Source organism: Bartonella melophagi K-2C, assembly GCF_000278255.1.
GTDB classification, from domain to species: Bacteria; Pseudomonadota; Alphaproteobacteria; order Rhizobiales; family Rhizobiaceae; genus Bartonella; species Bartonella melophagi.
The window spans coordinates 196917-254587 of sequence record NZ_JH725082.1; the positions used below are offsets into that span (position 1 = coordinate 196917).

The following is a 57671-nucleotide window of genomic DNA, read 5'->3' on the forward strand; positions in this document are numbered from 1 at the left end:
ATCATGCCGGTAGAGATGAATATACGCATGATTGCACTCTGGTGTGCTCCCATAGTACGTAAAATTGCAATATCGTGGTTTTTATCTTTCACAAGCATAATTAGCCCAGAAATAATATTTAAAGCAGCAACAAGAATAATAAGAGAAAGAATAAAAAACATAACGTTACGTTCAATCTGTAAAGCTGAAAAGAAAGCCTGGTTGCGCATACGCCAGTCAATTAAATAAACTTGTTGATCCATCTCTTTTTCTATTACCTGCTTTATTTGGTCAACAGTATCGGGATCATTAAGAAATAACTCTATTGATTGAATTTTCTGCTCTAAATTAAAAAATGCTTGCGCTTCAGAAAGAGGCATAAAAACAAATATTGAGTCATATTCAGACATCCCCACTTCAAAAATAGCAATTATTTTATAAGCTTTAATACGTGGCATAACGCCAAAAGGTGTTACATCACCATCTGGTGTAATAATACGCAGATCACTTCCAATTGTTAGCCCTAACTTTTCTGCAAGACCACTTCCAATTGCGATGCCTTCTTCTTCAAAATGAGCAAGTGTACCTGATTTAATATTTTGAGATACTATTTTAAGCTTCTCCAAATCTTCTTGATGCATGCCACGAATCAAAGCACCAGTCCCCCCACCAATATCACCCTGAACAAGTGCTTGCCCTTCAACAACAGGCAAAGCAGAATTTACACCGTCTATGGATTCCAAATAAGAAATAAAGGTATTATAATCGGAAAAACCAGAATCAGTCGTCTGAACGATAAGATGTCCATTCATGCCGAGAATGCGATTAAGAAGCTCTGTGCGAAAACCATTCATTACTGCCATAACAACAACTAAAGCAAAAACTCCTAACATAATTCCAATTAAAGAAATGATTGAAACAACAGATGTAAACATATGTTTTTTATTAGGAATCATGTAACGAAATGAAATCATCCACTCATAAGATGAAAACCATTTTCTTCTTAAACCATTCATAACATTGCCCATCTAAGTTGTAGAAAGTCGGTTAAGTACAGATTCAATTGTTAAAGATTCTTTAGTGCCTGTTTTTCTGTCTTTAATTTCAACCTCATTTTGTGCAACACTTTTGGGCCCAACGATTATTTGTGTTGGTAAGCCTATCAAATCCATTATTGCAAATTTTACACCAGGGCGCTCATTTCTGTCATCTAACAATGGGTCAAAGCCAGCACGTATAAGTCCTTGATAAAGAGTTTCACACATATGTTTACATTTTTTATCGTCTGGTTTCATGTTGATGATACCAAAATCAAATGGTGCTATTGGCTTTGGCCAAATGATACCATTTTCATCATGAGAAGCTTCAATTGCTGCTGCGACAAGACGTGAAGGACCAATCCCATAGGATCCCATAAAAACCGGGTGTTCTTTTCCGTCTTTCCCCATCACTTTTGCTCCCATTGGTACAGAATATTTAGTGCCAAAGTAAAAAATATGCCCTACTTCAATGCCACGTGCTGAAAGCTGATTGGATTCAGAAATTTTACTCCACTTTTCTTCATTATGCATTTCCTCCGTTGCAGCATAAAAAGTTGTCCACTGTTTAACGATATCAGCTAAAACAGTTTTATCAGTAAAATCAATTGAAAAAAGTGGAGCATTAATATCAAGAAATTGTTTATCACAGAATATAACACTTTCACCTGTTTCAGCTAGAATGATAAATTCATGGCTACGTTCACCACCAATCGGGCCTGTATCAGCGCGCATTGGGATTACTTTCAATCCCATGCGAGAAAAAGTACGTAAATAAGCAACAAACATACGATTATAGGATATTTTTGCATTTTCATAATCAAGATCGAAAGAATATGCGTCTTTCATTAAAAATTCTCGTGAACGCATCACACCAAAACGCGGACGGATCTCATCACGGAACTTCCATTGAATTTGATAAAGATTGAGAGGAAGATCCTTATAAGAACGAACATATGAACGAAAAATATCTGTTACTATTTCTTCATTAGTCGGGCCATAAAGCAAATCACGTTCTTGACGATCTTTAATACGTAACATTTCAAAACCGTAATCGTCATAGCGACCACTTTCATGCCAAAGATCAATAGATTGAATCGTAGGCATTAATATTTCTAAAGCGCCAGCTTGTTTTTGTTCTTCACGAATAATCGTACAAACTTTATCAAGTACTTTTTTACCTAATGGCAACCAAGAATAAATCCCTGCTGTTTGTTGACGAATCATACCTGTACGCAACATAAGTCGATGTGAAACAATTTCTGCTTCTTTAGGATTTTCTTTTAAAATAGGTATAAAATATTGAGAAAAGCGCATTGAAATTATTAACTCCTAATTAAGCTCATCAAATTGGAGCAGTTCAAATAATATTATGCATTAATCATAGCTGTATTCTGAAAGCTTGCAAATATAACAAACCAGTATGTTATAAAAGTTTTATTTGATATATTTTTTAGTTTACTTACCCTCAGTAAAGTGCAGATACATATTAGTAATAAAGCTAGCCTAGTAATTCTTTTCTTTTAATTTAACTAAAAGAAATAATTATAAGAACAATTTTTATTTTGAACGATGTAAGAAAATTGTACAGACAGGTTTTTTTCCCCAAATTTCATTAACAGCTGCTCTAACAGCTCGACGTGTTGCTTCTTGAATAAGTTCATTATCTTTTCTTTTAATTTGTGGAATATTATTAATAGTACTTTCTACAACAGTTAGAAGAATATCCTTTAATGATTTCCCTTTTCCATCGTTTTTAGGCAATCCAAATGCCGTAAAACCAATATCATCAAGTAAATCATACTTATTATTCATGTGGAGAGAAATTGCAACATAACCAACATAACTTAATTTGCGACGTTCATTAATCCCTACTTCATCTTCACTACCAATCAGGTAACCATCTTTATAGATTTGACCAACAGGTACTTTCTCAATGATCTCTATTGGTTTGGGAGCAAGACGGAGCATATCACCATTTCTAATTTCAGCAATAGTTTTAATATTAGCTTCACGTGCTAAAGCTGCTTGAGCCACAAGGTGTACTGCCTCACCATGTACAGGAACAAGTATTTGCGGTTTTACCCAATCATACATTTGTAGAAGTTCTAAACGGCGGGGATGGCCTGAAACATGAACAAGAGCATCATTATTTGTAATTACTTTAATCCCCTGATCAATAAAACGATTTTGTATTTCAAAAATAGCTTTTTCATTTCCCGGAATACTACGTGATGAATAAATAATTGTATCACCAGGAGAGAGTGCAATATTTCTCATTTCATTTCGTGAAAGTTTTGCTAAAGCAGAACATGGCTCACCTTGGCTTCCTGTTACTACCAAAACCACATTTTTTCGTGGAGTGTGACTATAATCATCTTCCGTTATAAACGGTGCTAAATTATTTAAATAAGCAAGTTCTTGTGCCACAGTAACACTACGTTTTATAGAACGCCCCACCAAAAGAACTTGGCGCCCAGCAGATTCTGCTGCAAGAGCAATTGAACGTATCCTACCAATATTCGATGAAAAAGTTGCAATAACAACACGACCTTCAGCTTTTAAAATGATCTCAGAAAGACTATCTTGAACTTGTTGTTCCGATGGCGATATACCATCTTGAAGGGCATTAGTGGAATCACATACTAATGCTAAAATACCTTTGTTTCCTAAAATCCGTAATCTTTTTTCATCTGTCACAGGTCCAAGTGAAGGTGTATAATCAATTTTCCAATCTCCAGTATGGATCACATTTCCTAAAGATGTTATAATTGCCAAAGAAACAGATTCTGGAATTGAATGATTGACAGCAATAGCTTCAATTGTAAATGGACCAATTTGAAAGCAATCACCAGCTTGAAAAATATTTAATGGAATTTTATGAAATTTGAAATTTGATTTCTTTTTACTTTCCAATAACCCTGCTGTAAAAGGACTACAATAAAGTGGAACCTGAAGTTTTGGCCATAAATCAAGGACAGCACCATAGTGGTCTTCGTGAGCATGTGTCAAAACAAGACCACGCACATTATGTTTTTCATTTTCCAGAAAATGAATATCTGGTAAAATAAGATTTGCTCCTGGCAATTCAGGGCCAGCAAAACTGACCCCCATATCGACGAGCAACCATTCCCGGCAATCCTTTGGGCCAAATCCATAAGCAGCCAAATTCATTCCTATTTCCCCTACCCCTCCCAAAGGCAAAAAAACCAATTCATTTTTATTGGCGGCAACCATAAATATCTCCTAAACTATTAAGATAAGCTCATGGTGAAATAAAATTTTATAAATTAATAACGATTTGTATTTACATTTGTATTTATAGAAGCAGCCAAACCAAAATGAACATCTCCAGCTGTTATAATTGCTTTTTGACCATCTTTTTGTCTGACAATACAGTTGAAATCATGATCAAGACCATCAAAAATACCTTCAGTAAGCTTTTCACCATTGACTATTTTAATAGGTTGTCCAAGATGAGCTGAATATAAAAGCCATTTCTCACGGATTATATCGCAACCTCCCAACTGCTTCCAAAGGAGATAATTTTCAGCAAAACATTTTGTTAGAACCATAAATAATTTTTCTTTTTCAATATCTAAACCAATATTCTTTATGCTTGATGTTAAATATGGTGCATCTTTAAAATGATGTTTTACATTTACTCCAATACCAATAACTAATCCGTATTTTTTGGGAGTTAGTGTAAAGAGTTCAAGTAAGATTCCAGCACTTTTAGCCCCTTTAAGTAAAATATCATTTGGCCATTTTAAACTAACAATGCTATTTTCTTTATCTTTTATAAAGTGCCTTATGGTTTCTACTATACTCACTCCAGCAACAAAACCAAGTTGAGCGGCAGTTTGGCAAACAATATCATTGATTAACAAAAGGCTGGAATACAGATTCCCTTTCGGACTATACCATGCCCTACCTCTTCTGGCTCTTCCTTGTGTTTGCTCTTCTGCAACAATCCAAAGATAACCATGATGACCCGCATTTGCTTTTCGTTGTGCAATAAGATTTGTTGAATCTACATTTTTATATGATTCAAGAACATATCCTTGTTTTAAAGCAAAATCTGATAATGTGTAAACCATACTTATTAAAATAATGAAGTTGCTGCTTTTTCTGCAAATTCAGCAAACCAAATTCCAAAAAATACATAAAATAAAGTAAATAATGTAGAAAGCCCAAGACAAAGCTTAAGTTCGTTTGATAACATAATAAAACTAGCTTTTGCAGTATCAAACCACATAATTTTAATAATCCGTAAATAGTAAAAAGCACCTATAACAGAAGCAACCATACCGATTACAGCAAGTGGAGTAAGACCTGCATGAACAGCTGCAGAAAATGTATACCATTTACCAAAAAAACCAGCCATAGGAGGTATACTTGCTAAAGAAAAAAGCTGTATCGTCATCGTAATAGCCATAAATGGATTAGTTTTCACCAATCCTGCAAGGTCATAAATATTTTCAACATTTCCATCACCGGATCGCATTCCAAGAATAAATGCAAATGAACCAAGAGTCATACCAAGATAAATGGTCATATAAAGAATAACACTTTTTACCCCAAGCATACTTCCAGCAGCTAAACCAACAAGTGCATATCCCATATGACTGATGGATGAGTAAGCCATTAAACGCTTAATGTTACTTTGGCCAATTGCAGCAAATGCACCTAGTATCATTGACGCAATAGCCATGAAAATTAATATCTGCTGCCATGCAGGCATAGAACCATCAGAACCGCCTAATGGAATAAAGGTAACAACAATGATACGGATAATTAATGCCATTGCTGCAATTTTAGGAGCACAAGCAAAAAATGCTGTAATAGGTGTTGGTGCTCCTTCATAAACATCAGGTGCCCACATATGAAATGGAACTGCAGAAATTTTGAAAGCTAAACCAGCTAGAATAAAAACAATACCTAAAATAACACCTAGCTGTAAAGCTTCATTATTTAAAGCAAAAGCAATTTCGCGAAAACCAATTTGAGCAGTAAAACCATAAAGCAATGAAATACCATAAAGTAGAAACCCTGAAGACAATGCACCTAAAACAAAATATTTTATACCCGCTTCAGAAGATTTTATATTGTCACGATTGATTGCAGCAAGAACATATAGAGCTAAAGATTGTAATTCTAATCCCATGTAAAGAGACAGCGTATTCCCAGCTGAAATCATTAACATCATACCCAAAGTCGCAAAAAGAATTAATATGGGAAACTCAAATATATCAAATTTCTGAGCACAGGCAAAACCAACAGACATAATGAGAGCAAAGAGTGCACCGACAAGAGTCAAAACTTTCATATAACGACTAAATGAATCAATAATGAGCGTGTTTGTATAGAAAAAGCCATTTTGCGGAAAGATAACCGTAATAATAATAGTTGCAACAAGTAGAGCAATTGCTAAACCGGTGATAGTTAAATATGAACGTGCATCGGAATAAACACCGATTAAAAGGAGAACCATGCCCCCCAGTGCCATCAAAATTTCTGGAAAAATTAATATTAATTGAGTTATTATATCAGTTTGCATGAGTATTATTTCTTATTTAGTGCAGCTGGTTAATAAGGGTTTCTACTGTAAACGCTGTGGTTTTAAGAATCGGCATTGGATAGACACCAAAAAATATTGTAAGAACAACCATTGGATAAAGAATAATCTTCTCTCTTAAAGAAAGATCATGGAGCACTTTCAGAGCTTCCTTATCTAAGGGGCCAAAAATCATACGTCGATAAAGATAAAGTGCATAAGCGGCGGATAATATAACACCAGTTGTAGCAAAAACTGCAACTAGTTTATTAATTTGAAAAACACCTATTAAAGTTAAAAATTCACCTAAAAAACCTGAGCTTCCAGGTAAACCGACATTCGCCATAGTAAAGATTAAGAATACAACCGCATATTTGGGCATATTATTTGCTAAACCACCAAAAGCCGAAATTTCACGCGTGTGCAAGCGATCATATATAACTCCAACACAAAAAAACAAAGCGGCAGAAACAATCCCATGTGATAACATCTGATAAATAGCACCTTGAATACCTTGCTCATTAATAGCAAAAATACCCATTGTTACGTAACCCATATGAGCTATTGACGAATAGGCAATAAGCTTTTTTATATCATTTTGAACAAGCGCAACTAACGATGTATAAATAATTGCAATAAGCGATAATACAAAAACTAAAGGAGCAAAATCAGCTGAAGCGATGGGAAACATTGGTAAAGAAAAACGAAGAAAACCATAACCACCCAATTTGAGTAACACTCCAGCCAAAATAACAGAGCCTGCTGTTGGTGCTTCTACGTGTGCATCAGGTAACCATGTGTGGACTGGCCACATTGGCATTTTAACTGCAAAAGAAGCAAAAAATGCAAGCCATAACCACATCTGCATATGTGTAGAAAATTGATAGGTCAATAAAGTCGGTATATCAAGTGTTCCCGCTTCCCAATACATAGCCATAATAGCAACTAACATGAGTACTGAACCAAGCAAAGTATATAGGAAAAACTTCATACTTGCATAAACACGGCGCGCCCCACCCCAAACACCAATAATAATAAACATTGGAATGAGACTACCTTCAAAAAAAACATAAAATAGCATTGTGTCAAGAGCACAAAAGACTCCAATGATTGCAACTTCAAGGAGAAGAAAAGCAATCATATAAGCTTTTAATCCACCTTTAATATTTTCCCAACTTGCCAAAATGCAGAATGGTAATAAAAAAGCTGAAAGGACGACAAAAAGAATAGAAATACCATCAACGCCCATATGATAACTAATACCACCACCCAACCAATCGAATTTTTCGACCATTTGGAAATCGGAACTTGTGTTATCAAACCTTATCCAAATAATTAAAGAGATAATAAAAACAAAGACAGATGTAAAAAACGCTACATTGCGTATATTATGCTTTTCAGCTTCGGTATTATCTTTGATTAATAAAATCAAAAACACACCAACAAGCGGTAAAAATGTAACTGTAGAAAGAATAGGCCAGTCGGTCATCAATTTAAACTCCCGATCATTATCCACGTGATCAGCGCTGTAACACCAATAAGCATCGCAAACGCATAGTGATAAAGATAACCTGTCTGCAGTCGGATAATTTTGTTTGTAATATCAACAATATGTGCAGTAATACCATTCGGTCCTAAGCCATCAATAATTTTACCATCACCTATCTTCCAAAGAAAACAACCAATTCTTAAAGCAGAACGGACAAACAAAAAATCATAAAGTTCGTCAAAATACCACTTATTATAAAGAAAACGGTAGAATGCAGGCATAAACTCGGAAAGTTTTTTTGGAAGTGATGGAACAAAAATATAAAATAAACTGGCCAAAACAAATCCAAGGACCATTGCTGTAAATGGTGACCACTTTACCCAATTTAGCACATTATGCGCTTCATGAAGAATGTGGTTGTGGCTACTTGTAAACAATGCGTCTTTCCAAAAAGTATCATACAAATTACCAAAAAAATAAGGTTGAAAAATCACACCTGTAAATAATGCTCCAACAGACAAAACAAACAGAGGAATCAACATAACCGGAGGCGATTCATGAACATGATGCATAACATCGACAGTTGCACGTGGCTTACCATGAAATGTCATAAATATAAGCCGCCATGAATAAAAACTCGTTAGTAAAGCAGATAAAACAAGAATCCAAAAAGCATATTTTGAGACAATATTATGTGACGCAAAAGCGGATTCTATAATTGCATCCTTTGAAAAAAAACCCGCTGTACCCCAAAATGTTCCCGGTATTCCAACACCTGTTAATGAAATAGTTCCTATAACCATCATCCAATAAGTTGCTTTTATATGTTTACGTAATCCCCCCATTTTTCGCATATCTTGCTCATCAGACACTGCGTGAATTACAGAACCTGCACCGAGAAACAGTAAAGCTTTAAAAAAAGCATGTGTAAAGAGATGAAAAACAGCTGCTCCGTAAGCCCCAACACCTAAAGCAACAAACATATAACCAAGCTGTGAACATGTTGAATAAGCAATAACGCGCTTGATATCATTTTGTACAAGCCCCACAGTTGCCGCAAAAAATGCAGTCATTGTTCCAACAATAATAATCACAGTGGAAGCCGTTGAAGAAAGTTCAAAAATTGGTGACATACGTGCAACCATAAAAACGCCAGCGGTTACCATTGTTGCTGCATGAATGAGAGCAGATACAGGCGTTGGTCCTTCCATTGCATCAGGAAGCCATGTATGTAGAAGAAATTGTGCTGATTTACCCATGGCACCGATAAACAAAAGAAGACACGTTACAGTAATTGCTGTTTGTCCATCAAGTTGCCAACCTAAAAATATTATATTTTCTACAAAACTACTGTCTGCAGTCTTTGCAAAAATATATGCAAAATTAACTGACTGAAACAAAACAAAAATACTAAAGATACCTAGAAGAAAACCAAAATCACCAACACGGTTAACTACAAAAGCTTTCATTGCTGCTTTATTAGCAGAAGCTCGCTGAAACCAAAAACCAATGAGCAAATAAGATGCAAGCCCAACACCTTCCCAGCCAAAAAACATTTGGATTAAGTTATCAGCTGTCACCAGCATAAGCATCATAAATGTGAATAAAGAAAGATAGGCAAAAAACCGAGATCTTGAAGGATCGTGATACATATAACCAATTGAATAAATATGCACTAATGCTGAAACACTGTTAACCACAACAAGCATGACGGCTGTCAATGTATCAATATACAATGCCCAATCAAAAACTAAGTTACCAACAGTTACCCAGTATAAAACCGGAACACTAACCGCTGAAGCATGACCAATAGCAATATTTAAAAAAGCTATCCATGATAATGCAGCAACAATTATCATGAAACTCGACGTCACAATTTCACTTGCACGAGACCCTATAGTTTTTCCGCCGACAGCAGCAATTAAAAAACCCAAAAGCGGCAGAAAGACAATTGCATAATACATTACTTATCAGCCTTTCATCACATTAACATCTTCAACTGCGATAGAACCGCGGTTACGGAAAAAAACAACAAGAATTGCTAGACCAATTGCTGCTTCAGCAGCCGCAACTGTCAAGATAAATAAAGCGAATATTTGACCAACCAGGTCATGAAGAAATGCTGAAAACGCAATAAAATTAAGGTTGATTGAAAGTAATATAAGCTCAATTGACATAAGAATAATAATCACATTCTTCCTGTTTAGGAAAATACCAAAAATGCCAATTGTAAACATTACCGCAGAAACAGTAAGATAATGAGAAATGTCAATATACATAGTCGTTTCCCCGCTAAATACCCTTACCTGATTCAACTTGTTTGATTTCAATTGCACTTTTTGCTGTTCTAGCAACTTGCACTGCAATTGATTGTCGTTTGACACCAGACTTATGACGGAGCGTTAAAACAATAGCACCAATCATTGCAACCAATAAAATCATTCCAGCAATTTGGAAATAGAAAATATAATCTGTATAAAGAATATCCCCCAACGCTTGCGTATTGGTTCGCTGTGCTAAATCTGGCACCGGTTGCGTAACATAAGATCTTAAAACAGGAGAAAAGTGGCTGCTAATAAAAACAGAAATCAATTCTATAACAATAACAACACCAACAAAGGCACCAACAGGAATATATCGGAGCACTCCACTTTTCAATTCAGCAAAGTCCACATCAAGCATCATAACCACAAATAAAAATAAAACTGCTACAGCACCAACATAAACGACAAGTAGAATAAGCCCCAAAAATTCAGCTCCCAAAAGCACAAACAAAACCGCTGCATTAAAAAACACCAAGATTAAAAACAACACTGAATGCACTGGATTACGTGCAGCAACAACAGTAATTGCACTCACGAGCATGATAAAAGAAAATATATAGAAAAATACCACTGCTGAACCTGTTAGCATAGGATTTCCTTCGATTAATAACTACTAATTAGCATAAAATTCATACCCAGCTATAATTTGCCAGATAGAATCATCCGACTACTTATTGACGATACATCTAACGATAAGGCGCATCCATCAATATATTACGAGCAATTTCTCTCTCCCAACGATCTCCATTACTTAAAAGCTTTTCTTTATCATAATAAAGTTCTTCACGCATTTCTGTTGCAAATTCAAAATTTGGTCCCTCCACAATAGCATCAACTGGACAAGCTTCCTGACAAAAACCACAATAAATACACTTAACCATATCAATGTCGTAACGAATAGTTCTACGTGTACCATCATTGCATCGTGGCCCCGCCTCAATTGTAATAGCTTGGGCAGGACAAATTGCCTCACATAATTTACATGCAATACACCGTTCTTCACCATTCGGATAACGACGCAAAGCATGTTCACCACGGAAACGTGGAGAAACAACACCCTTTTCATAAGGATAATTGATTGTAGGTTTTGGCGAAAAAAACTGACGCATCGCCAAAAAAAAGGCACTTATAAATTCTAATAAAAGCAGTGATTTTGCCGCTTGAATAAGACCTGACATACGAAACGCCCTCCCTTGTTTAAGCGAAACTAATACATTTTAAGACAGCAGCAGTTATCACAACCATTGCCAATGAAATAGGAAGGAATACTTTCCAACCAAGCCGCATTAACTGGTCATAACGATAACGCGGAACAAATGCTTTAACCATAGCAAAACCAAAAAACACAAAACAAACCTTCAAAACAAACCAAATGACGCCTGGAATCCAATTAAGCCACCAAACATTCAAAGGAGGCAACCAACCGCCTAAAAACAAGATAGTTGTTAATGCACACATTAAAACAATAGCAACATATTCACCAAGAAAAAAAAGCATATAAGGAGTTGAAGAATACTCAACCATGTGACCAGCAACAAGCTCAGATTCTGCTTCAACTAAATCAAAAGGAGGACGATTTGTTTCAGCAAGTGAAGAAATAAAAAATATAATAAACATTGGAAAAAGAACTAACCAATTCCAATCTAGAAAACTGTTAAAAGGTAGACCAAGATTCATTCCAAGCCCCCTACTCTGTTCACGGACAATTGTTGCGAGATCCAATGAACCACTTACTAAGATAACAGTTACAAGAACAAATCCAATTGAAACCTCATAAGAAACCATTTGCGCTGCCGAACGAAGAGCCCCTAAGAAAGGATATTTTGAATTTGATGCCCACCCCCCCATGATAACACCATAAACCTCAAGAGATGAAATAGCTAAGATATAAAGCAAACCAACATTAATACTAGCAATTTCCCAATTCTCATTAACAGGCACAACAGCCCAAGTTGATAACGCAAGCATAGCAGAAACAAAAGGAGCCAAAAGAAAAACACCTTTATTGGCACCAGCAGGGATAATAGGTTCTTTAACCGCAAATTTAATTAAATCTGCAAAAGATTGAAATAACCCCCATGGACCAACAACATTCGGTCCCCGTCGCAATTGCACAGCGGCCCAAATTTTTCTATCTGCATAAAGAAGATAAGCAATTAAAACTAAAAGAACAACTAAAAGGAAAAGTGTCTTACCCACTATAATCAGCAATGGTAATAGCCCGGTCATAAAGAAATCATACATAATATTCCTTTTCCCTTCTGTTCTTACTCTACAGATCCAGCAGCATGATTCTTTGCAAGAGCTGAACATTCAGCCATAACTGCAGAAGCACGCGCTATTGGATTTGTTAAATAGAAGTCCTTAATTATAGAAGCGAATGTTTGCTTACTTAGAACAATTAATTGCGAACCGAGTGCTTTGAGATCACTTAGACATGCAGGAGCTATATCATCAATTGCACAAAGATGTGGAAAATCACTGAATAAATTCTGCCTTAATTGAGATAAAGAATCAAAAGGGAGCTTATTTTCTAAAACATCAGATAAAGCACGCAAAATTGCCCAATCTTCCTTTGCTTCACCCGGAGCAAAACCGGCTCGATTCGTCATTTGAACACGACCTTCTGTATTAACGTAAAGCCCTGATTTCTCAGTATAAGCTGATGCTGGCAAAATCACATCAGCAGCATGCGCACCATTATCACCATGGCTACCAATATAAATTGTAAAAGCCTTTTTATGGGTCAATTCCACTTCATCTGCACCAAGTAAAAATAAAACTTCACAAGTCTTAACAATATTTTCAGTTCCAATTTTAGAAACAAAACCAATATCTAATCCCCCAACAGTCGAGGCAGCATTATGAAGCACACCAAATCCATTCCACTCTTTATTAAGAGCACCAACAACATCAGATAATTTTGCGAGATTTTTTAAAACAGACAACCCCTCTTTACCTGAAACAGCAGCTTCCCCAATAAGAATAAGTGGACGTTTAGCTTTTTTCAGAACATCAAAAAACGCATTCTTTCCACTAATGAGTGCACTCAACGCTTCAGTACCAGCCCCAAGATAAGAATATGGATAACGCAAATCAACTTGCTCTCCAATTAATGCAATTGGAAATTGCCCCATTCGTTGACGTTTTAAAATACGCGCATTTAAAACAGCAGCTTCAGTACGCGGATTAGACCCCACAATGAGTAATGCATCAGCTTGCTCAATACCTACAATAGTTGGATTAAAAATATAACTTGAGCGCCCTAATTCAGGTGATAAAGCCATACCTCTTTGACGACAATCAAATACCTTTGATCCTAGTGAAGTGAGCAATACTTTAAGCGCATACATTTCTTCAACAGACGCTAGGTCTCCTGCAATTGCACCAATTTTTTCTGCTGTTGTCTTAGATACTGCCGTCTTAACACTCGCAAAAGCTTCTGACCAACTTGCAGGCTGAAGTTTTCCATTTTTGCGAACATATGGTTTATCAAGTCGCTGAGTGCGCAGCCCATCCCAAATAAAACGCGTCTTATCAGAAATCCACTCCTCATTTACGTCTTGATTCGTACGTGGTATTATTCGCATAACTTCACGTCCCCGACTATCAATACGAATGGCACTACCAAGTGCATCCATCACATCAATTGATTCTGTCTTAGTTAATTCCCATGGACGCGCATGAAATGCATAAGGTTTTGAGGTTAAAGCACCCACCGGACAAAGATCAATAACATTCCCCTGTAATTCAGATGTCATTGCTTTTTCAAGATAGGTCGTAATTTCAGCATCTTCACCACGACCAATTAAACCAAGCTCTGAAACACCTGCAACTTCTGTCGTAAAACGAACACAACGGGTGCAATGAATACACCGTGTCATAACAGTTTTTACAAGCGGACCGATATATTTATCTTCTACAGCACGCTTGTTTTCTGTATAACGAGAACAATCACGACCATAAAACATTGCTTGATCTTGAAGATCACATTCACCACCTTGATCACATACAGGACAATCTAGCGGATGATTAATAAGGAGAAACTCCATAACACCTTCACGAGCTTTTTTAACCATCTCTGTATTGGTAAATATCTCAGGTATTTCACCATTGGGGCCCAGTCGTAAATCGCGAACCTCCATCGCACAAGAAGCTTGAGGTTTTGGAGGAGCACCTTTGACCTCAACTAAACACATGCGACAATTTCCAGCAATTGACAAACTTTCATGAAAACAAAAACGTGGCACTTCAGCACCAGCAGCTTCAGCGGCTTGAAGCAATGTATAGTAGTCAGGAACTTCAATCTCTTTACCATCAACTTTGATACTTATCATCATTAATCCAGTCCGCAGATAATTTACCTAAACTCACATTTTATTATTCATTAGAATAAATTTTTTACTCTACTACTTCCAAAGCAACACTTTTGCTTTGAACCACGTTTCGCGTATAATCATCAATTCTTTGCTCAATCTCTGAACGAAAATTACGTATTAATCCTTGCACAGGCCACGCCGCAGCATCACCAAGCGCACAAATAGTATACCCTTCAACCTGCTTAGAAACTTCAAATAAAAGGTCAATCTCACGTTTTTGAGCTCTTCCTTCAACCATGCGCTCTAAAAGGCGCATCATCCAACCAGTACCCTCACGACACGGCGTACACTGCCCACAACTTTCATGTTTGAAAAAAGCCGCTATACGCCAAATTGCCTTGATAATATCCGTTGATTTATCCATAACAATCACGCCACCTGTGCCAAAAGAAGATCCTACATCACGCATCCCATCAAAATCCATGATTGCGTCTATCATGTCTTCACCCCGAACAACTGGGCAGGAAGCTCCACCTGGAATAACTGCTAAAAGATTATCCCATCCACCACGAATACCTCCTGTATGTTTTTCAATTAATTCACGGAAAGAAACACCTAGAGCTTCTTCAAATGTACAAGGGGCATTGACATGACCAGAAATCATAAACAACTTTGTTCCAACATTGTTTGAGCGACCGATTGATGAAAACCATGAAGCACCCCGACGCAAAATTGTTGGAATAACTGCAATGGATTCTACATTATTAACGATTGTTGGACAACCATAAACTCCCATATTAGCAGGAAACGGCGGTTTAAGTCGAGGTTGCCCTTTTTTCCCTTCAAGACTTTCTAAAAGAGCTGTTTCCTCACCACAAATGTACGCTCCAGCACCATGATGAACAATAATATCGCAAACATGCCCACATTTAGTCTTTTTACCAAGTAAACCAGCATTATAACATTCATCAATGGCAGCTTGAAGTGCTTCACGCTCACGAATATACTCACCACGAATATAGATAAAAGCAACATTTGCTCCTATTGCAAAAGTAGCAATAACACATCCTTCAATTAAAGTATGAGGATCATGCCGCAAAATGTCACGATCTTTACATGTTCCAGGTTCTGATTCATCTGCATTCACAACTAAATAATGTGGTCGACCATCATTTTGCTTTGGCATAAAAGACCACTTCATACCAGTAGGAAAACCAGCACCACCACGACCACGCAAACCTGACTTTTTTACCTCATCAACAATCCAGTCACGGCCTTTTTCGACAATCGCCTTGGTACCATCCCAATGCCCACGCAGTATAGCACCTTTTAATGATTTATCCTTTAAACCATAAATATTAGTGAAAATGCGATCTTTATCAGTTAGCATACCCCACCTTTTTCCCTAACATCGAATATGTTCTCAACATTTTCCTAAATCCAATAATTTTTCAGTATTTTTAAAAGATTTGTTATTGCTACTAAAATATTTCTAAATAATCACTCTATTAATGAAGCGTTATTACTCTGTTTTTATTTTTTACTATTTTTTCTTGAAAGTTTTGATGATTTCTTCTTCCCCTCATTCTCATCAATTAAAGAAGTTAAACCATTTATAGGTTCTGATGATTTACGACCATTCTGCGGCCCTGCAGCTATATCAGAATTTTTTCCGGCCTCAAATGCATCTATAATTTCTTCAAGACGTTCTGCTGTAAGATCTTCATAAGTATCTTTAAAAATCATAACCATTGGAGCATTAACACAAGCACCAAGACACTCTACCTCCTCCCATGACAAAGTTCCATCTTTGTTAGTAATAAAAGGTTCAGAATGAATTTTCTTTTGGCAAACTTTAATTAACTCACCAGAACCACGTAACATACAAGGAGTAGTACCACAAACTTGAATATGTGCTTTTGTTCCAACTGGCTTAAGCTGAAATTGAGTATAGAAAGTAGCAATTTCTAAAACGCGAATATAAGCCATTGAAAGCATTTGAGCAATATACTCAATTGCAGCACGTGTTACCCAACCTTCTTGCTCTTGAGCACGCATTAAGAGGGGAATTACAGCTGACTGCTCACGCCCTACAGGATATTTTGCTATAGTATTTTGCGCCCACACTTGATTTTCTTTTGTAAAAGAAAATTCTAATGGTTGGTGAGCATCATCTGCAAGACGACGTACAGACATTAGCGATCAACCTCCCCAAAAACAATATCAATTGAACCTAAAATAGCTGTTGCATCTGCAAGCATATGACCCCGAGTCAAAAAATCCATAGCTTGAAGATGAGCAAAACCAGGAGCACGCAATTTAACCCGATAAGGCTTATTTGTTCCATCAGAAACAAGATAAACACCAAATTCACCCTTTGGAGCTTCTACAGCAACATAAACTTCACCAGGAGGAGTATGAAACCCTTCCGTGTAAAGTTTAAAATGGTGAATAAGTGCCTCCATTGAATTTTTCATTTCATTACGTTTTGGAGGAACGATTTTATGATTTAAATTTGAAACCGGTCCATTTCTTTCAGTACTAAGCAAGCGATTCACACATTGGCATATAATTTTTGCTGATTGACGCATTTCTTCCATACGAATGAGATAACGATCATAACAGTCACTATTTTTGCCGACTGGAATATCAAATTCCATTTCATCATAACATTCATAAGGTTGACTTTTACGCAAATCCCACGGCACACCGGCACCGCGAATCATTACCCCAGAAAAACCACGAGACCAAGCCTCATCACTACTTACCACTCCAATATCTACATTTCGCTGTTTAAAAATTCGATTTGGCGTTATAAGCGCATCAAGCTTATCAAGAGCAACAAGAAATGGATCAATAAAATTACCAATATCTTCAATTAAAGATTCCGGCAAATCTTTATGCACACCACCAGGACGAAAATAATTAGCATGAAGTCGTGCACCACATGCACGTTCATAAAAAATCATCAAACGTTCACGCTGCTCAAACCCCCAAAGTGGCGGTGTTAAAGCACCAACATCCATTGCTTGCGTTGTCACATTAAGTAAATGATTAAGAATACGTCCAATTTCAGAAAACAGAACACGGATTAGCTGCCCTCGTTTGGGAACCTCAATACCTAACAATTTTTCAATAGCAAGCACAAAAGCATGCTCTTGATTCATAGGAGCAACATAATCCAAACGATCCAAATAAGGACACGCCTGAAGATACGTTTTTGTTTCCATCAACTTTTCAGTACCACGGTGCAATAACCCAATATGCGGATCTACACGCTCAACAACTTCACCGTCTAACTCAAGGACCATACGCAAAACACCATGCGCTGCAGGATGTTGAGGACCAAAATTAATATTAAAGTTTCGGACATTGACCTCAGCCACAATCAACTCCTTGCTTTTTCAAAATATGTCCCTAATTGAATGTCAATAAAATTTTGCTTACTATATCGCAAAACACAAGATAACGCCTTACTACATGGAAACATTTATACCCTTCCTACTTTAAAAGTATCCAATCATCTAAAAAACTGCCTGTTTCAGTGTCATTTTTGTCAGTTTTAATATCATTTTTCGCCGTTTATCTTTTCATCACCCGGCAAAATATATTCAGCACCTTCCCAGGGTGAAAGAAAGTCAAAATTACGCATTTCCTGCCGCAAAATAACAGGTTCATAGATTACTCGCTTAACTTCATTATCATAACGACATTCTACGAACCCCGTCACCGGAAAATCTTTACGCAAAGGATGCCCTTCAAACCCATAATCAGTCAGAATACGCCTCAAATCTGGATGATCAGAAAATAAAATACCATACATATCGTACGTTTCACGCTCATACCACTCTGCTCCAGGATAAACTGAGCATGCAGAAGGAATCGGCACATTTTCATCAGTCCGCACCTTAACACGTAATCGTAAATTATGACGAGGAGATAATAATTGATAAGAGACATCAAAGCGTTTGTCTCGAGAAGGATAATCAACGCCACTAATGTCTGTAATATTAACAAACTGACAGCGAGAATCATCACGCACAAACATTAAGACATCAGTAATCGCATCAAGACGTGACACAATCGTCAATTCGCCAAATGCAAAAACACTTTCTTCTAATTTATCCCCTAATTGATTCTTCAAATAGGCAGAAAGCTCATTTAATGATTCAAACATCACCCTAAAGCCTCTATCGCTCTATAGACCCAGTACGACGGATTTTCTTCTGCAACAACAATATACCGTAAAGCAATGCCTCTGCTGTAGGAGGACACCCTGGAACATAAATATCTACCGGCACTATACGATCACATCCACGCACGACTGAATAAGAATAGTGATAATAGCCACCACCATTTGCACACGACCCCATAGATATCACATAACGCGGCTCAGGCATTTGATCATAAACTTTACGTAAAGCAGGCGCCATTTTATTGGTTAAAGTACCAGCAACCACCATCACATCTGATTGACGCGGTGAAGCGCGCGGTGCATATCCAAAACGCTCATTATCATAATGAGGCATTGAGCACTGCATCATCTCAACAGCACAACAAGCCAAACCAAAACTCATCCACATCAATGAGCCAGTACGCGCCCAAGTTATCAAAGTATTTGCTGAGGTTACTAAAAAACCCTTATCAGACAATTCAGCATTTATATCATGAAAAAATTTATCATGAGAATCTATCAATTCACCAGCACTCAACTCCGCCATTTCTTTCGATTTTGGAGTTATAACTGTTGAATTATTTAATATTAATCCCATTCAAGGGCTCCCTTTTTCCACTCATATATAAATCCAATCGTCAAAATTGCTAAAAATATCATCATTGACCAAAAACCCAACATACCTATTGAACCAAACGAAACAGCCCAAGGAAAAAGAAAAGCAATTTCAAGATCAAAGATAATAAACAAAATTGAAACCAAATAAAACCGAATATCAAATTTCATGCGAGCGTCATCAAAAGAGTTAAACCCGCACTCATAAGCTGATAATTTTTCCGGATCGGGAGCATGATAAGCCACAATATAAGGTGTAATTAAAAGAGCTCCCGCAATAACTGCTGAAACAATAATAAAAATCAACACTGGTAAGTAAGAACTCAATAAATGAGTCATCATCTTCTTCCGCTTTAATAAAGTACCTGAAGTAACGTAATTATTTGATATTGTCTAGATAAGCACTAAATTATCATAATTGTCCCGCTACTCCCGCTCGTACAGCTTCAACAGGCATGCCGTGCAATTTTTTCTTATTAATATAGGTACAGCAGTGCGAAAAAAGACGCAAGCCCCTATTCTCAGAAACTATACAAATAAAGGAAAAATTGAAATGTTAAAAAGAATTTTATAGCCAACACTAAATTTAGTACTTTGCGAATGAAACATGCACACTACAAGAGCAAATTAGGAAAGACACTATAAAATGGCGCGAGTGACGGGGCTCGAACCCGCGACCTCCGGCGTGACAGGCCAGCACTCTAACCAACTGAGCTACACCCGCGCACTTCTTTCGAACCAATTATTTAAGCTGGTGTAAGAGGTTCATTCGTTTCTGTCAAGCATTCTTAATGCGTTTTTTCAAAAAAATAAAAATTTAACATCCTTAAAAAATATCAAATAAAAATATCTTTTATTCTTGCGTTTAAATAAAATTTTCCTTAAAAAGCTTTCGTCCAATGATAAATCATTGATTGGGCGATTAGCTCAGCTGGTAGAGCGCCTCGTTTACACCGAGGATGTCGGGAGTTCGAGTCTCTCATTGCCCACCATATATTTTCATCTTCTTACATTACTATTTTTAAGTTTAAAGACAAAATAATAAAGTCAAAGTTTAAAGTTTTTCAGTTCTCTTCTTGTTATAATTATAGTGATTCTTTTCCCCTGGCTTTTTGGAAAAGCACAGCAAAAGATAAAAATAAAAAGCTCTATCATATGATGGAGCTTTTAAAGTGATTTGAGTCATATAACAAATTAGAATTTATAAGCGACACCAACCCGAAAATCATTGGTCTGGTAACTAAGTTCTAGTTTATCCTTAACAAATTTCTGCTTGCCAAAATCTGAATAACGATATTCCGCACGTAAAATGACATTATCAGCCATCGCAAAATCAATACCACCACCAACGGTATAACCCACCATCATTTTTGTATCCAGTAAGTCAGACAAATTTTCTTTTTGATGGCCCATCTCAAGTGATCGCGAAAAAATACTTTGAAGCCGTGTATAAGCAATACCGCCAGCAACATAAGGCATAATATGATCAGCAGCAAAACCTATACGTATTCGTGTAGCACCAGACCATTCTTGTTTTAAAGTATAACTACACGTTTTAACAATTTCTGCTATTTGGGTGAATTGCTCCATTTCCCCATCATCATGTGCACTTCTTGAGATTGTTAGCGCTTGTTGTTGATTAGAAAGTCCTTCACTACCATTACGGTGGGAGGAACTACTCCTCCTTACTCTTGATAATTGACTTGATGAAGCACTAATTTCTCGCGATATAGATGTATCATTTAAGTCACGCTCTACCCTTTCTTGTACTTGCTCTTCCTCTTCTATTCCTTCTAGGCTTAATGCTTCAAATGTTTTTTTAGAAACAATTTTTGTATCCTGTTTATTAGACCAAACGATATCTGTATCAACACCTAGAATAAGACTGTTCCCTAGATCAACGTTGGCTCCTGTATAAAAACCACCCATGAAACCAGAAAGTTGAGGTATTGTATCTTTTTCAACTGGAGTCCATTCTCTCGTACTGGGACCTTTTTTAGCGTATAAATTGATTCCTGTTTTACCTGAAAAGCCACCAATCTGCCCTCCAAGATAAAAACCACTCCAAGAGAAAGTTGGTGCAGAAATAACTGGTGGAACATCAAAATTAGGACTCATTTCAACAGGTGATGAAATTTGCCTTGATGCTTGAGGAGCTGAAACAACGGGCCTCGACTCTCGAGGTACCATAATATCTGCCGCTTGTGCTACAGAAGCTGTAAATAGAGTGATGATAGATGTGCTGATTAAACATTTTGTGTTCATGAGTTACTCCGAAGATAATGTTGAGAACCACATAATGATACATTATCCTCATTACATAATCTTTTCAAAAAGAGCTATAATAAAAATGACACAATCATAAAAAATAAGTTCTATAGAACTTTAAATAGTGAACTTGCTTATAAGTCAGGAAATTGTGAATGAAGGGAAATTTTATCACGGCTTCCAAAAATGCTAACAATAAAACGATTCTTATATCAAAAACTAAACCATAATTTTTGCTATATTAGCCTTCGTATTGGCTTTCTCATACAAATTTATATCAATGATTTCATACTATATATGACAACAATTCATAATAATAATACAATGTGTTTTATATGATTTTAGTAATAAAATGCATTGCGAATAGAATTCGTTATCCTATTTTTCAAACTGAATTATGAAATTATTCATTTTTAAAATTGTAACTGCACCAATATGGCCAGAATTAAACGCTACCGTATAAATCTATGAAATAACGAGTGTAAAAATTACGTTATGTATTGGTGATTCATTCAACCGATTGAAATGCGTAATGAAACCCAAATGAACTATTTCATAAATATAAATCAGCTTTGAAATTTAAGATATTTTTCCTAAGTGAAATATACTTTATATAACATAGTTTGCAAAATAGCTTTGGAGATATTTTATGCTAGATGTATTAAATGCACCTGCTTATTCTATGACAAAAATGTTAAGATGATTTTCAAGTGCCATTTTATTAACATTTTTAAGTGGTAATCAATAATATAATATCAACAAGTCAAAGAAAAGCATATGTGGCATGAAGTAATGTTCTCAATCAATATCAGCGCCGCGCGGATCTCATTCCTAATTTCGTAGAAATTGCCAAAGCTTATGTATCCCATGAGCAAACTGTCCTTACTGGTGTTATTGGAAGCACGTGCAAAAGCAACGCAAATAACCACATTAACGCCGATATATTGAATAACCCACAAATTATGCAACACTACCTCAATAGCCAAACTAATTTGTCGAGTGCATTTTTATGTCTTATGGCTGTTGTTGAAAACCATCTTGATCTCAAAGCGAATCAAAATTTTCTTACTCTTCAATCGCAATTAGAAAAAACTGAAAATCGTATTTCTGTTGCTCGCCGTGATTATATTGAGGCAGTACGTGTATACAATACTGCACTAAAAACAATGCCAACAATGATTTGGGCAAAATTATGGTTTCATGACGCTAAACCTATGCAAATATTTATTATTGATACTCAACAAAAACCGAAGGTTAATTTCAATTAGAAGATTAGTTTCAACATTTTATTCAACTTATTCAATGTAATGCTTCTTTATTTTTATGGTCTTTCATAAGTTTTCTATTTTTAACAGTTACATTGAATAATATTGCCTATTTGCAAACCCAATTCCCCCCCTTAAAACAGGTTGTGTTAATGATGTAGCTCATTTGCTTGACACAACAACGATAAAAAGTCTGACAGAAAAGCTATCTGCACTAGAAAATGTATTACTTGTCGTTGTATCAAATGAGCACAAAGTACGTATTGAGGGTGGGCTATGATTTGGAAAAAGAGCTAACAGATGCGATTTTTGCCGTCATTATTAACAATTTGATTCTTCTTAATTTTCATGAAGGAAATTATCAAAAAAGGATCATTGAAGTAGTTAACGCAATTATTGAAGTTATTACAGAAAGTAACTCCGATGTCTAGAATCAGAGCAAAGGCTAAAATTGTTGAAATGCAAATAAATGAACTGAAAAAGAAGAAATGATAGCAAATATTATTTTCTTTTTAATCTTTTTTCTAATGGTTGGTTTGCTAATGTAAATACTAGGCAGAAACATTTTGATGGAAGATTGGGAAGATATTCAGCTGGTAGTAGGTTTAAAGGTGGTGAAGGTTCATCAGAAGATGGTAAAATGTTTATTAGTTTTTATTATAAAATGTCTTATATTTCTAACTCATGCTTGATTTGACCAGATGGAGTAAAATCTTTTCTAAATTATACTTCAATATTAAGTCTAAAATGACATCTTAATACGTATTCATTCTTAAAGAATAATGGCAATTAATAACATAAATTTTTTAGCCAATTATTGAAATGCAATGACACCATATACTCATCATTAATTAATGAGATATTTTGCTGGTTTCATATCAAATTTTAATTTATTGTGTCCACACTTTAAAAATTGCAAGCTTTAGACTCAAAATAATAATATATCACTTATATTTAACTAACAGTTTTCTATTCAACTAAAATGGTAGAAATAATTAAATGCTTTCACTAATATATAAAAATGATGACATTTAAATTGAAACGCACTGATCGTGATTATTTATCGTATGATTTTAAAACAGATTCTCCCACTTCACCAATTGAATGGAAAATAAGTGATGATTTAATCGAATATCCTGAAGCGCTCTGTTATATGCAAGAGCGCGTAGAAAATATTTCTGCAAAAACCGCACATGAACAAGTTTGGCTTCTTGAACATCCTCCCCTTTATACAGCTGGTACCAGTGCTAACAAAAAGGATCTTCTAGCACCTAATTTATTTCCTGTTTATGAAGCTGGCCGTGGTGGTGAATTTACATATCATGGCCCAGGACAACGTATTGCTTATGTTATGCTTGATCTGAAACGCCGAAAACAAGACATACGCGCTTTTATTAGTGCATTAGAACAGTGGATTATCCAAACGCTTGCACAATTTAATATTAAAGGTGAACGCCGTGAAGATAGGATTGGTGTTTGGGTTACACGACCAGATCGTCCACAAACAATAAAAGGCACTTCTTGTGAAGATAAAATCGCTGCTATTGGTATCCGTGTACGTAAGTGGGTAAGTTTTCATGGAATTGCTATCAATGTTAATCCTAACTTAGATCACTACTCAGGAATTGTTCCATGTGGAATTGCAGATTATGGTGTAACAAGTTTAATTGATTTAGGTTTACCTATAACAATACATGATGTTGATGTTGCTCTAAAACAGGCATTTGAACAAATTTTTGGCCCAACAATTGATGTTTCTTAAGCACGTTGATTTTTAAATGAAAAACGGGCATAAAACTTATCTTGATTAAACGTTTATTTTAAATAACTTAAAATTTAGATAGATAATTGAATGCTATGAGCGATAATAATAAAGATCTTTTTAGTATTTTAAACAAAGCTCAGCTTCGTATGGAAACGAAAGCAAATAGTCAGCAAACTTCAGTAAATTCAAAAGTAATACCTTCAAAAGTGCCTGTATCTGCCTCTAAAAATAATGCAGAAACGAATGATTACAATGCGTCATCTATCCGAGTACTTGAAGGGTTGGAGCCTGTACGTTTGCGACCTGGAATGTATATCGGTGGAACAGATAGCAAAGCACTTCATCATTTATTTTCTGAAATCATTGATAATGCAATGGATGAAGCTATTGCTGGTTACGCTGATTTAATTGATGTATCACTGGATAAAGAGAGGTATCTAACGGTTACAGATAATGGACGTGGAATTCCTATTGAAAACCATCCTCAAATGCCAGACAAATCTACTCTTGAAGTCATTATGACACAGCTTCATTCAGGAGGAAAATTTGATGGGAAAGCTTATCAAACCTCTGGTGGTTTACATGGAGTTGGCATTTCCGTTGTTAACGCTCTTTCTGACGATATGGAAGTCGAAGTAGCACGAGAACGAAAACTTTACCGTCAACGTTTCTCACGCGGTATTCCTCAATCTGGATTAGAAGACTTAGGTAATGTCTACAACCGTCGCGGTACACGAGTTCGTTTTCATCCTGATAGTAAAATTTTTGGTGAAAAAACAGCTTTTGAACCAGAAAAAATTTATAAAATGGCGCGTTCTAAAGCCTATCTTTTTAGTGGAGTTAAAATTCGCTGGAGTTGTGACCCCATAGTACTTGAAGGTATCAATAATATTCCTGAAAAAGCTACTTTTCATTTTCCAGATGGGCTTAAAGACTATTTATCATCATCATTGAATAGTAAATATTGTATCACAACTGAAATCTTTTCTGGTAAAACGAAACAACGCGCTAATCATGGCTCAGTTGAGTGGGCAGTAGCTTGGCATAGTGGTGATGCTGGTGTACAATCCTACTGCAATACTATTCCTACACGAGAAGGTGGCAGCCATGAAATAGGGCTACGGCAAGCTCTTTTACGTGGACTGAAAGCTTATGCTGAATTAATAGGAAACAAGCGCGCTGCTATTATTACTTCTGATGATGTTATGACATCAGCTGTTGCGGTGCTTTCAGTCTTTATTAGAGAGCCTGAATTTGTTGGGCAAACTAAAGATCGATTAGCTACAATTGAAGCACAACGTATCGTCGAAAATGCAATACGTGATCCTTTTGACCATTGGCTTGCTAATTCTCCACAAGAAGCGACAAAGCTTCTTGATTGGGTTATTGAACGAGCAGAAGAACGTGTAAAACGACGCCAAGATAGAGAAATAAATCGAAAAACGGCTGTGCGTAAATTACGCCTACCCGGTAAATTAGCAGATTGTAGCCAAAATTCTGCTGCAGGAGCTGAATTATTCATTGTTGAAGGAGATTCGGCCGGTGGTTCTGCTAAACAAGCACGCAATAGAGCAAACCAAGCAATTTTACCTCTTCGAGGAAAAATTTTAAACGTAGCCAGTGCTGCACGCGAGAAGATGATTACAAGCCAAACAATTAGTGATCTCATCCTCGTGCTTGGATGTGGAACACGTTCTAAATATCGTGAAGATGATCTTAGATATGAGCGTGTTATTATTATGACTGACGCTGATGTTGATGGTGCACACATTGCTTCACTCTTAATAACCTTTTTCTTTCAAGAAATGCCTGACCTCATCCGTGGAGGGCATTTATATCTTGCTGTACCTCCTCTCTACAGAATATCACAAGGGGAAAAAATTGCTTACGCGCGCAATGATGCCCATAAGGATGAGTTGCTAAAAACTGAATTTATTGGAAAAGCTAAAATCGAAATTGGACGTTTTAAGGGCCTTGGAGAAATGCGCGCACAACAGCTTAAAGAAACAACTATGCATCCCCAAAAACGCACACTTTTGCGCATTTCTATTGATGCACTTGAAATGCAAAAAACTAAAGATACAGTGGAAAGTTTAATGGGGTCAAAACCAGAAGCACGGTTTCGATTCATACAAGAAAACTCAACTTTTGCTCATAATCTCGATATCTAATCGAAAAAATATCTATCACGCCACTGCCGCCGCATCAATAACACGCAATTGTGGTTTGATCATTCCATTCCAGTAATTTAAACTAAGATTACCTGCCACATGAATTGTTTCACCAACATTTTCAGAAAGAAAATTGCCAAGGGACGTTCCCACTGCATGAAAAGCTATTCCTTGGAGTTTTTTGCCTTCAAGATCAGAAACAAAGAGGCGCAAATGTCCTTTTCCAACCTCACATACACTGACCAATCGATGAGAAGGAAGAACAAAAACAGGTGTAGCATTTTCTGAACCAAAAGGGCCTGCTTTTTCAATCATATCAAAAAGACCTTTATTAGCACCAGAAGCAGAAAGAAAACCATCTATATTAAGAGACTTTTTAGCACGCAATTGCGAAACTACTAAAGAAACTTTTTCTTCTAACCATTCTCGAAAAGCTTCAACTTTCGTAGATTGAATTGTAATCCCAGCTGCCATACTATGCCCTCCCCCTTTTTCTAATAAGTTTAATGTGACAGCTTCATAAACAAGTGCACCTAAATCCACACCACTAATTGAACGTCCTGATCCTGTACCGCTACCATCTTCTTTCAAAGCAATTACAAAAACAGGACAAAAAAAACGTTCTTTTAAACGGGACGCAAGAATACCAACAATTCCTGGATGCCATTCTTGGCAAGCAACTACAAGTGATGATGATATTTCTTTATCGTGATGAACAGAATCAATATAAGCTTCTGCTTGAGCTAATTGAATAGCTTCCATCTCTTGACGTTCCTGATTAAGTTTATTTAATTGCTCTGCCATTTTATCAGCTTCACCTCTATTATCACAACTGAGCAAACGCGCTCCCAAAGCTTGGTCTCCAATGCGCCCTCCCGCATTAATTCTAGGCCCTAATAAAAAACCTAAATGAAAACTGTTAATTGGCTCACCTATACCTGCAACCTTTGCTAAAGCAGCTATCCCAACATTATGCATAGAACGTGCTACTTGAAGCCCTTTTACTACAAAAGCACGATTAACACCTCGCAATGGAACCACATCACATACAGTGGCTAATGCAACAAGATCAAGCATACTCAAAAGGTCAGGAACAGTTTCTACCCATTTTTGCTTCCGCAGTAAATGATTTACCCATACTAATGTAACAAATACGATGCCAGCAGCACATAAATGCCCTTGTTCAGAAAAATCATCAGGGCGATTAGGATTAACGAGAGCAATAGCCTCCTGATGAATGTCTGACATTTGGTGATGATCTAAAACCACAACATCAGCACCTGCAAGCCTAGCTGCCTTTATTGCATCTGGACTGTTTGCACCACAATCAACGGTAATAATTAAATTCGCCCCTTCTTGGGCCAGCATCTTCATTGCTTGTTCATTTGGACCATAGCCCTCAACGATACGATCAGGAATATAGATTTTAACTGTTATACCAAAATAACGTAAAAAACGTGCCAAAAGCGCTGATGAACAAGCTCCATCAACGTCATAATCACCAAAAACAGCTATTTTCTCTTGGTTCATAATAGCCTTAACCAAGCGCTCTGCTGCACATTGCATATCCGTAAAACTTTCTGGATTAGGCAATAGATTGCGTAGCGTGGGATTAATAAAAGCAACAGCTTCAGATTCATCAACGTTTCTTGCAGCAAGAACCCGAGCTAATTGATCTGGAAAACCAAATTTTTGAGAAATAGCACGAGCATTATTGATCCCTTGAATATCAAGAGGATCCACCCAAGCTTGATCACAAGCAGAAGATTTAACATTGAGACAATAATAGGGTAACTGCATTATCCTTTATGTACAACGAAAGTAGCAAAAATACAATTAGCACTTAAAAGATGAAATATTTTATATAGCGTCATATTTTATCTCGTGATATGAGTAGACTGTTACACTTAAGAGCATTATAATATTTTTATATTTGTAATTGTGCTATTTTATTAGTTTTTATTTTTTCTTGACGCAAATCGTAAGACATTATATCAGACAGATAATATATACTGAGATGTATTTTGTTGTGGTAATCATTCACAACGAATAATAAAAATGTTTTCATATTAAAGGGCTTTAATAAAGGATACTTCTATGGCAACTTTTTCACAAAAGCCAACTGAAGTGGTAAAGAAATGGGTTATTATTAACGCAGAAAACCTTGTTTTAGGTCGTCTTGCCACGCTCGTTGCCAATCGCTTACGTGGCAAACATAAACCTACTTTTACCCCTCATGTCGATGATGGTGACAATGTCATTGTTATCAATGCAGAAAAAGTAGCTCTTACTGGCAAAAAATATACTGATAAGAAATATTATTGGCACACTGGCTATATCGGTGGCATCAAAGAGCGTACAGCTCGTCAAATTCTTGAAGGTCGTTTTCCTCAGCGAATTGTTGAAAAAGCAGTAGAACGCATGATTCCCCGTGGTCCACTCGGTCGTCGTCAAATGAAAAATTTACGTGTTTATGCCGGTAGTCAACATCCGCATGCAGCGCAACAGCCTGAAGCTCTTGATGTCGGTGCTCTAAACCGCAAAAATAAAAGGATTGCTTAAATTATGGCTGAAATTAATTCTCTTTCTGAACTTGGTGCAACAATATCGACTGTAGAAGTTAATAATAAAAATGAAAATGTTGCTGCTCCTATTCACATGCAAAAACTTGATTCACAAAAGCGTGCTTATGCAACAGGAAAACGTAAAGATGCTGTTGCTCGTGTATGGGTCAAGCCAGGCTCTGGAAAAATTACTATTAATAATAAAGAGTTTGATAAATATTTTGCCCGTCCTGTTCTTAGAATGATTCTTCGTCAGCCGATTGTTACAACCAAAAGAGATACCCAATTTGACATTGTTGCAACTGTCGCTGGTGGTGGTCTTTCCGGCCAAGCAGGTGCAGTACGTCATGGAATTTCTAAAGCTTTAACTTACTATGAACCAGAACTTCGTACTATCTTAAAAAAAGGTGGTTTTCTTACACGAGATAGCCGTGTTGTCGAACGTAAAAAATATGGTAAAGCAAAAGCGCGTCGCTCTTTCCAATTTTCAAAGCGTTAATTTCAGCTTTTATATGTATGATACGAAAACTTTATCTTTCAGTGGGGTTTTTATTTTAAATAATATATTTAAAAACTATTTTATAAAATTACGCTTTCAGTTTTATTTTCCTATTATCATTAAAAAAGAAAACTGAATAACAATTTCAGTCTAAAAAAGACTTCAGCATTGTAATAAAATGCGGAACAGAAATAGGTTTTGACATATACTCTTCACATCCACTTGCACGAATGCGCTCTTCATCCCCCTTCATGGCAAAAGCTGTTACAGCGACAATAGGAATAGATTTAAGTTCTTCATCCTCTTTTAGTTGTTTAATAACCTCAATCCCTGAAACTTCAGGCAACTGAATATCCATAATAATAAGAGAGGGCATTGTCGAGCGAGCTAAATCTAATGCAATAAGGCCATTACGCGTTTCAACGGTTTTGTAACCACTCACCTCTACAAGATCACGGAATAACTTCATGTTCAGTTCGTTATCTTCTACGATCATGACTTTCTTTAACATTAATATAAATTTACCCTTTTATAAAAATAGAAAATATAAGCTAAATACATTTTTTCTTTTCTAATTTTTCTACACAAATCTTTCTTTTACGGCATTATAGCAGCAAGAAAATTATATTGGATCCACTTTTTGCAAGAAACATACTGACATTTAACTTTGTAAGAAATCTTCTTATAAAGAATATATAATTATACACTGTGATTGTTAGATAAAACCTATATACTTTGTTTAATTTAGTTTGCTTTCAATTGACATTAAAACTCAAATTATTCTCTATTTCACGACTTTATTGTACGCAAATTCAATAATTTTATATATTCTAGAATACATTCGTTTTAAAGGTAAGACCTTGATAAGCAGGCTCAACGTTTGGTGGGACGTAATTTAAAACATCATTATAATCAAGCGAATTATCCATATGAGTCAATATAGCTCGTTTAGGCTTTAAATAGTTTATCCAATGCAATGCTTGATCAACCGAAAAATGACTTGGATGAGGTTTAAACTGAAGAGAGTCAATAATTAAAACATCTAAATCCATAAGGTTTTGTAATGCTTCTACAGGAAATTGATTTACATCTATACAGTAAGCAACATTGCCAATACGAAAACCCAAAGAGTTAATGGCACCATGAAATTGTAAATGTGTGTTAAAAGTAATTTCTCCGCCCTGCCCTTGAATTGTAAATTCACTGTTTTCATTTATAAGATGTGCCTTTAAAATAGGGGAATAATTGGAACCCTTTGGTGTTTGAAAACAATAACCAAAAGACTCGTTAAGATACTTTAACGTAAATGCATTTGCATAAATATCTATTAAACATTTTTGTGCAAGCGCATAACTACGTAAATCATCAATACCATGAACATGATCTGCATGAGGATGTGTATAGACAGTAGCATCAAGATGATTAACATGTGATTTTATCATTTGTGATCGAAAATCTGGACCTGTATCAATAACAACTGTTGTTTTCTTTCCCGATTTATCAATTCGTTCAATTAAAAGAGAAGTTCTATAGCGTTTATTTTTCGGATTGTTCGGATCACAAGCTCCCCAATAACCATTGGGACGCGGTACTCCTGGAGACGAACCACAACCCAATATCGTAAATCGGTAACAATCAAACATTCTCTTTATTTCATTTTGCTAAATAAACGAAAAGCATTCTGTGTCGTTATCTGAGCGATTTCTTCAATACTTAAGCCGAGAGTTTCAGCCAAAATAACCGCTGTATGATACACAAAAGACGGCTCATTTGTTTGTCCACGGTAAGGAACAGGTGCTAAAAATGGTGAATCTGTTTCAATTAACAAACGTTCATAAGGCACAATTTTTGCTATTTCACGAATTTCGAGTGCATTTTTAAAAGTGAGAATACCTGAAAAAGATATATAGCCACCAAGCTCAATGCCAGCACGAGCAAGCTGCATACCAGACGAATAACAATGAAAAATAAATGGAAATTCTCCTTCTTTCATTTGTTCACGTAATATCTGTTCCATATCAGCATCCGCCTTACGCGAATGAATTACAAGAGGTAGCTGTGTTTCCTGAGAAGCAATGATATGTTCCTGAAAACTCTTCTTTTGTTCTTGTGGTGAAGTATAATTATAATGATAATCAAGCCCAGACTCACCAAATGCGACAATTTTAGGATGTTTTGATAAACAAATAAGATTTTCAGCTTTAATATTCTGTTCTTCACAGACATGATTGGGGTGAGTACCAACAGAACAAAAAACCTGTTCATAGGCTTTTGTGATTGCTAAAAGTTTATTCAACTTATGAACATGTGTCGAAATTGTTATCATACGTCCAACATCAACAGCTAAAGCCCGTTGAATAATACCATCCAAATCCTGAGCAAAATCTTCAAAATCAAGATGACAGTGCGTATCAATCAACATCATTCACATCAGCTTTCTTAAAGACATAACGGGGGAAAATCGGCACCGGCAATGGAAGATTTTCACCTTCTTTAATTTTTGAATCGCTTATATGATGTAATAAGCGATCTTCTTTAGCAATTGCAAGACTATCAAGAAGTTTAGCAGCTGATTGAGGAATAAAAGGCAACAGCATAATACCTATCCGTCGTAAAACTTCCAAAGTTACATAAAGAACTGTAAAAAATCTTTCTGGATTACTTTTACATAAACTCCAAGGTTCTTCACTGGCAAAATAGCGGTTAGCATTTGCTACAACTGAAAAAATAGCTGAAAGTGCTAAATGTGGCGCCTGGCATAACATAGCTTGGCGTGTAACCTCAATTACTTGAAGAGATTGTTCTAAAAGTTGTTCATCCTGAGCTAAAAATTCAGCTGGTGCAGGAATTTTTGCGTCACAATTTTTTTGTATCATGGATAAAGAACGCTGTGCTAAATTGCCAAGATTATTAACAAGATCTGCAGTGATACGATTTACAAAACTTTCGTGATTATAACTACCATCTTGCCCGAATGGTATTTCACGAAGAAAAAAATAACGGACTTGATCAAGACCATAACGGTCAATCATTTCAAAAGGGTCAACTATATTTCCAACGGATTTTGACATTTTTGCACCGCGATTTAACAAAAAACCGTGTGCAAAAATACGTTTAGGCAATTCAATCCCAGCTGATATTAAAAATGCTGGCCAATAAATTGCGTGGAAACGAATAATATCTTTGCCAATAATATGAGTACTTGCAGACCAAAAATGACGTTTTTTTGATGTTTCATTGAAAAAATCAATTGCTGTAAGATAATTTGTAAGCGCATCAACCCAAACGTACATTACATGCTTTGAATTATTTGGGACACAAACCCCCCAATTAAAATTTGTCCGAGAAATGGAAATATCTTTTAACCCTGATTTGATAAAACTTATAATCTCATTACGCCGTTCATTGGGAGCAATGAAATCAGGATATTTTTCATAATGCTCAAGAAGAGATTTTTCATAACGGGAAAGCCTAAAAAAATAACTTTCTTCTTCATTCCACTCAACTGGAGATCCTAGCTCTTTTTCATAACGGATTCCATCTTCCCCAATTTGGGTGTCCTTTTCTTCATAATAAGATTCTTGACGAACCGAATACCAACCAGCATAACGATCAAGGTAAATATCTCCATTAGCTTCCATTTTTTTCCAAATCGCTTGACAGGTTCGGTGATGTCTTTCTTCTGTCGTGCGAATGAAATCATCGTTAGAACAGTTTAACTTTGTAAGCATCTTTTGAAAGATAGCACTGTTACGATCTGCAAGTTGCTGAGGTGTTATGTTCAATGCTTCTGCTGCCTGTTGCATTTTGAGACCATGCTCATCCGTGCCAGATAGAAAAAATACGTCTTTACCGTCTAATCGTTGAAAACGAGCTAAAGAATCACTCGCAATTGCATTATAAGCATGCCCAATATGCGGAGCACCATTAGGATAAAAAATTGGAGTAGTTATATAATACGTGTCACGCATGTTATATCCAGTTGAAACATAAAAAAGGATACAATGACATAACGCCTATTAATTACATTGTCACGAAAAAAGCTTAGATTCGTGAACGATCTTATGAACTTTAAAAAGTAGATTGATAATAAATTGCTTTTTATCAAGATTAAATGATTGCAGTTGTGCTATTTCCTGATAAATCTCTTGCCATGTTTGTGCATATTTTTTTGAAAGAGTGAGAATCCCCTTTTCAGCCGAAATAATAGCTCTTTTTTGAATCTTATCAAGAATTTCATCACAAAATTGTTGAAATTTGACATCCGAATCCGATGACGAAAGTGTCTGAGCAAGATTGTGCAAAAGAGCTAGATTACAAACAGATTGTTCTAAAAAACTATCAATGGTTTGAATAATTTCAAGCCCACCATAACACATATGTAAGAGCGCTTTTCGAGGATTTCCTTGGGATTTCTCAATGACCATTTTCATAGCTTCTCTATCAGCCCCCCCCTGATCAGAAAGAATATGTGAAATAACTTGTTTTATCTCATCATCACACAATGGTCGCAAAGAGATTTGTTGACAGCGTGAACGAATTGTCGGAAGTAATTTTCCTGAACAATGTGTAATAATAATAAATAAAGCCTTTACTGGAGGCTCTTCAAGCATTTTGAGAATTGCATTAGCAGCACTTCTACTCATATCATCTGCAGAATCGATGATAATAATACGCCATCCACCATCTTGCGATGTTTGGTTTAAAAAATGTGTGACATCGCGGATATCATCAATTGATATACTTGTTTTGAACTTTTGTGTTTTTAAATCAAAATGGCGAGAAACGTGTATAAGACCAGGGTGACTGCCCTGCATTATCTGATGCCATACAACTGAATCATGCTTTGGCTGCAAAAAACCACTTTCTTGATTACTTAAAATATTCCAAGCAAAGTGAAATGCTAATGTTGCTTTACCAATCCCCCGCTCTCCTTCAAATAATAATGCATGATGTACACGCCCTTCTTCACGTATCTGTGCCAAAAAGTGACGAACTTCTTTATGACCAATGATAATATTATTTTGTGATGGTGATAAAATCCCTTCGATATCGTCATATTGGCGCAAAAAATTGATATCACTCATGGCACATGACCCAATATTAACTGATGACAGATATCTTTTATTTGTGATGCTATCGTTTCTACTGCACAGGTTGCATCAATTACACGAAATCTAAAGGGTTCATTTCTAGCCAATTGAAGAAAAGCTTGTCGTCTTTGTTCTTGAATATTTAATTGATCTTTTTCGAAATAATCGACCTTTCCAATTTCTTTCTTTCGTGACTCTGTACGCTCCATACCAAACGTTGCTGGTATATCTAACAAAAATGTCAAATTGGGCATGACTGTACCCAGACCGATATGTTCTAAAACAGAAAGAAGGTGAGAATTCACCTTATTATTAAGCCCCTGATAAACCCGCATAGAATCAATAAAACGATCGCATAAAACAATTTTTCCTGCCTGCAAAGAAGGTAAAATAACTTCACTAACATGATCAACACGCGCTGCTGTAAATAAGACTGCTTCAATGAATGCACCATATTGTTTTGTATTACCTGATAATAAAACATAGCGCATTGCTTCAGCACCTGCTGTTCCTCCAGGTTCTCGGGTTATAACAACATCATAGTTTTTACTACGAAAATACTGCGCAAGCAAAGAAATTTGAGTCGTTTTACCTGCTCCTTCCCCTCCTTCAAATGTAATAAAATAACCTGACACGTATAAACCTTAATTCCTTACTTTGGCTTATATTATAAGTATTTTTAAAAGCATCCAATTATTATTTTATAAAGCGCATTTTTAAAATAAATAAAATATTACTTCAATTGTCATTAATTTTGCTAATGAAAATAGGAAAAAGATAATATTACTCTGTTTTTAAAATATTATCATGCATCATCAATAATAGCGATTATGGTGTAGAGATCTAAAATTTTGCGCTTTTATCTATTAAATATTAATCCCAAAATAAGGAAAAAACTTTAATGCTATTGCTATTATACGGTTGATTCCTCTTTGTTTAGAAAATCAGCATAAAAAGCAGATTATACAAAAAAGAGGTTATTCATTTTTCACAAAGAATATATTTATAAATTAAAAAAATTTTTATGTTTTTCTGATAATTAGAAAAAGAAATTTATAAAATAAATTCTATTATTAATATAACACATTATATATTATACATTTTCTGTTATATAGGATTTACTTATAACATTTCATTTAGTTATTGCCTTGCTGTAAATATATTTAATTCAGCTTTGTTTTTTAATGAAGATATTTATATTTCCTTGGATCATTTGCGACTTTTTTATGCATATCGTAAAAAATACAGCGTTTTTTCTTAAGACAATTTACAATAGACTTATCCTAAGTTTTCTTTATTGAGTTTATGAGCAAAAGTGATTTGATCAAGTGATGTAGGTTTATTAATCAAAACAGGGCCAATATCTGGTAATTTTATCAAAAAAGTTTCAATTGATTGTTTTGAATTCATTGTAGCCTTCATCAGCTGTTTTTGCTGACCTGTATTAAACGCAAAAAATATATTATCTTCCTTGTCTTCTAGAGTATTCGCTAATGCTAGCATCATAGATGAATTATAATCTCTAGATGTATAAGAGGCTATTAAATAAGCACGATCATAATCATTTACAGGTGCTTTACTGACATACTCTACTTTAACATTCGTAACCCCTTTATTGACATAACCAAGAATTGTTGCAGCTTGTTTTGATAAATCAATAATTCTATCTTTTATATAAGGACCACGGTCATTTACTCTAACAATAATAGAAGAGCCATTTTCTAGGTTTGTAACGCGAGCATAACTGGGCAAAGGCATCGTAGGGTGGGCAGCAGTTAAGAGATTCATATCATAGATTTCACCATTTGCAGTTAAACGCCCATGGAAATCTGAACCATACCATGATGCTTGACCAACACGTTTATAAGTTGGATCGTCTTCTGGATAATACCATTTTCCTTTTACTTGATAAGGTTTACCAACAACAGCTCTACTGCCTTTATTTTTTGATTTATGTTGTGTATTTAAAATCTTTTCAGGTACAGTAACAGCCTTTGCCGCCTTTACCTTAGATGTTGTATTGGTGGGACTTTTCCCTGCAAATTGTGTTGTTTGGTTTGCACAAGCTGTTAATAAACCAACAGCAGCAATCATAGGCACAAATTGAAATATTATTTCAACAACAGAGGTTAACTTTCTTTTACTATTTAAAAGCATTTATCAGCCCGCTTACCCTTCTTTAGCTTTGTAAATATGGAAATTACATTCTTCGTGTATGGTAGGAAAATTTATACCCATGAATGACTATATTCGTTAGATTTATGGTATTCTAAAAAACAATCTTTCATCAAGCTATTAACGTAATATAAAAGAATATTTGTTTTAATTTATAAGAGATAGTTTACAACCTAACGTTTATTAAAGTTAAACAAAATCAATAAGTTATAAATATAAAATCAGAAACAAAACATCATAATATAAACTGTGAATTAAGCAGAGATTATTTTATATGAATAATAGAAAGTAGGTATAATTTACCAATAGCATAATAATTTTTACCAATTTACGAGGAATTTGGAAACATTATTTATGGTGAGCGCGCAGGGATTCGAACCCTGGACCTACTGATTAAAAGTCAGTTGCTCTACCAACTGAGCTACGCGCTCCCACACAGTTATTTTGCTTGTGGAAAATGAATGGGAACATACGGTTGACTTTTCATTTGGTCAACACCTTTTATGAAAAAATATTATTTTTTACTTTGTTTATCAAAATATTGTTTATTGCACCCAACTTTCTTACTATTTTATGCACTCTTTTAGGATACAAAATAGTACACATTACACCCATAAAATATAGGTAGAAGATATGCTTTCTAGTAAATGCAAATGACATCATTCAAATGAAAACAGAATATTAATGATTCAAATTTTCAAGAATTCTTTGCTTCTTTTTCGCATAATTTTAGTGTGACTTAATCTTTCAAAAATAGTAGCAATATTGTTGCGAATTAATCATTTGATAAAGTGATTCTAGCTCTGCAATTCATAACTGGCTACGCTCAATTGAAAAGTCGTTCTTTAATTGAGCTATTATTATAATAATAAAGTAGGCAAAATATTTGAGTCTACCTTATAAGGTAGAGATAATACTTTTCAAAAGCTGATTATAAAATCATATGAAAGTTTTATTCAACTTGAGAAAAATCTTTGTTGATATCCACAAAATCACACTAAAACCTATAATTATATCTGTTAAAACACAGCTAATATAAATTAAAGTTTAAGCAATTTTCTATCCGTCAATGATTATTTATATTCTTACCTAAAAAATGATATTTCACATATAACTATAAAATATAAAATTTGACGGATGATATATACGAATATTGTCAGATAAAAAATAAAGTAAAGAATTTTGCGTTATTTTATAAAAAATTGTAGAATAATCATAAAATACCTATGCTTTAAATACCTATGCTTTATCTTTTATTATTTTTTCTTTTTCGATTTTTTGATTGGAATGTTGAATGCTGACATGTAAACAATATGAGCTACTTTTATTCATTCACAATCATATGAAAGAAACTGGTGCTCCCCCCACCTTTGATGAGATGAGAAATGCATTAGAGCTTGCTTCAAAATCCAGCATTCATAGGCTTATTACAGCCCTAGAAGAGCGTGGTTTTATACGTCGTTTACCAAACCGTGCTCGTGCAGTAGAAGTTATCCGACTTCCCGATAAAATAACATTCGATCTTTCCTCTGCACGTAAAATTTTTCCAAGTATGGTTGAAAAAAACAAAAAGAAAACATTTCAAAACCTTGATAATCTTGATCATTCTGACACGAAAAATAAACAAAATGTTACTATCCCTATTATGGGCCGTATTGCTGCTGGCGTACCTATTTCAGCGATACAGCAGCAAACAAATACACTTTCTCTTCCACCAGACATGATTGGTTTAGGTGAGTATTACGCCTTAGAAGTTAAAGATGATTCTATGGTCGAGGCAGGGATTATTGATAAAGATACTATAATTGTTAGACGTCAAAGTACAGCAACACAAGGTGAAATTATTGTTGCATTAATTGATAAACAAGAAGCAACTTTAAAACGTTACCGACGTAAAAGGGGAGCGATTACATTAGAGGCTGCGAATCCTCATTATGAAACGCGCATATATAGGCCTGAACGTGTTCATATACAAGGCAAACTTGTTGGGCTTATTCGCCATTATTAAAAAACAAAATAATTGAAAATATAAATAAACAGCTGTGTACGTTTATAGAAATGTTTATATATACAAAGTCGTCGCCGTGATGATTATAGATAACACCATTATTAGTGTTTTTGTCTTTTGTATTCTGTACGCTCGTGATTATAAATAAGTTTACATAACTTTGTAGCAAAATGTATCAAATGCGTTTAAAAGTTAAAGAGTATGCAGACATTTTTCCTAAAAAAATAGGAATAATGGATAAGCTAGATTTTTATTAAAGAATTACAAGGATTAATTATGGCAGCACCCCGCATTAGTTTTGTTTCTCTCGGTTGTCCAAAAGCACTTGTAGATTCTGAGCGTATTATTACAAGTCTTCGTTCTGAAGGTTACGAAATCTCACATAAGCACCAAGGAGCGGATCTTGTTATTGTTAATACCTGTGGTTTTCTTGATTCTGCACGAACTGAATCACTAGCTAACATTGAAAAAGCTATCAAAGAAAACGGAAAAGTTATTGTAACTGGATGCCTTGGTGCTGAACCTGATGTTATCCGTCAAGCACATCCTAATGTATTAGCTATTACTGGACCACAAGCATATGAAAACGTCATACAAGCAGTTCATACAGTCGTTCCTCCAGTTCATGACCCATTCGTTGATTTAGTTCCTCCGCAAGGTATCCGCCTTACACCCCGCCATTATGCTTATTTAAAAATTTCTGAAGGATGTTCTAATCGATGTAAATTTTGTATTATCCCTGCTCTGCGCGGTAATTTGGTCTCTCGCCCTATAGGCGATATTCTCCGCGAAGCAGAAAAGCTTGTACAAGCAGGCGTAAAAGAACTTTTGATTATTTCACAAGACACTAGTGCTTATGGCATTGATATTAAATATGCTGAAAGCTCTTGGAAAGACCGCACAATAAAAACTAAATTTTTAGATCTTTGTCGCGAATTAGGAGATATGGGTGTTTGGGTGCGTATGCACTATGTTTATCCTTACCCTCATGTTGATGCAGTTATTGAACTGATGGCTGCAGGAAAAATCCTCCCTTATTTAGATATCCCTTTTCAGCACGCATCACCAACTGTTTTACGCAATATGAAACGCCCTGCTCATATGGAAAAAACGAATCGTAGAATTGAAGAGTGGCGAAAAATTTGTCCAGATCTCACTTTGCGATCAACATTTATTGTTGGTTTTCCAGGAGAAACCAATGAAGATTTTGAGACGCTTCTTGAATGGTTAGAAGAAACAAAAATTGAGCATGCTGGTTGCTTTAAATATGAGGCAGTAAAAGGCGCTGCTGCAAATGATCTTGAATTAGAAAACATTGCGGAAGAAGTGAAAGAAAGTCGTTGGCATCGCTTTATGGCAAAACAACAACAAATTTCTGCCCGTCTTTTAAAGAAAAAAATTGGACAAAGGCTTCAAATCCTCATTGACGAAACTCAAGGTAAAGTGGCTAAAGGCCGCAGTAAGTATGATGCTCCAGAGATAGATGGCGTTGTTCACGTATCATCACGGCGACCACTTCGCAGTGGCGAATTTGTTACTGTTAAAATCGAACAATCGGATGCCTACGATCTTTATGGTATTGCTGTTTAAATTATAGTAAAGCGTTAAAAGCGAAAAGTTTTTTATCAAGCAAATGACTTGGGCGTACATTTGTCAAAGCACGAATCATAGTATCTTTACGCCCTGGCATTCTTTTTTCGATATCATTTAGCATTTCTTTTATTACATTGCGTTGCAAACCACTTTGGCTACCACAAAGATTACAAGGAATAATAGGAAATTGCATTGCTTGAGAAAACTTTTTCATATCTTCCTCAGCTGCATAAACAAGAGGACGCAAAACAAAAAGATCTCCCTCATCATTTATAAGCTTTCCAGGCATAGCTGCTAAGCGACCACCATGAAATAAATTCATAAAAAACGTTTCAAAAACATCATCACGATGATGTCCCAGTACTAATGCAGAACATCCCTCCTCACGTGCGATACGATACAAATGCCCACGCCGCAATCGAGAACAAAGCGAACAATATGTTTGCATTGGTGTCAGCTTATCTGTAACAACTGAATAAGTATCCTGATATTCAATGCGATAAGGAATTTGACAATTATTCAAATAATTAGGAAGAACATGCTTTGGAAAACCTGGTTGACCTTGATCAAGATTACAAACTAAAATTTCAATTTGTAAAAGACCACGCCATTTTAAATCTAAAAGAAGAGCCAGTAAGCCGTAAGAATCTTTCCCACCGGATAAAGCAACAAGCCATTTTTTCCCTGAAGATAACATAGAGAAATCATCGAACGCTTGCCGTATATGACGTAAAAGTCGTTTACGTAATTTATTAAACTCTACAGTTGAAGGGGCAACTCGAAACATTGGATGGCAATCATTAAAACTCTCCTCCAAAAGACCACCTATACCTACATTTCCTATTATTTGATATTACTGAGAAACTTTAATTTATAATACTATACCCTGTACAATAATACAATGACTCACTTTTCATCATAATACAAATAGCAACAAATATAACAGGATTTAAATTTATGCTAAATCCTGTCTGTAAATTGGATATCAATAATCAAAAAAATAAAAACGCACGTACTTTATCGCAGAAAAAATTGATAACCTCTGTGAGTTAATGATGTTATCAGTTCTAGCGGTTGTGAAACAACATAGCGATTTTAAAATACACAATCAAATTAGAGAGCGATAAACCTACATAAAAATTTAGCGTGAATAAAATTCAACAACTAAATTAGGCTCCATGTGAACAGCATAAGGAACATCTGAAAAACCAGGAATACGAGTAAAAGTTGCTTTCATTTTGCTATGGTCTGCTTCAATATATTCAGGTACATCACGCTCAGCTAACTGTATAGATTCTAAGACCAAAACAAGCTGCTTTGATTTTTCACGAACTTCAATAACATCGCCTGGTTTACAACGGTATGACTGAATGTTGGTACGTCGACCATTTACATTGACGTGACCATGATTGATAAATTGACGAGAAGCAAAAATAGTAGGTACAAATTTTGCACGATAAACGATAGCATCTAAACGTGACTCTAGAAGGCCGATAAGATTTTCACTTGTATCACCACGACGACGAACAGCTTCTTCATAAATTTTACGAAATTGCTTTTCTGAAATATCACCGTAAAATCCTTTTAATTTCTGCTTAGCACGCAATTGGATACCATAATCAGAAAGTTTACCTTTACGGCGCTGCCCGTGTTGACCAGGACCATATTCACGGCGATTTACAGGAGACTTGGGACGCCCCCAGATATTTTCCCCCATACGGCGGTCAATTTTATACTTTGTTAATTCGCGCTTACTCATCGCATTTCCTTTACATAAAAAACAAGATCAAAATATAGACCTCAAGGAAACGCACCCTCCTCTGCCTTCTAAAGTGAAGACTGACAGGATATCTTACACACAAATTTGAAAGCTATCCACGGGACACGTCAATTAATATTATTTTCTTAAAAGAAAAAGTTAAAATAACTTTATTCAATTATACTTTAAAGTCAACTCCTTTTACTATATTAAAACCAAACTTTTGTAATAAATGCTCAGTTGCAACTCCTATATTTTGCGATGTAAATAAAGCACAATCTTCATGTTTCTTTATATTTTTATTTCGTATTTCCTCTAATAATAACGATCTGGTGCGTCTGGCTATAGCCTTTGCTGAATCAATCCAACTTACCGGCCATAAAGCCTGCTTATGAAATAAATTAATTAAAAAAGGATAGTGTGTGCAAGCCAAGACAACAATATCTGTATATTTGCTATTTTTCTCAACAAAGCACGGTAAGATTTCACGACGCAATTCTTTGTCATCGATAGGATTCCCACGTAAATAATTTTCAGCAAATCCTGCAAGTTTTGTACTCCCTACAAGCTGAACATGGCATTGATTGGCAAAAGAATCTATTAATTTATGTGTATACGCACGTTGAATCGTCCCAGGAGTTGCTAACACTGAAATAAGACCCGACTTTGTCTTTTTAGCTGCTAATTTAATTGCAGGTACAGTTCCAACAAAAAGAACATTAGGAAATTTTCGTCGTAAATCTGTTATCACCAATGTAGAAGCCGTATTGCAGGCAATAATACATAAAGCAGGATTATAAAGTTTTAATAGATTTGTAAAAATCTTTAAAATGCGCTGTTTTAAAGCATTTTCACTCCAAATACCATAAGGAAATCCTGCATCATCAGCAACATAAATAAATTGGAATTCAGAAATAAGAGCGCGCACTTCTTCCACCACTGTTAACCCACCAATACCGCTATCAAAAAAAAGAAGTGGTCGCTCACTCATTAGTGTTTACACCTGTTGTGATTTTCTTTTTGCGATTACGCCCTACAGGTGCACCGCTACCCCGTGGAAATTGAGGTGAAAAATGATCTAGCGAAGATATAACTCCCCGTAGCAATCGAATTTCAGATTCACTCAATTTAGCACGTGTAAAAACAGAGCGTATATTGAGGACCATTACCTCTTTGCGTTCTTGTGGTCTAAAATATCCACGAGAATCCAAAGCATTTTCTAATTGCGATAAAAAACCGTGCAGTGTGGCTTTATCCGCTGATTTCATTTCTGCTACACGAAAAGCTGTATCGTTTAAATCATCTAAACCGGATTTCATCCATTCATAAGACATCAACAGAACTGCTTGGGCAATATTCAATGAAGCAAAAGCAGGATTAACCGGAAAAGTAACAATTTCATCAGCAAAACTAATTTCGTCATTTTTAAGCCCCCACCTTTCTCTACCAAATAAAATACCTATTTTATGCCCAATACCTTCATGATAACGTAAAATACCTGCTGCTTCTACAGCACTTCTAACAGTCTTAAAACCACATCTTTTACGTGCTGTTGTGCCCAAAACATAATTTAAATCTGCGATTGCGTCATATAATGTATTAAAAACTAACGCATTATCAATAATATGATCAGCTTTACTGGCTGCAGCTCTAGCTTTTTCATTTGGAAATACTTTTCGCGGTTTAACTAGCCGAAGATTAGATAGTCCAAAATTTGCCATCGCTCTTGCCACCATACCAATATTTTCTGGTAATTGCGGCTCAACTAAGACAACAATTGGACCATTCATTATATTTTGACGTTTCCTATTTGTCCCAGCCATTTCATTTCACCGACCTTCATAAATCATATCTCTATAGCTAATTTTTCTGCAACTCAACCTCTCAAATCAATACTCCATGAAATAACCTTTTTAGTGACAAATTGTAGTCAATTTTATCTTCCCAATAGAAACTCATTGATTTATCTAAAAAAGGATTAAGTATGAATTCCGAAAAAAAATGACTCTTGCACTCATAACAATGTTATTGATTGTTACAACTATTATTTTTATGCCCATGTAACTATATCCGATGTGCTTCAACTCATCTAAATATAAGTCTTGAGTTGAATTATAAGATTATACCCTTTAATAAGGGAATATGTTCTTTGTTTCTGAACTCTATCCTGCAAAGCTTGTCCGCCGTTATAAACGCTTTCTTGCTGATGTTAGAAAGAATGATCAGCATATTTTTACCGTTTCAGTTCCTAACACTGGTTCGATGCTTGGGTTAACAACTCCCGATTCTAATGTTTGGCTTTCATACAGTAATGATCCTAAGCGAAAATATCCATATCGATTAGAAATTGTCGAAGCAGATAATACTTTGGTTGGCATTAATACAACTTTGCCTAACAAACTTGCATTAGAAGCAATTCAAAATGGCTTATTGCCCGAATTAAGCGGGTATAAAACCATCTTAAGTGAACAACGTTACGGTACACACTCACGTATTGATTTTCTTCTACATGATGACACCCTTCCAGAATGTTATCTGGAAGTAAAAAACGTTCATTTCATACGTCAAAAGGGATTAGCAGAATTTCCCGATACCGTAACAAAACGTGGTGCACGCCATCTTGATGAGCTCATAAAAATTGTGCAACAAGGAAAGCGAGCGGCTATGCTTTACATCATTCAACGAGAAGATTGCTCCGCTTTTGCAGTTTGCCGTGATCTTGATCCCACTTATGGACGTAAATTTGATTTAGCTTTAAAATCAGGGATAGAATTTTATGCCATAAAATGTCACGTAAGTATAAAAGGTATTTTTCCGATTCACCAAGTAAAAATAGAAAATAGTAAGAAAAATGACCAGTTATATTGAATATAATAAAGTACCCTTAAAATTTAATGGACAAATTCGTATCTTTGACGACTATGCTTTTTCTGAAATGCGTAAAGTTGGTCGCATTGCAGCAGAATGCCTTGATGCACTCACAGATATCATTAAACCTGGTATCACTACACAAGAAATTGATGATTTTATCTTTATTTATGGAGCTGAACGCGGTGCTCTACCTGCTGACTTAAATTATCATGGATACAGCCACTCATGCTGTACATCTATCAATCACGTTGTTTGCCATGGCATACCCAATAAAAGGCCTTTGCAAGAAGGTGATATTGTTAATATTGATGTAACATTCATTCTCAATGGTTGGCATGGAGATTCAAGTCGCATGTATCCTGTTGGAAAAATCAAGCGTGCTGCAGAACGCTTGCTAAAAATAACTCATGAAAGCCTTATGAGGGGAATTGCAGCAGTTAAACCTGGTGCAACTACAGGTGATATTGGTGCAGCTATTCAGCGTTACGCAGAATCTGAACGATGCTCAGTTGTAAGAGATTTTTGTGGTCATGGAATTGGTCAACTTTTTCATGATGCACCAAATATTTTACATTATGGAAACCCAGGGGAAGGTGAAGAATTAAAACAAGGTATGATATTCACAATTGAACCCATGATTAACCTTGGCAAGCCACAAGTTAAGATTTTATCTGATGGCTGGACTGCTGTGACACGTGATCGTTCACTTACTGCACAGTATGAACATACAATTGGCGTAACAAGTCAAGGATGCGAAATATTTACTGAATCCCCTAAAGATATTTTTTATGTTCCAAATTCATATGCTTAAATAAATGTAGTAATATTATGGCTAAAAAATCAAATAAAAATGGAGTCATGCAAAGCAATTCCTTTGAGCTAACATCAAGTGCTTCGCTTAATCCGATAGCACAAACAAAAAATGAAAAGCTTAAAATAACTAAACATTATGAAGGACATCGTGAACGTCTGCGTAAACGCTACTTAAAGACGAAAGGTAATGTAATTGAGGATTATGAATATCTTGAGCTATTGCTTTTTCGTACTCTTCCTCGAGTAAACACAAAAATAATAGCCAAAGATTTAATAGAACGTTTTGGTTCATTAACTGATGTGTTGAATGCTGATATTAACCTTCTTCAAGAAGTTCCTGGATGTGGTCCAGCTACTGCAATAGACCTAAAAATTATTTCAGGTGTCGCAGGACGCCTTGCTCGTGCACAACTGTCTAAACGTGATATTTTTTCCACGTGGGATAAAGTATTAGCTTATTGCAAAGCTGTTATGGCGCATGAAACACGGGAACAATTTCGTGTTCTATTTCTTGACAAGAAAAACGGCCTACTTTCTGATGAGGTTCAACAAACTGGCACTATCGATCACACTCCTGTCTACCCTCGTGAAGTTGTCTCTCGAGCTTTAGAATTATCTGCATCAGGGCTTATCTTAGTTCACAACCACCCTTCCGGTGATGCTACACCTTCTGATTCAGATATATCAATGACGTACAGATTAAAAGATATTGCCAATGCACTTGGAATTATTCTTCATGACCACCTTATTATCGCGCGTAACGATTACACGAGCTTTAAAGCACTAAAACTTATATAAAACCAATTGAATGCAGAAGAAAATCGTGTTCCAATTACAATTAATTGCGTCACTTTCCCAGATCAATATCTAATATAGCCATTGAAAAGTTATAGGATAATTCATCTTCATCCTCGTCCCGGTAAATAATACCCAAAAATTCATCCCCGATATAAACTTCACAGGAATCATCTTTTTTCGGCCGTGTTTTTACCTGCAATGCTGAATTTTGGAACGTCTTTTTAAAATAACTATCAAGTTTTCTTATTTCATCAGCATTCACTGCACTCTCCTACATTTTAAGATTATCAATTAATTCCTTTTTGCAGATAAAATACTTCTATGATTCTGCAAAGATGGTAAAAATTTTTTATTCCCAATCTTTAATCCTGTTATTTATGTTTAAAACAAGATCATTCTCACAAACTTTATTGAATAACTTTCAAGCCTATAATTATTATTAAATTTTAAAATAAAAAAATAAACAACAAGCTTTGTTTTATTTTTTTATTTAACGCCCTCTTCTATAAAGATATTCGAAATATACCTTAAATATCAACCGCCACAATGCTTAGTTATTTCACTTCAAGTAAAGTCATTATAAATAAAAACATTATTTCCTACAAACAATGTTTTACTTACCATGAAACTTTTTGCATGATCTACATGTAATCTTTTTCCAATAATTATTTACTAAGTAAATAAATACCAACAGAAAATATCTTTGTAAAATAAATTTACTTTTTTGTTTTTATTCCTATAAACAATAACTTTGAACTCAAAAAGAGAATAAGTTCAATTAATCTATCGTGAAGAAGATTTTTATTCTAGCATAAGCTGTTTTAAATTTATAGCAGTTACGATTTGTCTATAAAATCTACGATATAAAAATCATTCCATTTATTTTACAAATTAAAATAACTGAAATATTCATTTGATTTATATCATTTATTTCAATATTTTTATATATAAAAAATTAAATTATAATATAATCCATTAATGTAAGCTTTTATCAATATCTTTCTGCTTCTAAACATAAGCTACACAATAAAGCAGAGATTCCGAATAAACTTTTTATATTTTCAAAATAACAAAATGTTAAATTCTGTTTCAGCTTTCTATAAATATAGATGAATTTTATGTAATCGGATAATGAGAAAGAAAATCAATAACACCTTTTTTATAGACCTGATCCCCTACAGCAAGCATATGATCTCGTCCTGGAATCTCTAAAGCTTCACCATGTGGCAACAAAGCTACTAATGGTTCTGCCTCACCACTAATATCATCTAACGAACCAACAGCAACAAGCGCAGGTTGCTTGATTTTATGAACATCAGAGTCTGTTAATTTTTGTGTTGATGTCATGATACAAGTAGCAAGAGCGCGTCTATCACTTTTAGTTTGATCTACAAACTTACGGAACATCAGACCGCGCGCATTAGTAATAGTTGAAACATCTTCTGCTAAAAGAGCTTCTGCAACGGGTTTCCAGTCACCTCCCCCCGTTACCATACCAATCCCTAAACCTCCAAAAATAACACTATGCACATATGTTGGATACAAAAGCGCCATAAATGCACTGATCCGAGCCCCCATGGAATATCCCATAACATGAGCTTTAGATAATCCTAAGTGTTGAAGCAATTTAATCGCATCGCCAGCCATAGCTTGAGGAGTGTAAAATAAAGGATCATAACTTTTAACTGAATCACCATGTCCACGATTATCGAGAGCTATAACTCGATAACCTACTTCAACAAGGCTACGAAACCACCCTGTTGCATACCAATTAATTCGTGCAGAAGATCCAAAGCCATGAATCAATAAAATAGGAATACCTTGACCTTCTTCGCGATAAGCAAACCGTAAACCATTGTGTTCAAAAAAATAAACATCTTTTGCCGTCATTCTCCACTACCTTTACATTTCCCACAAATAGCAGGATGAATAACACGCTGCCCTTTTTGTATGTTTTTATCAGCAACTTCACCAGCATTGAGTTCAATAGCGAAATCTGCCGGCACCATTGATGAAATAATATCTTCCGAAAATATACGGGTATTTTCAACAATTGAAACAATAATTCCCTCAGAGTTTAAAAAAATCATATCCAAGGGTAAAGGAGTATTTGCCATCCACATAAACATTTCCTGTGTATTCTCAGATGTATTATTTACTGAATTTTTAAATAACATTGCATGATTTTGAGGAAAATGAGTGCGATACATCAAGCCAGCGCTTGACTGAGCTTGTGAAAAAGCAATTTCAACATTATAAGAAAATGCACCTTGTTTTGTATTAATTACTAAGGGGGTTGAATCAACTGGAATCTGTATAGGCTTTTTTGCCATAGTCACCTTTATACCTATACAAAATAACACCCCTATACAAAAAAAGATCAATCGAATGATCTGTTTTCTTTTAGAAAACTTCAAATATCTTAGTCCTTCTTAATGATTAATTTTTTAGCTTTATTAGAAAATAAAAAACATTAAAATCTTAAACAAAAGAAATAAAATAAACTATAATATTGAAATTTAATGCGTAGCAAATGGAAGTGCTATATCAGGATAAATTTCTGCTGTCATCAGGCCTTTTTCTCCTTTACCAAAACGCACAATAACAACTTGACCAGAACGAAGCTCTGCTAAACCAAAACGACGCAATGTTTCCATATGAATAAAGATATCTTCTGTTCCCTGCCCTCGGCTAAGAAAACCAAAGCCTTTATCACGATCAAACCACTTAACAATTGCACGCTCTAAACCACTTTCAGGAGTAACTACAATATGTGTACGTACCGGAATTTCTGATGGATGAACAGCAGATGATAAATCAATAGACTTAACCTGGACACATTTTAATCCCCGCTCAGTTTTCTTTACAGCGCAAATAATTTTAGCACCTTCCAAAGCCGTTTGAAATCCATCTCGTCGCATCACAGTAACATGTAATAATATATCAGGAAGCCTACATAAATCAGGTACTATAAACCCATACCCCTTACTGCTATCAAACCATTTAATAACACCACTAATTTCAGTAATTTCACCACAAACATCGAAATTATCTTCAGACAGGGAATAATTTTTTAAGGTATCCTTACTCGTCATAATCAAACGTGATTCCTGTAGGGTTAAATTCTACAAATTGATTCTTATCACGTTCAGTAAACATTGCTATTGTATCAACAAGCAAGCCCCAAGATAAGATTTCCCCTACATTGTAGTAACACCCAAAATTTGGCAAATTAATCCACAATATAAATACTTCTCTGAAACGCTTAATCGTATATTTCACACGGTTAATAAAGAACCTTCATACACAATGATTAATTTTTATTAATGTGTAACTTGCATGATAATAAAGTTCAATATAAAGTGTGAAATTACAATTGTAAATAAGGGGAGTATACAATGCAATTGAAGAAATTCCTTACTATAATCGTTACAATAGTGATGCTTACAGCAAATGCTTATACTAATGTAGTAAATGCTTATGCTAATGCTCCTATTAAAATTGGTGTTTACCTTCCATTAACAGGCCAAAATGCATTTGGAGGTCAACTTGAACTGGAAGGTATACAGTTGGCACATAAAAAAATACCTGAGATACTAGGACGTAAAGTCGAGCTTATTATTATTGACAATAAATCCGATAAAGTAGAAGCAGCTAATGCTGTCATGCGTTTAACTGCAAACGACAATGTTAGCGGTATTATTGGAACTTACGGCTCTTCATTAGCATTAGCTGGTGGAGAAGTATCTGAAAAAGCAAAAACTCCTGTTATCGTGACTTCAGCAACAAATCCGCTTATTACGCATGGCAAAAAATACTCTTTTCGCACATGCTTTATTGACCCTTATCAAGGTGCAGGTGCTGCGACTTATGCAATTCAAAATTTACATGCAAAAAAAGCAGCTATATTAAAAGATATATCAAGCGATTACGCAATTGGGCTTGCAAATTATTTTAATCGTTCATTCAAAAAATTAGGTGGTGAAATTATTTTAAATTTAAATTATAATTCTGGAGATCAAGATTTTTCAGCTGCCCTTACACAAATTATAGCACAAAAACCTGACGTTTTATTTATCCCATCCTATTTTTCTGAAGGTTCCATTATCATGAAACAAGCACGTGAATTAGGTGCACAATTCCGCATTATGGGGGGAGATGCTATGGATAACCCAGAAACTATCGCAATTGCTGGAAAAGCCGCAGAAAACTTTTTACATACAACACTTCCCTACGATAAAAATATGCCAAATATGTCAAGAGCTGCACAAGAATTCACAAATGAATGGAATATAGCTTACCCCCATAAAGAACCAAATATCAATTCGGTTTTAGGATACACAGCTTATATAATATTTATGAAAGCTATTGAAAATGCTGAAAGTGCTGATCGCGAAGTAATCACTATAGAATTGAGTAAATTGAAAGATGTACAAACACCTTTTGGTAGTATGTCTATGGATGAAAATCACAATCTTCAAATCCCTATTGGTGTTATTGAAATAAAAGACGGTAAACGTATCTATTTAAATGAAATAAAACCTGCCATCTAATAAGTTTTAGAACATTGATTTATTAAATCAAAATATACGATCTGATGGAAAATTATTCTTTCAATTAAATTATTCAAAAATTTTATATTTTACCCTATATGAATTAACAAATGCAGAAGGACAAAAGATGAATACTGAAATGTTCATTCAGCATTTTTTTAACGCGCTAGCATTAGGATCGCTTTATGGGCTTATCGCGATTGGTTATACCATGGTTTATGGTATCCTAAGATTAATTAATTTTGCTCACGGCGATATCTTTATGTTAGGAGCATATTTCGTTTTCTTTTCTACAATTAGCTTTATGCCTGCGTGGGTTGCTGTCCTGCTTATATTGCTAGCTCTCCTCATTTATTATTCAGTGTTTATAGGGTTTAAAAAACGCCCTGAAATTTATTGGATTGTAATTCTTTTTATCCTTATTTTAGGGCTTATTTATTATTCAAAAATTGCTCCACAAAATTTTACACCGATTTGGATTTTAGCCATTTGTTTCTCAATTTTTATCACAAGTGCACTAGGTATTGCTGTTGATCAATGTGCCTATAAGCCTTTGCGTAATGCTCCACGAATTTCGGTGCTCATCAGTGCAATTGGTATTTCTTTTTTCATTGAAAATCTTGCAACTGTACTTTTTAGTGGGGTTCCCAAGGGTGTGAAACAGCCAGATTTTCTTGTCACACCAATCCAATGGCATTTCGGACAAGGATTAGATGCAATTATTCGAATTAGCCCTATGTCCTTTATTATTCCTGTTGTTTCCTTTGTTCTCGTTGTTCTCTTGCTATGGATTATTCATAGAACAAAACCTGGCCTTGCTATGCGTGCAATTTCGCATGATATTGAAACTGCTCGTTTAATGGGTGTTTCTGTTAACAAGATTATCGCATTCACATTTGCTATAGGTTCGGCATTAGGCGCCATAGCAGGAATCATGTGGGCTTTACGTTATCCTCAAATCCAACCTTATATGGGTATACTTCCTGGACTAAAAGCATTTATCGCTACTGTTATTGGAGGTATTGGATCAATCTTAGGAGCAATGCTCGGAGGATTATTATTAGGTTTTCTTGAAATTATGATTATCGCCTTTTTCCCAGCTTTATCTGGATATAGAGATGCTTTCGCTTTTATTTTATTAATTGTTATCCTGCTGGTAATGCCAACTGGTTTAATGGGCAAAAAAAGTCAAGAGAAAATCTAATGGCAAAATCAACTACGTTTTTTCTATCATTTATCAGTATTGTGGCTCTCATCGGTTTTTTATTTTATGCCGAAACTCATTTTAATGACTATACACTACGTATTATCAATCTTATTGCTATAAACGCCATATTGGCAATTTCGCTTAATTTGATTTACGGATTTACAGGTATGTTCTCTCTTGGACATGCTGGTTTTATGGCTATTGGTGCTTATATATGTGCAATTTTACTTCTCTCTCCTGAACAAAAAGAAATGATGTGGATTCTAGAACCAATAGCTGAACCATTGCAAAATTTGCAATTACCTTTTTTTATTGCTGTCATTATAAGCGGTTTATGTGCTGCAGCTGTAGGCCTATTGGTCGCTTTGTCTATATTACGCCTTGGTGGTGACTATCTTGGAATTGCGACATTAGGTTTTGCAGAAATTATTCGCGTCATTATTACCAATGCTACATCTTTAACAAACGGTTCATTGGGAATTAAAGGAATACCTCAAAATGCTACATTGTGGTGGAATTATGGTTGGTTGGCATTTACAATTATTTTTATAACTCTTTTATTACAAAGTAATATTGGCAACGTATTGCGCGCTATTCGTGACGATGAAATCGCCTCAAAAACAATGGGCGTCAACACTTTTTTCTATCGTAGCTTTTCTTTCACTGTTGGTGCATTTTTTGCAGGTATTGGAGGTGCATTAACAGCTGCTCTTATTTCAACCATCGATCCTAAAATGTTCAACTTCCTTCTAACCTTTAATATTTTGATGATTGTTGTTGCTGGTGGTCTTGGTTCTATTACAGGAAGTGTTGTTGGCAGTATTATTATTACAGTGATGCTTGAATCACTTCGTATTATTGAATCTCCATTAAATTTAAGTTTTATATATATTCCAGGAATACCGGGACTACGTATGGTTGTTTTTTCACTTCTATTGTTAGTAATCATCTTATTTTGGAGAAAAGGATTACTAGGTCAACGTGAATTTTCATGGAATTGGATTTATTCCCTTTTAACAAGGAGGACACTCTCTAGTAGTGAGGAAAAGTCATGAACGACATTATTCTTTCACTTAATGATGTTATAATGCGTTTTGGCGGATTAATCGCTGTTAATAATATCAATATGGCTATCAAACGGGGAACAATTACTGGATTAATTGGTCCCAATGGTGCCGGAAAGACAACTGTTTTTAATATAATTTCTGGTTTTTATACACCTACAAATGGAAAAATTCTTCTAGACGGAGAAAATATTTGTGGTCTTTCACCTCATATTATCTGTAAACGCCATATTGCACGAACATTTCAAAATATTCGCCTTTTTTCAGGATTAACAGTATTGCAAAATGTCATGGTTGGTGCCCATGTTCGGCAAAAATACCCATGGTTTGCTTCCGCTCTTTTATTACCGAGTGCAATTAAAGAAAAAAACAAGCTTTATAAAGAGTCTATGGAGATTCTTGAACAACTTCAGCTTGCTTATCTCGCTAACCAGCCAGCAACCACCTTGGCTTATGGTGCACAACGGCGTTTAGAAATTGCTCGGGCTTTAGCAACAAAACCTAAATTACTTCTTCTTGATGAACCTGCTGCTGGAATGAATCCCCAAGAAAGCGAAGAACTTAGAAAATTCATAGAAAAAGTAAGAACAGAATTTGATCTTACAATTCTACTTATTGAACATGATATGAAAGTTGTCATGGGGCTTTGCCAAGATATTTGGGTATTAGAATATGGCCGTTGCATCGCCAATGGAATACCAGATGAAATTCGCCATAATCCTAAAGTTATTAAAGCTTATCTTGGGGGAGATATGTATGAACATTCTTGAAATAAAAAATCTTCATGTTCATTATGGTGCTATTAAAGCCGTTCAAGATATTTCTATGTCCATAAAAAAAGGGAGTATAGTAACTTTAATTGGTGCCAACGGAGCAGGAAAAAGCAGTACTGTACGTTCTATTGCAGGACTCAACCGGCCTATTTACGGAGATATTATATATAAAGGTGAATCTATTACAGAAAAACAGCCAGAAGAAATTTTACAATTAGGCATTGCATTAAGTCCTGAGGGGCGGCGTATTATGCCTCATTTGACTGTTTTAGAAAATCTCCAGCTAGGCGCTTATATTTGTAATGACAAAGTCGGTATTGCTCATGATATTGAATGGATATTTGACTTATTTCCACGGTTACGTGAAAGATCCAAGCAATTGGGCGGTACAATGTCAGGCGGTGAACAACAAATGCTAGCTGTAGGACGTGCACTTATAAGTAATCCTGATATGGTGATATTGGATGAACCGTCTCTTGGTTTAGCACCTCTTCTTGTACAAGAAACTTTTTCGATCATCCGCAAAATTAATGAAATGGGAAAAACTGTTCTTCTTATTGAACAAAACGCATTTGCAGCTCTTTCTGTTGCCGATTATGCTTATATTTTAGAAGTAGGAAAAATTTTATTTCATGGTAAAAGCCAAGCTATGCTTTCTGATCCACGTGTAAAAGAAGCATATCTTGGCGGCTAAAAATTATATTACGAAATTATAGGCCGCCCCAAAAGGCCTTTCTCTGTATCTTAAAGAGAAAATGTTTTTATTTCTCCATAAAAAATGTAAGCTTGTGATTTTTTATGGCCACCATTTTTTAGCATTTAACGTTCCCGCCGCTTGCTCTATAATGTAAGCTATCTGAAAAATTGTTTCCTCAGCAAAAGGCTTACCAATCAATTGCAATCCTAGCGGTAAACCATTTAATGATAAACCTGCAGGAACAGAAATACCTGGTAATCCCGCCATATTAACTGATACAGTACAGATATCGTTTAAATACATTGCTATTGTGTCATTCTTTATTTTTTCATCAGCAATACCAAAAGCTGATGCCGGTGTTGTAGGCGTTAAAATAGCGTCAACACCAGCAGAAAAACATTGATCAAAATCACGTTTAATTAATGTTCGCACCTTTTGAGCTCTAAGATAATAAGCACCATAATAACCTGCAGAAAGAACATAGGTACCAATTAAAATACGCCGTTTGACCTCATCACCAAAGCCAGATGAGCGCGTATTCTCATACATTTCAATGACATCTTTCCCTGGCATACGAAGCCCAAAACGGACACCATCATAGCGTGCTAAATTAGAAGACGCTTCTGCAGGAGCTACAACATAATAAGCGGGCAAAGCATATTTTGTATGAGGTAATGAAATATCAATAATCTGAGCCCCTGCTTCCTTTAGCCAATCCATCCCTTTTTGCCAAAGGTCAACAATTTCAGCAGACATTCCTTCAATATAGTATTCTTTTGGAATACCAATTTTCATCCCCTTAATTGATTGACCTATATAATTTTCATAATCAGGTACAGGTACATTAACCGAAGTTGAATCTTTATCATCAAAGGAAGCCATTGATTTCAGCATAATCGCGCAATCACGCACATCTCGTCCGATAGGCCCAGCTTGATCAAGCGATGAAGCATAAGCTATGGTCCCCCACCGTGAACACCGCCCATAAGTCGGCTTTATTCCCACAGTACCAGTAAATGCTGCTGGCTGACGTATTGATCCACCAGTATCAGTTGCTGTTGCTCCTGCACAAAGTCGTGCTGCAACAGCAGCTGCAGAACCACCTGAAGAACCACCTGGGACAAGTTTTTCACCTGATCCTTTTTTCCGCCATGGATTAACAACTGGCCCATAATGTGATGTTTCATTAGACGATCCCATCGCAAACTCATCCATATTAAGTTTGCCTAACATAACCGCCCCATCTTTCCACAAATTAGCCGTTACTGTTGATTCGTATTTCGGTTTAAAACCATCGAGAATATATGAACAAGCTTGAGTATGAACATCTTGTGTTGCAAAAAGATCCTTAATTCCTAGTGGAATCCCCTCTAAAATACCAGCTTGCCCTTTCGCAAAACGCTTATCTGATTCAGCAGCCATTTTTGTTGCTTGTTCTGCTGTTAGCGCCACATAAACATTTAAAGTTGGATTAGCTAACTCAATTGCTTTTAAATAAGCTTCTGTTAATTCAGTTGCTTTCAGATCTCTCTTTGTTAAAGCATCACGAGCTTGTGCAATCGTTAGGGTTGTTAAATCAGTCATATTGATTCTCGAATTTTAAAATATTAAAAATTACTCGACGACCTTTGAAACAAGAAAGAAATTTTCTTCTGTTACAGGTGCATTTGCTACAATTTCTTCAGCTTTATCACCATCTGTAATATTATCTTCACGCATTCGCAAAGCCATAGGCATTACCGATGTTAATGGTTCAACTCCATTGATATCAACTTCATTAAGTTGTTCTACAAACTCTAAAATGGCATTGAATTCCTTTGTCATGCGTTCTGTTTCATCGTCATGAATAGCAATACGCGCTAAATGTGCCACTCTTTTGACTGTTTTATTATCAACAGACATATTATGCCTTTCTGCTCAAATTTGATTGCGACATTACTCTCTTCATGTTTTGGCTATACAAGCTCACTTCTATAAGCACAAGAATATTGATATCTATATCAAAGCTTCACTATAAATATTAACCTAAAATATTAAGAAACTCTAAGTATAAACACATGGCTGTCATTAATATACATGAAATTACTACACATCTTTTACCCAAAAAAACGATAGCAGGTTTGGATTTGGGCACAAAAACTATCGGAATTGCTATTTCTGATATCAGTTTAACCTTTTCAAATCCACGTCCTGTCATTCAGCGGAAAAAATTTACGTTAGATGCCCTTACACTTGTTCAAA

General features: G+C 35.5%; 54 protein-coding genes and 3 tRNA genes (2 of these 57 cut by a window edge). 18 read left to right on the forward strand and 39 right to left on the reverse strand.

The genetic code is table 11. The features are described from left to right. From ME3_RS03685 to ME3_RS03775, 19 genes are all read right to left on the reverse strand, one after another. Nucleotides 1–995, reverse strand: the 5' portion of a protein-coding gene (locus ME3_RS03685) for a lipoprotein-releasing ABC transporter permease subunit (protein WP_039952559.1). It extends 271 nt beyond the left edge of the window; the window shows 995 of its 1266 coding nt (coding positions 1–995); it begins with the start codon at nt 993–995; its stop codon lies off the left edge, out of view. A gap of 12 nt (nt 996–1007) precedes the next feature. Continuing rightward, a complete protein-coding gene (gene proS / locus ME3_RS03690) occupies nt 1008–2333 on the reverse strand; it encodes a proline--tRNA ligase (RefSeq protein ID WP_007477245.1) in 1326 nt (441 codons plus the stop codon). A 243-nt stretch (nt 2334–2576) separates the two neighbouring features. Continuing rightward, a complete protein-coding gene (locus ME3_RS03695; RefSeq protein WP_007477247.1) occupies nt 2577–4253 on the reverse strand; it encodes a ribonuclease J in 1677 nt (558 codons plus the stop codon). Between the two features lie 53 nt (nt 4254–4306). Next, the gene (locus ME3_RS03700) at nt 4307–5122 is read right to left on the reverse strand and encodes a biotin--[acetyl-CoA-carboxylase] ligase (RefSeq protein ID WP_198002718.1); all 816 of its coding nucleotides are present in this window, start codon (nt 5120–5122) and stop codon (nt 4307–4309) included. Continuing rightward, the gene (gene nuoN, locus ME3_RS03705; protein WP_007477250.1) at nt 5122–6576 is read right to left on the reverse strand and encodes an NADH-quinone oxidoreductase subunit NuoN; all 1455 of its coding nucleotides are present in this window, start codon (nt 6574–6576) and stop codon (nt 5122–5124) included. Before nuoN ends, ME3_RS03700 begins: the two co-directional genes overlap by 1 nt. Nucleotides 6577–6592: 16 nt before the next feature. After that, a complete protein-coding gene (locus tag ME3_RS03710; protein ID WP_007477251.1) occupies nt 6593–8062 on the reverse strand; it encodes an NADH-quinone oxidoreductase subunit M in 1470 nt (489 codons plus the stop codon). After that, nucleotides 8062–10026 carry an NADH-quinone oxidoreductase subunit L gene (nuoL, locus tag ME3_RS03715; RefSeq protein ID WP_007477252.1) on the reverse strand — a complete coding sequence of 655 codons (1965 nt, stop codon included), beginning with the start codon at nt 10024–10026 and terminating at the stop codon, nt 8062–8064. Before nuoL ends, ME3_RS03710 begins: the two co-directional genes overlap by 1 nt. A gap of 6 nt (nt 10027–10032) precedes the next feature. After that, a complete protein-coding gene (nuoK, locus tag ME3_RS03720; protein ID WP_007477253.1) occupies nt 10033–10341 on the reverse strand; it encodes an NADH-quinone oxidoreductase subunit NuoK in 309 nt (102 codons plus the stop codon). A gap of 13 nt (nt 10342–10354) precedes the next feature. After that, complete coding sequence (locus tag ME3_RS03725; protein WP_007477254.1) at nt 10355–10975, reverse strand: NADH-quinone oxidoreductase subunit J; 621 nt, start codon at nt 10973–10975, stop codon at nt 10355–10357. 97 nt (nt 10976–11072) lie between these two features. Then, nucleotides 11073–11564 carry an NADH-quinone oxidoreductase subunit NuoI gene (gene nuoI, locus ME3_RS03730; RefSeq protein ID WP_007477255.1) on the reverse strand — a complete coding sequence of 164 codons (492 nt, stop codon included), beginning with the start codon at nt 11562–11564 and terminating at the stop codon, nt 11073–11075. A 19-nt stretch (nt 11565–11583) separates the two neighbouring features. Further along, the gene (nuoH, locus tag ME3_RS03735) at nt 11584–12630 is read right to left on the reverse strand and encodes an NADH-quinone oxidoreductase subunit NuoH (protein WP_007477256.1); all 1047 of its coding nucleotides are present in this window, start codon (nt 12628–12630) and stop codon (nt 11584–11586) included. Nucleotides 12631–12653: 23 nt separating this feature from the next. Beyond that, nucleotides 12654–14723, reverse strand: a complete 2070-nt coding sequence (gene nuoG / locus ME3_RS03740; RefSeq protein ID WP_039952562.1) for an NADH-quinone oxidoreductase subunit NuoG — start codon at nt 14721–14723, stop codon at nt 12654–12656. A gap of 64 nt (nt 14724–14787) precedes the next feature. Then, complete coding sequence (gene nuoF, locus ME3_RS03745) at nt 14788–16095, reverse strand: NADH-quinone oxidoreductase subunit NuoF (RefSeq protein ID WP_007477259.1); 1308 nt, start codon at nt 16093–16095, stop codon at nt 14788–14790. A gap of 143 nt (nt 16096–16238) precedes the next feature. Further along, entirely contained in the window at nt 16239–16901 is a 663-nt protein-coding gene (gene nuoE / locus ME3_RS03750; RefSeq protein WP_007477261.1) for an NADH-quinone oxidoreductase subunit NuoE, read from the reverse strand. Continuing rightward, nucleotides 16901–18091 carry an NADH-quinone oxidoreductase subunit D gene (locus tag ME3_RS03755; protein ID WP_007477262.1) on the reverse strand — a complete coding sequence of 397 codons (1191 nt, stop codon included), beginning with the start codon at nt 18089–18091 and terminating at the stop codon, nt 16901–16903. Before ME3_RS03755 ends, nuoE begins: the two co-directional genes overlap by 1 nt. A gap of 182 nt (nt 18092–18273) precedes the next feature. Then, nucleotides 18274–18882: an NADH-quinone oxidoreductase subunit C gene (locus ME3_RS03760; RefSeq protein ID WP_007477266.1), complete on the reverse strand. Its 609-nt coding sequence runs from the start codon at nt 18880–18882 to the stop codon at nt 18274–18276. 13 nt (nt 18883–18895) lie between these two features. Then, nucleotides 18896–19477: a NuoB/complex I 20 kDa subunit family protein gene (locus ME3_RS03765; RefSeq protein ID WP_007477267.1), complete on the reverse strand. Its 582-nt coding sequence runs from the start codon at nt 19475–19477 to the stop codon at nt 18896–18898. After that, on the reverse strand, nt 19468–19833 hold the full coding sequence (locus ME3_RS03770) for an NADH-quinone oxidoreductase subunit A (protein ID WP_007477269.1): 366 nt from the start codon (nt 19831–19833) through the stop codon (nt 19468–19470). Before ME3_RS03770 ends, ME3_RS03765 begins: the two co-directional genes overlap by 10 nt. 308 nt (nt 19834–20141) lie before the next feature. Continuing rightward, nucleotides 20142–20218: transfer RNA gene (locus ME3_RS03775), tRNA-Asp, on the reverse strand. 192 nt (nt 20219–20410) lie between these two features. Between ME3_RS03775 and ME3_RS03780 the strand changes: the two genes are divergently transcribed. Beyond that, nucleotides 20411–20486: transfer RNA gene (locus ME3_RS03780), tRNA-Val, on the forward strand. 202 nt (nt 20487–20688) lie between these two features. Here the strand turns inward: ME3_RS03780 and ME3_RS03785 are convergent. Continuing rightward, a complete protein-coding gene (locus tag ME3_RS03785; protein ID WP_007477271.1) occupies nt 20689–21759 on the reverse strand; it encodes a porin in 1071 nt (356 codons plus the stop codon). An 848-nt stretch (nt 21760–22607) separates the two neighbouring features. Between ME3_RS03785 and ME3_RS03790 the strand changes: the two genes are divergently transcribed. The 4 genes from ME3_RS03790 to parE all read left to right on the forward strand — a co-directional run bounded on the left by ME3_RS03790 (nt 22608) and on the right by parE (nt 26963). Further along, nucleotides 22608–23030: a LemA family protein gene (locus ME3_RS03790; RefSeq protein WP_425338857.1), complete on the forward strand. Its 423-nt coding sequence runs from the start codon at nt 22608–22610 to the stop codon at nt 23028–23030. Between the two features lie 278 nt (nt 23031–23308). Beyond that, nucleotides 23309–23458: a hypothetical protein gene (locus tag ME3_RS07325; protein ID WP_342399229.1), complete on the forward strand. Its 150-nt coding sequence runs from the start codon at nt 23309–23311 to the stop codon at nt 23456–23458. Between the two features lie 593 nt (nt 23459–24051). Continuing rightward, on the forward strand, nt 24052–24789 hold the full coding sequence (gene lipB, locus ME3_RS03800) for a lipoyl(octanoyl) transferase LipB (RefSeq protein ID WP_039952564.1): 738 nt from the start codon (nt 24052–24054) through the stop codon (nt 24787–24789). 95 nt (nt 24790–24884) lie between these two features. Beyond that, nucleotides 24885–26963: a DNA topoisomerase IV subunit B gene (gene parE / locus ME3_RS03805; protein ID WP_007477280.1), complete on the forward strand. Its 2079-nt coding sequence runs from the start codon at nt 24885–24887 to the stop codon at nt 26961–26963. Between the two features lie 15 nt (nt 26964–26978). Here the strand turns inward: parE and recJ are convergent, their stop codons facing one another. After that, nucleotides 26979–28763 carry a single-stranded-DNA-specific exonuclease RecJ gene (gene recJ, locus ME3_RS03810; RefSeq protein ID WP_007477282.1) on the reverse strand — a complete coding sequence of 595 codons (1785 nt, stop codon included), beginning with the start codon at nt 28761–28763 and terminating at the stop codon, nt 26979–26981. 297 nt (nt 28764–29060) lie between these two features. On the opposite strand from recJ, the gene rplM reads away from it, so the two are divergent. Both rplM and rpsI read left to right on the forward strand, forming a co-directional pair. Further along, nucleotides 29061–29525 carry a 50S ribosomal protein L13 gene (gene rplM / locus ME3_RS03815; protein ID WP_007477284.1) on the forward strand — a complete coding sequence of 155 codons (465 nt, stop codon included), beginning with the start codon at nt 29061–29063 and terminating at the stop codon, nt 29523–29525. Nucleotides 29526–29528: 3 nt separating this feature from the next. Continuing rightward, nucleotides 29529–30026, forward strand: coding sequence for a 30S ribosomal protein S9 (gene rpsI / locus ME3_RS03820; RefSeq protein ID WP_007477286.1), 498 nt, complete (start codon nt 29529–29531; stop codon nt 30024–30026). A 145-nt stretch (nt 30027–30171) separates the two neighbouring features. Here the strand turns inward: rpsI and ME3_RS03825 are convergent, their stop codons facing one another. The 8 genes from ME3_RS03825 to ME3_RS03860 form a co-directional block, all read right to left on the reverse strand. Further along, nucleotides 30172–30537: a response regulator gene (locus ME3_RS03825; protein WP_007477287.1), complete on the reverse strand. Its 366-nt coding sequence runs from the start codon at nt 30535–30537 to the stop codon at nt 30172–30174. A gap of 319 nt (nt 30538–30856) precedes the next feature. Beyond that, entirely contained in the window at nt 30857–31669 is an 813-nt protein-coding gene (locus ME3_RS03830) for an MBL fold metallo-hydrolase (protein WP_007477289.1), read from the reverse strand. Between the two features lie 5 nt (nt 31670–31674). Next, the gene (locus ME3_RS03835; RefSeq protein WP_007477291.1) at nt 31675–32448 is read right to left on the reverse strand and encodes a TatD family hydrolase; all 774 of its coding nucleotides are present in this window, start codon (nt 32446–32448) and stop codon (nt 31675–31677) included. Next, nucleotides 32438–33997 (reverse strand): methionine--tRNA ligase, encoded by a 1560-nt coding sequence (metG, locus tag ME3_RS03840; protein ID WP_007477293.1) that lies wholly within the window; start codon nt 33995–33997, stop codon nt 32438–32440. Before metG ends, ME3_RS03835 begins: the two co-directional genes overlap by 11 nt. 60 nt (nt 33998–34057) lie before the next feature. Next, complete coding sequence (locus ME3_RS03845) at nt 34058–35113, reverse strand: DNA polymerase III subunit delta' (protein WP_007477295.1); 1056 nt, start codon at nt 35111–35113, stop codon at nt 34058–34060. After that, nucleotides 35110–35754, reverse strand: coding sequence for a dTMP kinase (tmk, locus tag ME3_RS03850; protein WP_007477296.1), 645 nt, complete (start codon nt 35752–35754; stop codon nt 35110–35112). Before tmk ends, ME3_RS03845 begins: the two co-directional genes overlap by 4 nt. Nucleotides 35755–36397: 643 nt before the next feature. Further along, the gene (locus ME3_RS03855) at nt 36398–37276 is read right to left on the reverse strand and encodes a septal ring lytic transglycosylase RlpA family protein (RefSeq protein ID WP_007477297.1); all 879 of its coding nucleotides are present in this window, start codon (nt 37274–37276) and stop codon (nt 36398–36400) included. A gap of 373 nt (nt 37277–37649) precedes the next feature. Further along, nucleotides 37650–37725: transfer RNA gene (locus ME3_RS03860), tRNA-Lys, on the reverse strand. Nucleotides 37726–38588: 863 nt separating this feature from the next. On the opposite strand from ME3_RS03860, the gene lexA reads away from it, so the two are divergent. Further along, nucleotides 38589–39302 (forward strand): transcriptional repressor LexA, encoded by a 714-nt coding sequence (gene lexA, locus ME3_RS03865; protein ID WP_007477298.1) that lies wholly within the window; start codon nt 38589–38591, stop codon nt 39300–39302. Between the two features lie 276 nt (nt 39303–39578). Then, nucleotides 39579–40892, forward strand: coding sequence for a 30S ribosomal protein S12 methylthiotransferase RimO (rimO, locus tag ME3_RS03870; RefSeq protein ID WP_007477299.1), 1314 nt, complete (start codon nt 39579–39581; stop codon nt 40890–40892). 1 nt (nt 40893) lies between these two features. Here the strand turns inward: rimO and ttcA are convergent, their stop codons facing one another. From ttcA to ME3_RS03890, 4 genes are all read right to left on the reverse strand, one after another. Then, nucleotides 40894–41682: a tRNA 2-thiocytidine(32) synthetase TtcA gene (gene ttcA, locus ME3_RS03875; RefSeq protein ID WP_083832828.1), complete on the reverse strand. Its 789-nt coding sequence runs from the start codon at nt 41680–41682 to the stop codon at nt 40894–40896. 354 nt (nt 41683–42036) lie between these two features. Next, nucleotides 42037–42654 (reverse strand): 30S ribosomal protein S4, encoded by a 618-nt coding sequence (gene rpsD, locus ME3_RS03880; RefSeq protein WP_007477301.1) that lies wholly within the window; start codon nt 42652–42654, stop codon nt 42037–42039. A 178-nt stretch (nt 42655–42832) separates the two neighbouring features. Further along, nucleotides 42833–43645, reverse strand: coding sequence for a glutamate racemase (gene murI, locus ME3_RS03885; protein WP_007477302.1), 813 nt, complete (start codon nt 43643–43645; stop codon nt 42833–42835). After that, the gene (locus ME3_RS03890) at nt 43638–44477 is read right to left on the reverse strand and encodes an RNA methyltransferase (RefSeq protein ID WP_007477304.1); all 840 of its coding nucleotides are present in this window, start codon (nt 44475–44477) and stop codon (nt 43638–43640) included. Before ME3_RS03890 ends, murI begins: the two co-directional genes overlap by 8 nt. A 319-nt stretch (nt 44478–44796) precedes the next feature. Here ME3_RS03890 and sfsA point away from each other — a divergent pair, with 319 nt between their 5' ends. The 3 genes from sfsA to radC are packed head-to-tail and all read left to right on the forward strand — an operon-like array spanning nt 44797 to nt 47136. Continuing rightward, nucleotides 44797–45522, forward strand: coding sequence for a DNA/RNA nuclease SfsA (gene sfsA / locus ME3_RS03895; RefSeq protein ID WP_007477307.1), 726 nt, complete (start codon nt 44797–44799; stop codon nt 45520–45522). Next, entirely contained in the window at nt 45506–46336 is an 831-nt protein-coding gene (map, locus tag ME3_RS03900) for a type I methionyl aminopeptidase (protein WP_007477309.1), read from the forward strand. Before sfsA ends, map begins: the two co-directional genes overlap by 17 nt. Before the next feature lie 17 nt (nt 46337–46353). Next, nucleotides 46354–47136, forward strand: coding sequence for a RadC family protein (radC, locus tag ME3_RS03905; protein WP_007477311.1), 783 nt, complete (start codon nt 46354–46356; stop codon nt 47134–47136). A 49-nt stretch (nt 47137–47185) separates the two neighbouring features. On the opposite strand, the gene ME3_RS03910 is transcribed toward radC, so the two are convergent. The 4 genes from ME3_RS03910 to ME3_RS03925 all read right to left on the reverse strand — a co-directional run bounded on the left by ME3_RS03910 (nt 47186) and on the right by ME3_RS03925 (nt 50231). Beyond that, entirely contained in the window at nt 47186–47398 is a 213-nt protein-coding gene (locus tag ME3_RS03910) for a DUF3126 family protein (protein WP_007477312.1), read from the reverse strand. Nucleotides 47399–48252: 854 nt separating this feature from the next. Then, nucleotides 48253–49026 carry an alpha/beta fold hydrolase gene (locus ME3_RS03915; RefSeq protein ID WP_007477314.1) on the reverse strand — a complete coding sequence of 258 codons (774 nt, stop codon included), beginning with the start codon at nt 49024–49026 and terminating at the stop codon, nt 48253–48255. Next, a complete protein-coding gene (locus ME3_RS03920) occupies nt 49023–49469 on the reverse strand; it encodes a DUF192 domain-containing protein (protein ID WP_007477316.1) in 447 nt (148 codons plus the stop codon). The genes ME3_RS03915 and ME3_RS03920 overlap by 4 nt, the downstream gene beginning before the upstream one ends. Before the next feature lie 186 nt (nt 49470–49655). Further along, nucleotides 49656–50231, reverse strand: coding sequence for a cold-shock protein (locus ME3_RS03925; RefSeq protein ID WP_007477318.1), 576 nt, complete (start codon nt 50229–50231; stop codon nt 49656–49658). Between the two features lie 303 nt (nt 50232–50534). Between ME3_RS03925 and ME3_RS03930 the strand changes: the two genes are divergently transcribed. The 5 genes from ME3_RS03930 (at nt 50535) to ME3_RS03950 (ending at nt 55427) form a co-directional block, all read left to right on the forward strand. Further along, entirely contained in the window at nt 50535–51689 is a 1155-nt protein-coding gene (locus tag ME3_RS03930; protein ID WP_007477320.1) for an ABC transporter substrate-binding protein, read from the forward strand. Between the two features lie 127 nt (nt 51690–51816). Continuing rightward, a complete protein-coding gene (locus ME3_RS03935) occupies nt 51817–52893 on the forward strand; it encodes a branched-chain amino acid ABC transporter permease (protein ID WP_007477322.1) in 1077 nt (358 codons plus the stop codon). Beyond that, entirely contained in the window at nt 52893–53951 is a 1059-nt protein-coding gene (locus ME3_RS03940; RefSeq protein WP_007477324.1) for a branched-chain amino acid ABC transporter permease, read from the forward strand. Before ME3_RS03935 ends, ME3_RS03940 begins: the two co-directional genes overlap by 1 nt. Then, nucleotides 53948–54730, forward strand: coding sequence for an ABC transporter ATP-binding protein (locus tag ME3_RS03945; protein WP_007477326.1), 783 nt, complete (start codon nt 53948–53950; stop codon nt 54728–54730). The genes ME3_RS03940 and ME3_RS03945 overlap by 4 nt, the downstream gene beginning before the upstream one ends. Next, nucleotides 54717–55427 (forward strand): ABC transporter ATP-binding protein, encoded by a 711-nt coding sequence (locus ME3_RS03950; RefSeq protein ID WP_007477328.1) that lies wholly within the window; start codon nt 54717–54719, stop codon nt 55425–55427. The genes ME3_RS03945 and ME3_RS03950 overlap by 14 nt, the downstream gene beginning before the upstream one ends. 102 nt (nt 55428–55529) lie before the next feature. Here the strand turns inward: ME3_RS03950 and gatA are convergent, their stop codons facing one another. After that, nucleotides 55530–57014 carry an Asp-tRNA(Asn)/Glu-tRNA(Gln) amidotransferase subunit GatA gene (gene gatA / locus ME3_RS03955; protein WP_007477330.1) on the reverse strand — a complete coding sequence of 495 codons (1485 nt, stop codon included), beginning with the start codon at nt 57012–57014 and terminating at the stop codon, nt 55530–55532. Between the two features lie 30 nt (nt 57015–57044). Continuing rightward, nucleotides 57045–57332, reverse strand: a complete 288-nt coding sequence (gene gatC / locus ME3_RS03960) for an Asp-tRNA(Asn)/Glu-tRNA(Gln) amidotransferase subunit GatC (RefSeq protein ID WP_007477332.1) — start codon at nt 57330–57332, stop codon at nt 57045–57047. 155 nt (nt 57333–57487) lie between these two features. On the opposite strand from gatC, the gene ruvX reads away from it, so the two are divergent. After that, on the forward strand, nt 57488–57671 hold the 5' end (the start) of the coding sequence (ruvX, locus tag ME3_RS03965) for a Holliday junction resolvase RuvX (RefSeq protein ID WP_007477333.1). It continues 296 nt past the right edge of the window; only the first 184 of its 480 coding nucleotides appear in the window; it begins with the start codon at nt 57488–57490; its stop codon lies off the right edge, out of view.

Coding starts and splice junctions, on each gene's coding strand:
- proS (WP_007477245.1), bottom strand. CDS start 2,333: ATGCGCTTTTCTCAATATTTTATACCTATTTTAAAAGAAAATCCTAAA.
- ME3_RS03695 (WP_007477247.1), bottom strand. CDS start 4,253: ATGGTTGCCGCCAATAAAAATGAATTGGTTTTTTTGCCTTTGGGAGGG.
- nuoN (WP_007477250.1), bottom strand. CDS start 6,576: ATGCAAACTGATATAATAACTCAATTAATATTAATTTTTCCAGAAATT.
- ME3_RS03710 (WP_007477251.1), bottom strand. CDS start 8,062: ATGACCGACTGGCCTATTCTTTCTACAGTTACATTTTTACCGCTTGTT.
- nuoL (WP_007477252.1), bottom strand. CDS start 10,026: ATGTATTATGCAATTGTCTTTCTGCCGCTTTTGGGTTTTTTAATTGCT.
- nuoK (WP_007477253.1), bottom strand. CDS start 10,341: ATGTATATTGACATTTCTCATTATCTTACTGTTTCTGCGGTAATGTTT.
- ME3_RS03725 (WP_007477254.1), bottom strand. CDS start 10,975: ATGCTAACAGGTTCAGCAGTGGTATTTTTCTATATATTTTCTTTTATC.
- nuoI (WP_007477255.1), bottom strand. CDS start 11,564: ATGTCAGGTCTTATTCAAGCGGCAAAATCACTGCTTTTATTAGAATTT.
- nuoH (WP_007477256.1), bottom strand. CDS start 12,630: ATGTATGATTTCTTTATGACCGGGCTATTACCATTGCTGATTATAGTG.
- nuoG (WP_039952562.1), bottom strand. CDS start 14,723: ATGATAAGTATCAAAGTTGATGGTAAAGAGATTGAAGTTCCTGACTAC.
- nuoF (WP_007477259.1), bottom strand. CDS start 16,095: ATGCTAACTGATAAAGATCGCATTTTCACTAATATTTATGGTTTAAAG.
- nuoE (WP_007477261.1), bottom strand. CDS start 16,901: ATGTCTGTACGTCGTCTTGCAGATGATGCTCACCAACCATTAGAATTT.
- ME3_RS03760 (WP_007477266.1), bottom strand. CDS start 18,882: ATGTTTGAATCATTAAATGAGCTTTCTGCCTATTTGAAGAATCAATTA.
- ME3_RS03765 (WP_007477267.1), bottom strand. CDS start 19,477: ATGGGATTAATATTAAATAATTCAACAGTTATAACTCCAAAATCGAAA.
- ME3_RS03770 (WP_007477269.1), bottom strand. CDS start 19,833: ATGACTCATTTATTGAGTTCTTACTTACCAGTGTTGATTTTTATTATT.
- ME3_RS03785 (WP_007477271.1), bottom strand. CDS start 21,759: ATGAACACAAAATGTTTAATCAGCACATCTATCATCACTCTATTTACA.
- lipB (WP_039952564.1), top strand. CDS start 24,052: ATGACATTTAAATTGAAACGCACTGATCGTGATTATTTATCGTATGAT.
- parE (WP_007477280.1), top strand. CDS start 24,885: ATGAGCGATAATAATAAAGATCTTTTTAGTATTTTAAACAAAGCTCAG.
- recJ (WP_007477282.1), bottom strand. CDS start 28,763: ATGCAGTTACCCTATTATTGTCTCAATGTTAAATCTTCTGCTTGTGAT.
- rplM (WP_007477284.1), top strand. CDS start 29,061: ATGGCAACTTTTTCACAAAAGCCAACTGAAGTGGTAAAGAAATGGGTT.
- rpsI (WP_007477286.1), top strand. CDS start 29,529: ATGGCTGAAATTAATTCTCTTTCTGAACTTGGTGCAACAATATCGACT.
- ME3_RS03825 (WP_007477287.1), bottom strand. CDS start 30,537: ATGTTAAAGAAAGTCATGATCGTAGAAGATAACGAACTGAACATGAAG.
- ME3_RS03830 (WP_007477289.1), bottom strand. CDS start 31,669: ATGTTTGATTGTTACCGATTTACGATATTGGGTTGTGGTTCGTCTCCA.
- ME3_RS03835 (WP_007477291.1), bottom strand. CDS start 32,448: ATGTTGATTGATACGCACTGTCATCTTGATTTTGAAGATTTTGCTCAG.
- metG (WP_007477293.1), bottom strand. CDS start 33,997: ATGCGTGACACGTATTATATAACTACTCCAATTTTTTATCCTAATGGT.
- ME3_RS03845 (WP_007477295.1), bottom strand. CDS start 35,113: ATGAGTGATATCAATTTTTTGCGCCAATATGACGATATCGAAGGGATT.
- ME3_RS03855 (WP_007477297.1), bottom strand. CDS start 37,276: ATGCTTTTAAATAGTAAAAGAAAGTTAACCTCTGTTGTTGAAATAATA.
- lexA (WP_007477298.1), top strand. CDS start 38,589: ATGCTGACATGTAAACAATATGAGCTACTTTTATTCATTCACAATCAT.
- rimO (WP_007477299.1), top strand. CDS start 39,579: ATGGCAGCACCCCGCATTAGTTTTGTTTCTCTCGGTTGTCCAAAAGCA.
- ttcA (WP_083832828.1), bottom strand. CDS start 41,682: ATGTTTCGAGTTGCCCCTTCAACTGTAGAGTTTAATAAATTACGTAAA.
- rpsD (WP_007477301.1), bottom strand. CDS start 42,654: ATGAGTAAGCGCGAATTAACAAAGTATAAAATTGACCGCCGTATGGGG.
- murI (WP_007477302.1), bottom strand. CDS start 43,645: ATGAGTGAGCGACCACTTCTTTTTTTTGATAGCGGTATTGGTGGGTTA.
- ME3_RS03890 (WP_007477304.1), bottom strand. CDS start 44,477: ATGGCTGGGACAAATAGGAAACGTCAAAATATAATGAATGGTCCAATT.
- sfsA (WP_007477307.1), top strand. CDS start 44,797: ATGTTCTTTGTTTCTGAACTCTATCCTGCAAAGCTTGTCCGCCGTTAT.
- map (WP_007477309.1), top strand. CDS start 45,506: ATGACCAGTTATATTGAATATAATAAAGTACCCTTAAAATTTAATGGA.
- radC (WP_007477311.1), top strand. CDS start 46,354: ATGGCTAAAAAATCAAATAAAAATGGAGTCATGCAAAGCAATTCCTTT.
- ME3_RS03915 (WP_007477314.1), bottom strand. CDS start 49,026: ATGACGGCAAAAGATGTTTATTTTTTTGAACACAATGGTTTACGGTTT.
- ME3_RS03920 (WP_007477316.1), bottom strand. CDS start 49,469: ATGGCAAAAAAGCCTATACAGATTCCAGTTGATTCAACCCCCTTAGTA.
- ME3_RS03925 (WP_007477318.1), bottom strand. CDS start 50,231: ATGACGAGTAAGGATACCTTAAAAAATTATTCCCTGTCTGAAGATAAT.
- ME3_RS03930 (WP_007477320.1), top strand. CDS start 50,535: ATGCAATTGAAGAAATTCCTTACTATAATCGTTACAATAGTGATGCTT.
- ME3_RS03935 (WP_007477322.1), top strand. CDS start 51,817: ATGAATACTGAAATGTTCATTCAGCATTTTTTTAACGCGCTAGCATTA.
- ME3_RS03940 (WP_007477324.1), top strand. CDS start 52,893: ATGGCAAAATCAACTACGTTTTTTCTATCATTTATCAGTATTGTGGCT.
- ME3_RS03945 (WP_007477326.1), top strand. CDS start 53,948: ATGAACGACATTATTCTTTCACTTAATGATGTTATAATGCGTTTTGGC.
- ME3_RS03950 (WP_007477328.1), top strand. CDS start 54,717: ATGAACATTCTTGAAATAAAAAATCTTCATGTTCATTATGGTGCTATT.
- gatA (WP_007477330.1), bottom strand. CDS start 57,014: ATGACTGATTTAACAACCCTAACGATTGCACAAGCTCGTGATGCTTTA.
- gatC (WP_007477332.1), bottom strand. CDS start 57,332: ATGTCTGTTGATAATAAAACAGTCAAAAGAGTGGCACATTTAGCGCGT.